Below are 57,671 nucleotides of genomic sequence, written 5' to 3'. Positions count from 1 at the left end.
GGTGGTGGCCGACCTCGATCTGGTCGAGGAGGAGGTGCCCGGTCGCCTGGGCCTGTGCCCCATCCTGATGCTGGTCCACCCGCACCGGGCCCGCCGACTGCGGGGGATGCTCAGCCCGTCCCGGACGGTCGGCATCCTGCGCAACGACGCCGCCCCCCAGCGGGTCGTCGACGGGATCCGCCGGCTCGCCCGCCGGGAGCCCGTCCTCGACGCGGACCTCGTCGTCGCGGCCCTGCACTCGGACGACCCGCTGACCGAGCGGGAGCGGGAGGTGTTGACGCTGACGGCGGCGGGGGCACCGGTCGCCGAGGTCGCGGCGTCGCTCGGGCTCAGCCGTGGGACCGTCCGCAACCACCTCGCTCGGATCGCCCGCAAGGTGGGTGCGCGCACCCGGGTCGAGGCGGTGCGGTTGGCGGGCGAGGCGGGCTGGATCTGACCGGCGGAGGTCAGGCCGGCCGGGTCGCCGGGGACGGCGTCACCGGCTCCTCCCAGCAGCCGACGAGCGCCCGGTAGGTGGCCGAGCGGGTCAGCAACTGCTCGTGCGTCCCCACGGTTGGCGCGTCGCCGTCGAGGACCAGCACCCGATCGGCGCGCAGGGCGGAGCTGATCCGGTGGGCGACCACGACGAGGCTGCCGGGCCGTCGAGCGAAGGCGGCCTCGACGGTCGCCTCCAGCGCCGGGTCGAGATGGCAGGTCGCCTCGTCCAGGACCGCCAGCGGGGCGGGCGCGAGCCAGGCCCGGACCGCCGCGACGAGCTGCCGCTCACCGGCGGAGAGCTGGGCCGGTACGACCGGCGCGTCCAGGCCACCCAGGCGGGTCGCCAGGGGGCGTGCGCCCAGCTCGTCGAGGGCGACCGCCAGGGTGTCGTCGTCGGCGTCGGGCCGGAGGTAGCGGAGGTTGTCGGCCAGCGTGCCGGTGAAGACGTACGCCTGCTGGGGCAGCAGCACCCGCATCCGGGCCAGGACGGCCGGCGCGGTGTCGGCGACCGGAGCACCGGCCAGGTGGACCGTGCCCTCCTGCGGTGGCACGAGCCCGGCCAGCAGAGCGGCCAGCGTGGACTTGCCCGCGCCGCTGGGTCCCACCACGGCAAGGTGATCGCCGTTGGCCAGCGTCAGCGAGAAGTTCCGCAGGATCGGCTCGGCGCTCGGGCCGTACCGGAAGGTCAGTCCCCGGACCTCGGCGGCCGGTGACCCCCCGACCGGCCTGGTCGACCGGCGCGGGCCGGGAGTCTCCCCCGTGGGCGCCGGCCGGTGGGGATAGACGCGCAGGATGTTCTCCAGAGTGACCGCGTAGCGCAGCCCGCCGCCGCCGAGGCCCTGCACGAGGGTGTGCACGGCGGGTTGCAGCCCGGTGGACACGTAGATCAGCGCCCCCAGCACCGCGCCCGCCGTCATTCCGCGCTCGACCAGCCACGGAGTGGCCACGAGCAGCACCACCAGCGGTGACCATCCGCCGATGCCGAGGCTGAGGCTACGGATCACCGCCATTCGGGCGAGGGTGCGCTCGGCGGCGGCCTGCGCCGACACGTGCTGCTCCACCTCGGACGCCACGCGCGCCTGGGCGCCACAGGCCAGCACGTCGCGGTGACCGGCCAGCGCCGTCGCGGCCGACTGGCCCAACCGCTCGCCCGCGCGGACGTACGCCCGCTGGTGCGCGACCATGGCCGGCAGAGCGGCGAGAAACACGGCCAGGCCGGCGACCAGCGGCGCGGCGGCCAGCGCCGCCGCCACCGGCGCGAGGGCGAGGAGGCCGAGCAGGGCAGCGCCAGCGGAGAAGAGGAAACCACGCGTGACCATCAGCAGGCCGGCGAAGGTGTCCCGGACGATCTCCATCTGGTGGGTCAGCCGGGTCATCGCCGCGCTGTCCGGGCGACCACCCGCGCGGGTGGCGTCCCGGAGCGCGCCCCGCACCACCTGGGCGGCCACCTCGTCGCGGAACGGCTCGACCACCGCGCCGAGGCTCCGGTACGTCCGGCCGGTCGCCGCCGCGCCGACCAGCACGGCCACGGCGAGGACCCCCAACCACGCCAGCCCGTCGACGAGACGCCCGGCCAGGAAGCCGTGGTCCACGGCACGGGCGACCAGCAGGCCGGCGAGCAGCGCCGGCAACGCCTCGACGAGCGACCACCCGCAGAGACGGGCGAGGTCAGCTCGGCGGGCCCGCAGCGCCCGCCAGGTCACCCGGCGCACGGTCAGCGGGGTCACGATCCACCGCCGGCCGGCTCGAACACGGCCCGGTAGTCCGGCTCGGCCCAGAGTCGCCGGTGCGGCGCCAGCGCGCGCAGCCGACCGCCGTCCAGCCAGGCGACCAGGTCGGCGCGGGCCGCCGCCGCCGCCCGGTGGGTGACCACCAGTCGGGTCCGCTCGCCGGGGCGCCCGACGATCGCTTCGGTGATCCGGTGTTCGGTCGCCGTGTCCAGGCTGGACGTCGCGTCGTCCAGGATGAGCAGCCGCTCGGCGGCGAACGCCCGGGCCAGGCCGAGGCGTTGGGTCTCACCACCGGAGAGCGGCGCGTCCACCAGCGGTGTGCGGTACCCCTCGGGCAGCCGGTCGATGACGTCGGCGACCGCCGCCAGACGGGCCGCCCGCAGAACCGCCGGCGTGGCGGGGCGCGCGTCGGCCGGTGGCACCGCGACGGCGCCCGGCAACGCCAGGCCGACCGCGTCGTGGACCGTCGCGCCGATCAGCACCGGCTGGTCGAAGGCGTAGCCGACGGCTCGGCGCAGCGCCGACGCGTCGAGGTCACGCAGCGGCACGCCGTCGAGGAGCGCCGTACCGTGATCCGGGTCGTGCAGCCGTCCCGCCACGGCCGCGAGGGTCGACTTGCCGGCACCGGACGCGCCGACGACGGCCACGGTCGCGCCGGCCGGCACGTCCAGGTCGATGCCGTCCAGGATGGGCCGGCCGTCATCGCCGTACACGCGCACGCCCCGCAGTCGCAGCGCGCCGCCGCCGGGCGGTAGGGGCCGGTCGCCGCTCGTCATGGCGGGCTGTCGCAGCGGTTCGGCGACCCGGTGCGCCCCGGCGCGGCTGCGCACCAGGTGGTTGAGCGTGGCGAGGACCGCACCGAGGCCGGCGCCCATGGCCGCGTACCGGACGGCGGCGACCAGTTCACCGGGCGTGAGCCAACCGGCCGTCAGGGCGTACCCGCCGACCGCGACGACGCTCAGGTGCAGCAGCGGCGCCACGGCGGCGGTACGCGCGCTCGCCCGCGCCAGCAGGTCCCAGGTACGTCGGCCGTGCCGGCCCAGCTCCGGCAGGGCCGCCAGCACGCGGGCCTCCTCGCGGTGGACCGTGGCGGCGGCGGCGATGGTCCGGGCGCCGGTCAGCGACTCCAGCAGTCGGCCGGCGATTTCGCCGAGCACCCGTTGGTAGCCGGCCGTCGCGGCGGAGGCGTCGGCCACGAAGGCGCGCATGAGGACGGCGAGCAGGCCGAGGCCGGCGAGCAGGGTGATCCCCAGGATCGGTTCCAGGAGGGCGAGCGCGACGACGCTGCCGAGGGGCGGCAGCACCGCCACGGCGGCCAGGACCACGGCGTTGCCGGCCTGCCCCGCGTCGGCGGACTGGCCGACCAGGCGACCGACGAGATCGCCCACCGGGTACCGGCGGGTGGCACGCACGTCCAGCGCGAACAGGTGGCGCAGCAGGTGGCGGCGCAGTCCGGCGGTGGCGCGGGCGGCGCCGAATCCGCTGGCCAGGTCGGTCAGGGCGTCGACGCAGACGAGGGCGACGACCAGGCCGCCGGCGGCCACCGCCCACCAGAGCGGGCCTCCGGTGAGGGCGGCGTCGACGGCGCGGCCCAGGGCCGCGGGAAGCAACAGTTCGGCGGCCGCGCCCAGGAGCGCGACCGCCGCGAGCCCGGCGGTCCAGCCGCCGCCAGCCAGGACCGTTCGCCGCAGCAACCGGTCCCCCGCGTCGAACGTCGACATCGCTCCTCCCGGTGCCACGCGGTCGCCCTGGGTGGGCACGTCTACCCACCCAGGGCGATCACGTTCGTGCGACGGATCAGTTGCAGGTCGTGACGGAGAGCGAGCTGTCGCCGCAGAGCAGCAGGCTCGCCCGGCTACCGCCACCCGTGCGGTCGGCCGGAGCCATCTCCAGGCCCTGGAGGTCCAGAAGCGCCATGTCGTTCACCTCCCTTCCATTCCTTCGTCGATCCGGTCGCCCCCGCTGTCGCGGGGGAGTCTCTGCGCGCCCGGCAGGGGCGCGAGGAAGGGCAGCACCGGCGGGTTGTCGTCCCGCGCGCAGGTCAGCGCGTACAGCACGCCGGCGGTGCCGGTGCCGAAGTCCATCGAGAGCCGGAGCAGCTGCTCACCGGGGAAGGCGGTCCCCTCCCGGTACGGCAGCGCGTGCCAGGCCAGCCGGTCCACCTGCGCGTCGAGCTCCCGGCGGTCGCCGTCGTGAACTGAGGCGGCGAGGTAGGTGATGATGCCGGCCCGGCCGGCGAAGAGCCCGGTCTGCGCGTAGAACGGTGACCGTGCCGCACGGCGGATCCCCGCGCTGGCCTGTGCGAACCCGTCGTCGTCGCGATGGCGCAGGTACTGATCGAGAACCAGTCCGATGCCGACGCTGCCGTGTGCCAGGTACGGCATGGTCCGCCAGCCCTCGTTGACCTCCAGGGCGCCGTCCGGGCGCAGCACGCACCGGCGCAGATCCTGGCGCAACGCCGTGGCGGCGTGCCCCAACAGGTCCTCGTCGCCGCTGAGCTCGTAGAGCCGCAGCAGCGTCAACGCCGGTCCGGTCCGGCCGCGCAGCAGCCCGGCGTACGGGTGGCGTCCGCCGCTGATGTCCGGGCCGGGATCGTCGGGCAGCTGCCCGATCAGCCGCTCGGCGGCCCGCCACGCGGCATCGCGCAACGACACCTCCCCGGTACGGGCGGCCAACTCGGCCAGGTTGAGCGCGATCCCGGACAGTCCGCTCGCCAGGCTGTGGTCGAGTCCGTCCAGCGGCTCGCGCAGGCAGATGTCGAGCACGTCCAGCGCGTCCTGCCGGCGGCCGAGGCTCTCGAGGGCGTGGGCGACACCGTGCAGGCCGTCGTAGAAGCCGCAGCGGGTGCCGGACGGGGGCGCGGTCGCCCGTCGTACCAGCCAGTCCTCGTGTTCGGGCCACCGTCCGACGCCGCTGGTGTGCAGCGCGTACAGCACTCCCGCCGCCCCGTGGGCGAGGTTGAGGCCGCCGCTGCGGAACTGCTCGATGTCGCCGGGGAAGAGCCGGTCGGCGCGTGTCGGGGTGGCGCTGGCCAGGATGGCGCTCGCCAGCCTGTCCCGGGTGACGGGTGCGTCGTGCGCGGCCGTCACCTGCGGGCCGCCGGTTATCTCCTCGACCGCCGGGTCGAGGAAGGACCTCGGCACTGGAAAGTTCGCGGCGATGACGTCGGCCAGGTGCGCCGCCTTCGCCGGGGCGAGCCGCACCAGCTGGGTCAGCGGCAGGAACAGCGCCAACCGCAGGCAGGCCAGGGCGTACCTGTCGACCGCCGGTCCGGTCCGGTCGCGGGGAGCCGCGAAGCCCTGGTTGCGCAGCCCCGGTCGGCGGTGCCCGTCGATCGGCGCGGCCACCTCGAAGTCGACGAGGGCGACCCGGTCGTCCGGACGGATCATGATGTTGAACAGGTGCAGGTCGCCGTAGACCAGGCCGCGTTCGTGGATCGCCGCGATGAGGGACTCGACCTGCTCGTGGACGTGCCGGGCCCAGCGGGCGTACGCCGCCCGGTCCTCGTCCGTCGCGTCCGCGTCGATCAGCGGATACCTGTCGACCAGCATCTTGTTCAACGGTCGACCCTCGATGAACTCCAGCGCGAGGAACCGGTGCTCGCCCAGCTCGAACTCGTCGTGCACCCGGGGCACCTGCGGCAGGTCGGCGAGTTGCCGCAGGGCGTCGGCCTCGCGGGCCAGCCGGGCGACGGCGTCGGCGCCGTCGGCGTCCAGGCCGGCGTGCGGCCGGGCCTCCTTCAGCACGACCTCGGTGTCGGTGCGCAGGTCGCGGCCCACGTACAGGCCACCGCCGTTGGAGAAGTGGATCACCCGTTCGATCCGGTACGGCACCTGGTCGGTGCTGGTGCCGCTGCGCGCCGCGAGGTGCGGGCCGAGGAAGTCGGGCAGGGTGACCCAGGACGGCACGTGGAAGACGGGATCGCGCCGGTCCGGCACCAGCGTGCCGGAGTCGTCCTCGATCGCCGGCACCACCTGACCGTCGGGCGAGTGGCAGTAGCGGGCGGCGAAGCCGCCGTAGCGCACGTGGATCGGGCCGGCGCCATAGCGCAGGTCGCTGAGGATGTACGGCCCGGACTCGCCGGTGAGCAGCTCGTCGAGCTCCTTGCAGACCAGCTCCAGCTCCGCCTCGTCGCGCGGGTAGACGGTGACGAACTTGCCGCTGGCGGCCCGGGAGGCGTACTTGGAGTTGCGCAGCAGCAGTGTGCGGGGCCCCCGGAGGAACTTGAAGGACAGGCCCCGGGGTACGCAGTAGTCCCAGACGGCGTCCAACACGCGCTCGGCGTTCGCCAGACCCGCCGACACGTGGATCTTCCAGCCCTGCTGCGGCAGCGAACCGCCGTCCGGGGCGTAGATCAGCCAGTCGTCGAGCGGCTCACGACGCCAGCCGGTCGGGATGTCCCGCTCGGCGGCCGGAAAGACCGGCTGCGCGACGGCGCTGCCGAGCGAGTCGTAGAACAGGCGATCCGCGGCGCAGTAGCTGTCGTAGCGTTCGTCCACTGTCCCGCCGCCTCTCGATTCCGGCCGGCTGCTGTCGTCCGGCGTTGCATCGAGTCTCATCGACGGGGCCCGGTGGGCTCCAGTGCGCTAAGTCACCGACCGTGATGCGAGGTGCACACGAACTCGTGACAATAGTCAGGCACTGCCGAGGTTTGAAAAGACGACAGGTGGGCACCGGGCCGTCGCCCGATCCCCACCTGCCGTCGCGCACGTCGTCAGCTCAGGTACTTCTCCCACGGGCCGGTGATCGCCAGGGTCAGGCCCGGGTCCTGCATGTTGACGAACAGCACCTTCCCGTCGGCGCTGAAGGTCGGGCCACAGAACTCCGAGTCGTTGAGCTGGTTGCGGGCGATCGCGTACGTCGGCCCGCCCGGGATGGTGCTGAGCACGTGCGAGGCGCCCTTGCCGTCCTCGGCGAGCACGAGGCTCCCCCACGGGGTGACCGTCACGTTGTCCGGGCCGTCGAAGGTGATGTCGGTGTACTTGACCGGCGTCCCCTCCTCGGCGGCGGCCTGGTGCGGGAAGTACGTCACGAGCTGGATGGTCTGGTCCTTGAAGCTGTAGAACCAGACCATGCCGTCGTGCGGCGCCGCGTCGGCCGGCAGGTCGCCCTCGTCCCAGGCGTAGGAGTTGACGACGTATACGCCCTCGTCGGTGCTCCAGACGCCCTCGAACTTGCGGCCACGGGTGACCTGACCGCCGGCGAACTGCTCGCGTACGGAGGTGTGCCGCGCGTCGCGGTCCGGCACCTCGATCCACCGGACCGGGAACGGGCGGCCGAGCTGGGCGGAGGTCAGGTAGGCGACGTCCGGCAGCACGGAACCGTCGTCCATGATGATCTGCATGGCGGCGAGGACACCGGCGTCCGGCGCGAGGCGGGTCAGCACACCCGGGCCCAGCTTCACGCCGCGCGGCGCGGACCAGCGGTAGAAGAGGCCGTTGGGCTCGTCGGCGTCCTCGGAGAGGTAGACGTGGGTGCGGTCCCGGTCGATCGCCAGCGCCTCGTGGGAGTAGCGACCCAGACACTTGATCGGCCGCGGGTCAGCGCTGCCGTCGGCCCAGACCTCGAAGACGTACCCGTGGTCCTTGGCGTAGACGCCGGAGCGGTCGCCCTCCTCCCACCTGTCGCCGGCGCGGTCCTCGGTCTCCTCGCAGGTCAGCCAGGTGCCCCACGGGGTCGGGCCGCCGGCGCAGTTGGAGATGGTGCCGGAGAGGGCGACGAACTCGCCCAGGTTGCGGCCCGCGAGATCGGTCGTGATCACCGTGCAGCCACCGGCGTCGACGGCGCCCGGGTCGTAGACGGTGCCCTTGACGTGCGGTACGCCGAACTCAGCGCCCGGGTCGATCTCGTGGTTCTGGATCAGGGTGTAGCGGCCGCGTCCGGCGTCGTAGACGGCCATGCCGTCGTGGTCCGCCGGGGTCACGCCCTGACCACGGTCGAGGCGGGTGACGCCGGTACGGGTGACGATCGTGTAGCGGAAGCCCTTGGGCAGGGCCAGGATCCCCTTGGGGTCGTCCACCAGCGGCGGGAAGGGAACGCGACCAGCCCCGCCCGGCGAGTGCGGTCGGGCGGGGCTGGCCTGCGCCAGGGACGGCAGGCCACCGGCGACGGCGAGGCCCACACCGGCGGCGGCGCCGCCGGCGAGGAAGGTACGACGGGAGGAAGGCACGGGGATCAGCTCCTGATCAAGACAGTGCGACGGCCGAAAGCCAACCCGCACCGACGAACACCGAAGCGTCAGCTGTGGGCTCCACCGGTGACATCGGGGTGAAGAAACGGCGTCACCGGGGTCGTCGCGGTGACGCCCAGCCCTGCTCGTGCAGCCGTTCGATGCCGTCCAGCAGCAGGTCGAGCGCGAACTCGAACTCGAACTGGTCATCGCAGCCCTGCCCCACGACCGACTCGTCGTCGTGGGACGCCGCGGTGGCGATCTCCGCCAGGTGTGGGAACCGGGCGGCGAACTCCGGCGGCATCGCCGCGGCGGGTTCGGGGCTGGCCGCTCCGGACCGACCGGCGCGGCGGGAGTCGTCGAACAGCTCCTGGCTGAAGCCCAGCACCCGGCTGCCCATCGTGTGCATGACGTGGTGTGCGAGGTTCGCGGAGAACCCACCGGCCCGGAGGGTGCCGACCACCGAGTCGAGGTAGGCCAGGACGGCCGGCGTCGCCATGGTCCGCGACTCGATGGCCAGCGGCGCCCAGGGGTGCCGGCGCAGCACCGCCCGCGCCGAGAGGATGCGCCGGCGGATGGCGTCCTTCCAGGTGGTGTCGCGCTCGGGTGGGTCGATCTGGCCGACGACCACGTCGATCATGCCGTCGAGCAGTTCGTCCTTGTTGGCCACGTGCTTGTAGAGAGCCATCGGCACGACGCCCAGGTCCTGGGCGAGGTTGCGCATGCTGAGTGATTCGATGCCGGTCTCGTCGGCGAGCGCGACGGCCGCCCGCAGGATGCGGTCCCTGCTCAACGGCGTACGGCGCAGCGTCTCAGCCTGCTCGACCATCTCGTCCTCGTCCTGTCCGGCGGTTGTTGAACGATAACCACCATTGACAGGTGTACGGCGTACACTTACCGTTGGTGTACACCGTACACCCCAGGGAGGGGCCATGAAGGCGATCGTGCAGGACCGGTACGGCGGCCCGGAAACACTCGTTCTCGGCGACGTCGACACGCCGACACCCGCCCCGAACGACGTGCTCGTGCGGGTGCGGGCCGCCTCGCTCAACGCGTACGACTGGCACGCCATGCGCGGCGATCCCCGGATGGCGCGGTTGGCGATGGGCCTGTCGCGGCCCCGCGCACGCATCCGCGGCCGGGACATCGCCGGCCGCGTCGAGGCCGTCGGGGCCGACGTACGCGACATCCGGGTGGGCGACGCGGTCTTCGGCGACCTCGGCGACGCCAACGGCGCGTTCGCCGAGTACGCGTGCGTGCCCCAGACGCAGGTCGCACAGCTGCCAACGAACCTGACCCCCCAGCAGGCGGCGGCCCTGCCACTGGCCGGCACCACGGCGCTCCTGGGACTCTGCGACGTCGGGCGGGTCGAGCCCGGTCAGCGCCTGCTCGTCAACGGCGCCTCGGGCGGCGTCGGCACCCTCGCGGTGCAACTGGGCAAGGCGCTCGGCGCGACCGTGACCGGGGTCTGCAGCACCCGCAACGTCGACCTGGTCCGCTCCCTCGGCGCCGACGACGTCGTCGACTACCGCCGGGACGACTTCGCCGACGGCTCACGCCGCCACGACGTCGTGCTCGACCTGGTCGGCAACCGCTCCCTCACCGACCTGCGGCGCGCGCTGACACCGACCGGGACGCTGGTGCTCTCCGGCGGCGGCGTGTACGGCGGCGGCAGCCTCGTCGGGCCGGTGTGGCTGATCGCGCGCGGACGACTACTCGCGCCGCTGGTCCGGCAGCGCATCGTCACGCTCACCACGACGCCGGGCCGGCAGCACCTCGACACGCTCCGCGCCCACGTCGAGGCCGGCCGCCTCACCCCGGTCGTCGACCGGACGTACCCGCTGCACGAGGTGCCCGACGCCATCCGGTACGTCGAGGGCGAACACGCGCGGGCCAAGGTCGTCATCACCATCTGACGTCCGCCGCGCGACCGCATCCGCCGGTACGGACGTCCACCAGCGTCGCGACGCCAGCGCGGCCAGACCCGCACCGGCGGCGTTGAGCAGCACGTCGTCCACCGAGGACACCCGGTCGAGCCGCAGGACGTACTGCGCGGCCTCCACCAGGACCGAGCAGCCCGCCCCGAGCAGCAGAACCCGGCGCACCGACGTCAACGCCGCGAACCGCAGCGGGGCGAAGAACCCCAGCGCCGCGAACACCAGCAGATTGCCGACGATCTGGCCCGTCGCCCTCGACGGGCCACCATCGACGACGATCGTGATCAGATCGCGTAGCGGCACGAGGTTCACCCGACCGGCGACGACGCCGGCCGCCGACCCCGGCAGGAGGATCATCCACACCCACGGCACCGTCCCGTAGACGATGCCGACCTCCGCCGCCGACTTGCGCCACGCGTGCGGGTCACCGGCGGCCCGCCGACGACGCGCCAGGGCCCACACCGCCAGCGCGGCCAGCGGCAGGACGACCACCGTGACGAGGGCGACGCCGGTGAAGGTGCCGAACCAGCCGTGCCAGCCCCGGAGCATGGCTATCCGACGCCCTTCCACTGCGTCGCCGGGGTGAGCGGCACGGGCACGGGTCGGCGCGGCGTCGTCGTCAGCTCGATCCGGCGGCCCTGCGCCGCCGACTCCAGCAGCGCGGTCATCGTCTCAAGGACGTGCAGGGCGACGTCGCCACCGGCGCGGGGCGCACGCTGGTCATCGGCCAGGACGAAGTCGAGCAGGCCGATCCCCCGGCCGCTCTCGGCGTACCCGGCGCGCGCCTGGAGGGCACGCCACTCGTCGCCGCCGAGCGCGAAGTGGCGGACCTCGCCGTCGAAGTAGTTCGGGTCCGGTACGGCGAGCGTGCCGGTCTCCCCGTGGACCTCGATGGGCGCGGCGGTCGTCGCGATGCCGTCGAAGCTCGTGGTGATGGTGGAGAGCGCGCCGTCGACATGCTCGAGGACGCCGGTGACGTGGGTGTCCACCCGCACCGGGATGTGTTCGCCAGCGCGTGGGCCCGAACCGATGACGCGCTCGGAGCGCAGGCGGCTGGCGGCCCCGACCACCGCGCGGACCGGCCCGAGCAGGTGCACGAGCGCCGAGATGTAGTACGGCCCCATGTCGAACAGGGGGCCACCGCCGGGGGTGTAGTAGAAGTCCGGGTGCGGGTGCCAGCGCTCGTGACCGGCCGTGACCATGACGGCCGTCGCGGACATCGGGCGGCCGATCAGGCCGTCGTCGATCGCGGCACGCGCCGTCTGCGTGCCCGTGCCCAGGACGGTGTCCGGCGCGCATCCGATGTGGACGCCCGCCGAGGCGGCGCGGTCGACGATCGAGCGGCCGTCCGGGAACGTCACGGCGAGCGGCTTCTCGACGTACACGTTCTTGCCGGCGTCGATCGCGGCGCGCGAGACGTCGGCGTGCGCCGCGGGGATCGTCAGGTTGAGCACCGTGTGCACGTCCGGGTGGGCGAGCAGGCGCTCGACGCTCATCGCCGCACTGCCGGGGACCGTGGCCGCCGCCGCGGCCGACCGGGACTCGTCGAGGTCGGCCAGCGCGGCGATCCGCACCGCGGGGTGGTGCGCGAGGGTGTCCAGGTACGCGCGGGAGATGACCCCGAGACCTACGATGCCGACGCCGTGCGGGTCGCCCACACCATCCCCCTCTCGATGACGGTACGTACCGACGGGTGCTCCAGCACGTCGAGGTTGTGGCCCGGAGTTGTCACGACGACGCGGCCCGCGCCCCAGCGGCGGGTCCAGATCGCCGGCGAGGTGACCGACCGGTGCCACGGATGCCACTCCCGCGTGGGGTGGGTGGTGACGGCCAGGACGTCGATCAGGTCGTCGTGCAGCACCCAGTACTGCTCGCTGACCAGGTCGAAGTCCTCGATGCCGGCGGTGATCGGGTGTTCCCGGCCGAGGTCGGTGACGCGCACGGTGTGCGGCAGGAAGTTGTCCTCCTCCCCACCGTGGCGCTCGCACGGCTCCTTGCCCGGGTGGGTGGCGAACTGGCCGCCCACCAGGTGCAGGTACTCCGCCGAGGCACGGAACGCGTCCACCATGCCGCCGTGCCAGCCGGTGAAGCCCGTGCCGGCGACGACCGCCGCGGCGAGTCCGGCCACCTGGGCCGAGGTGATCTCCGACATCGTCATGCACTGCACGATCAGGTCGGTGCCGGCCAACTCGTCGGCATCGGCGTAGATCTCCGTCGACTCCTCGACCCGTACCGCGTAGCCGTTGCGTTCGAGGAAGGGGATGAACAGCTCGGTCGCCTTGACCGGCTGGTGCCCTTCCCATCCGCCTCGGACCACAAGTGCTCTCAGCTGCGTCACCGTCGCTCCTTCCACCGTCCGTCGCCACCGGGCCGACCGCTGCCGCCCCGGCGTTTGTCGGGCATCGAAACCGTACCCGTGCGGCCGTGTCACGGCACGGCGCGGTGCGTGCCGGATCGTACGTCGGATGGCCGATTGTCCACGCTCAGCGCCGTCGATACGGTGATTCCGTGTTCGGGGAGGCCGTGCAGGAGCTTCGGCGCAGCAGCGCGTTGACCCAGGAGGATCTGGCCGCGAAGACCGGGCTGTCGGTCCGTCACCTGCGGGACCTGGAGGCCGGGCGGATCGCCCGACCGCGTCCCGCGACGATGCTGTTGCTCGCCGACGCCTTCGGTCTACAGGGGTCGAGACGGGACCGTTTCCTCGCCGGGGCCCCCACCCCGCCCCCGTCCAGTGGCGTTCCGGCGCAGTTGCCGGCGGACGGTTTCGGCTTCGTCGGCCGCGAGGGCGCGCTGGCCCGCCTCGACGAGATCCTGGCCCGGTCGGTGGATCAACCGACCGCGATGGGGCTCGCGATCGTCTCCGGCACCGCCGGGGTGGGCAAGACCGCGCTCGCGGCGCACTGGGCGCACCGCGTCGCCGCGCACTTCCCCGACGGCCAGCTCTACGTCAACCTGCGCGGCTTCGACCCGGGCGGCGTCCCGCTCAGTCCGAGCACGGCGCTCGCCGGGTTCGTCAACGCTCTCGCGGGACCGGCGGCCCGCCCGTCGACCGGGCTGGACGAGCAGGTCGCCCGGTACCGGAGCCTGCTGGCCGGCCGACGGGTGCTCGTCGTGCTGGACAATGCCGGCGACGCCGACCAGGTACGCCCGCTGCTGCCGGGAGCGCCGGGCTGCTTCGTCCTCGTCACCAGCCGCCACCAGTTCCTGGGCCTGGTCAGCGTGAACGGCGCCCATCCGGTCACCCTGGACGTCATGTCCGGGGCCGAGTCCCGCGCGCTGCTGACCCGACGCCTCGGCGCGGAACGCGTGGCCGCCGAGCCCGAGGCCGTCGACGCCATCGTCGGCGCTTCCGCCGGGCTGCCGCTGGCGCTGTCGGTCGTGGCCGCCCGCGCGGCGATCCACAGTGGGTTCCGGTTGATGGACCTGGCCGCGCACCTGCGCCCGGAGGCCGATCGCCTCGACGCCTTCGACGGCGGTGAACCCGTCACCGACCTGCGGCTGGTCATGTCCTGGTCGTACCGGACGCTCGACCCGGCCACCGCCGGGCTGTTCCGGCTGCTGAGCGTGCATCCGGGCCCGGACTTCGCCGTCGCGGCGGCGGCCAGCCTCGCCGGGATCACGCCCGCGCGGGCCCACCGCCACCTGACCGAGCTGACCCGGGCCCACCTGCTCAACGAGCACCGGCCCGGCCGGTTCACGTACCACGACCTGCTGCGCGCGTACGCCGCCGAGCTGACGGCGGTCGAGGACGGCGAGGCGGACCGTCACGCGGCCCGTACCCGCCTGCTCGACCACTACCTCGGCGTCGCGTACGCCGCCGACGAACTGCTCTATTCGCAGCGGGACCGACTGCCGATCGACCCGCCGGGGCCGGGGGTCGCGCCGGTGCCACTGGCCGACCGGGACGCGGCGCTGGCGTGGTTCACCGACGAGCACCCGGTGCTGCTCTCGGCGCTGCGGCTGGCCGCCGACCACGGTTTCGACCGTCACACGTGCCACCTGGCCTGGGCGATCACCACCTATCTCAACCAGCGCGGCTACTGGGAAGACTGGACCGGCAGCCTGCGGGCGGCGTTGTCGGCGGCCGTCCGGCTGGCCGACGACCGGACCGAGGCGTACGCCCACGGGGTGCTCGGCTTCGCCGGCATCGCGCTGCACCGGTACGCGGACGCGCAGCGCCACCTGGAGCTGGCGTACGACCGGTACCGGCGGCTGGACGACCTCGCCGGGCAGGCCCGCGCCGAACTGAACCTCGGCTGGATCCGCGACCAGACGGGCGAGCCCGAGTTGGCCCTCGGCCACGCCCGGGAGGCGCTGCGGCTGCACCGGCAGGCCGGCCACGTCACCGGCCAGGCCTTCGCGCTGAACGCGGTGGGCTGGTCCCAGGGCCAGCTCGGCGACCACCACGCCGCGATCGAGAGCTGCCAGCAGGCGCTGGCCCTGTTCACGTCGGCGGAGAACATGCTCGGGCAGGCGATCACCTGGGGCAGCCTCGGGCAGTCGCACCTTCAGCTCGACGCGTTCACCGACGCGGTCACCTGCTACGGGCACGCCGTCCGCCTGCGCCGCGAGATCGGTCACCGCCGGTTGGAGGCGGACGCGTTGGTGAGTCTCGGCGACGCTCACCTGGCCGCCGGCGACGCCCCGTCGGCCCGCCTGGCGTGGCAGCGGGCGCGGGACATCCTCTCCTCGCTCGGCGAGGCCGACACCGGGGCGCTCGACGCCAAACTCGCGCAGCCGCGCTGAGTGCCCCAGGTGCCCCGCGTACCGGTCAGAACGTGGCGATCGGGTTGACCGGGCTGCCGGACGTGCCGGCGAAGCGGACCGGTGCGACGGCGAGCTGGAAGTCCCACTGGCCGAGTTCGGCGGCGGTCGTCGCGCACGCCTCCAGGTCGCAGTTGTCGAGCAGCCAGAGACCCATCGCGACGAGACCGACGGCGTGCACGGGCATCAACACGTCGTCGTACCCCGAGGGCTGGACGTCCTGCGGGGAGTCGGCGGCGATCAGCGCGACGCCGCGCTCGTGGAGCCACGGCAGGCAGGACGCGTGCCAACCGGTCTGCGCGAAACCGGTGGCCGAGCGCCCCTCGCGCCGGAAGCGCCCGTGGCCGGTACGCAGGAGCACCGCGTCGCCGACACCCACCCGTACGCCCTGGCGGCGCTCGGCCTCTTCGAGGTCGTCGGGGAACACCCCCTGGCCCGGTTCCCACCAGGGGACGTCGCGGGCCCCGGCGACGTCCAGCAGGACACCGCGGGTGATGATGCCGTCCGCCGCCGCCGTGACGGCCGCCCACGCCGAGCCCGCCGCCTCGTCGACCAGCGAGTGGGACCGCCCGTTGTACATCGCGCCGTCCCAGAAGATGTGGCACGGCGAATCGAGGTGGGTGATGGTGTTGCCGTGGTACGTGATGCCGAGTCGCTCGTTCGAGAAGCCCCAGCGCCGGTCGGCGTGGAAGGCGGCCGGCATGTTCTCGGCGCCCGGCATCTCCACGGCGTACGGGCACGTCGTCGTCGACCGTTCCATCTCCCCCGGCACGGTGACCTCCCACGCGCAGGACACACTCCTGCCATGGCGCACGGCCCGCGCCGCCGCCAGTCGGACGTCGTCGGTGATGTGGTTCAGCGTGCCGCGCTCGTCGTCGTCGCCCCACCGGCCCCAGTTCGACAGCTTGTCGAAGTATCCGAGCACGTCCTCCTGCGTCGGCAACGCCCGCTCTGCCGTCATCGCGGCACCTCCTGTCCGGCCTTCCTGCACCGCAGGCAGGGTATCCCCCGGCGCGTCAGGTCTGGATGGTGAACGTGGCGACGACGCCGTTGTGGTCGGACGCGGTGCCGCCGACGATGTCGTATCCGGTCATCCACATGAGCTGGTACTCGGGCAGCCGCTTCCAGAAGTAGATGTAGTCGATGTGCCGGTTGCCGTGCGTACCGGTGCCCTTCTCGCCGTACAGGTTGTAGTTGGAGCGCAGGTTGGGCAGTTCGTTGGCCTCGAAGACCCGCCACGGGAACTTCGCGTACCCGAAGGCGCGGTCGGCGCTGAAGTCGACGTTGAGGTCACCGCTCACGATGACCTGGCCTCCGCCCTGCTTGTCGACCGCCAGGTCCTTGAGTCCCTGGAACTGCGCCTCGGCGCACCGGGTGCGCGGCAGGTCCTCCGGCCGGCCGGCGTCTTCGATGCCGGCCACCGCGTGGGCGTTGATGTGTGTCACGGTCCGACCGCTGGCCTTGTGGCGGTACGTGACCCAGTTGTTGTACCGCGCGGGCGGCACCTCGCCCGGGCCGTTGGTGTCACATACGAAGATCGAGCCCTTGTCCCGTACGTCGAACATGCTCCGGCGGGCGATCAGTGCCTCGCCGGCCTGGTTGGTGCCGCCCGGCGCGTACAACCACCATCCGTTGTCGGCGGCCCAGTTCTCCAGGAAGTCCTTGCGGTTGCCGACCTCGTTGAGACCGACGAGGTCCGCCCGGGACGCGATCAGGTTCAGGTCGTGCGCGAAGTCGGCCTGGCTCAACCCGTTGTAGATGTTCAGCGTCGCCGCCCGCAAGGCCGTGGTCGCGGCGGCCGCCGGTGTGGCCGGCAGCAGGGCCGCCACCAGCGCGATGGCGGCCGCGAGAGCACCAAGGGCGCGGGCTGGGCGGCGTGTTGTCGTCGGCATCGACTCCCCTTCGCACACGTGAGGACCGCCGTCGGTGGCGGTCGGCGCACTCTATCGATCTCAGTCGACCTGATGCCGAACGCGGAAGTACGCGGAGGCGACAGCTTGGGGTCGCGGGCCGGTGGGGGTCCAGCCCTGCGGGTCGGCCAGCACCACCGCCTGTGCGGCGATGACGCGTTCACCGTCAGAGGTGAGCACGGGAGCTCAGCTTTCTTGCGTGTCACGCATCTTTGCGTGGCACGCAAGAAGTGCTAGGGTGGTGGCATGACGGGGCTGCGGGAGCGCAAGAAGGCCGAGACGCGGGCGGCGCTCGGCTGGGCCGCGATCCACCTCACCGCCGAGCGCGGCTACGACAACGTCCGCGTCGAGGACATCGCCGAGGCGGCCGGCGTCTCCCCGCGTACCTTCAACAACTACTTCTCCAGCAAGGCCGAGGCCATCGCCTCCCGCCACCTCGACCGCAGCCTGCGCACCGCCGCCGCGCTGCGCGAACGCCCCGCCGACGAGCCGCTGTGGGCCGCGCTCACCCAGGCCGCGCTGGCGCAGTTCACGCGCGGCCCCGAGGTCGAGGCGATGCCCTCCCCCGCGCACGCCCAGTGGGTGGCCGGCGTCCGCACCATGCTCGCCGAGCCCGCCCTCCAGGGCGAGCGCCTGCGCGCCGTCGCAACCGCCGAGGCCGAGTTGGCCGACGCGGTCGCCGAACGCACCGGGACCGACCTCGCCACCGACATGTACCCGAGGCTCGTCGCGGCCGCCGCCAGCGCGGCCGTCGCCGTCGCCATGCAGCACTACCTCGACAGCGCCGACCCGCCCACTCCGATCGAACACCTCATCACCGACGCCTTCGCCCAGGTCGCCGCCGGCCTCCCCGCGCCGCCCCGCTGACGCGCCGGCCCGCACCCGGGCACCCCTCACCCACCATCCTCAGCCGCGTCACACCCCGCGGCGGGCCGGTCGTACGCCGCGCCCGCCGTGGCGACGACGCACGCCCCGAAGGGATCACGACCGTGATCGACGTCCTCATCGTCGGCGCCGGCCCGAACGGCCTGATGCTCGCCTGCGAACTGGCTCTCGCCGGTGTCCACCCCGTCGTCCTCGAACGCCACCCGACGCCCGGCGGCGAGCCCCGCGCCAACGGCCTCGTCGGCCAGGTCGTCCGCCTCCTCGACCGGCGCGGCCTGTACGCGCGCCTCAGCGGCGACAGCAACCCGCCGTCCCCGCAACCCGCCTTCACCTTCGGCGCGTTCCCGCTGGACCTCACGGTGCTCACGGACAACCCGCACTACGTGCTCGGCGTGCCGCAGGCCCAGCTCGAAGCCGCCCTCGCCGCCCGCGCCGCCGAACTCGGCGTCGACCTGCGCCGCGGCCACGAGGTCGTCGACCTGCGCCAACGGCCCGCCGCGGTCGAGGTCGACCTCGCCGACGGTACGCGGCTCACCGCCCGCTTCGTCGTCGGCGCGGACGGCGGCCGCAGCCGGGTACGCCGTACCGCCGGCATCGACTTCCCCGGCGTCACCAACGACCGGTCGGTCTCCCGTACCGCGACGGTGACCGTCCCCGCGTCGTTCCTCGACCCCGAGACCGGCGGCCTGCTCGCCCCCGGCTACGGGGTCGTGCCGCCGTTCCTGCACACCCGCACGCCGCGCGGCCTGATCGCCTGGGCCCCGTTCCCCGGCCGGCCGGCGCTGGTCAGCACCACGGAGTGGCCCGACGCGCCGACGAGCGACGAGACCCCGATGAGCCTGGCCGAGCTGCGCGCCAGCGTCACCCGGGTGCTCGGCGTCGACGTGCCTCTCGGTCCACCCGACGGCCCCGGCCTGCTCCGCCGGCTGACCGGTCGCAACACCCGGATCGCCGCCCGCTACCGCGCCGGTCGGGTGCTGCTGGTCGGCGACGCCGCGCACGTGCACCCCGCCATCGGTGGCCCCGGCCTCAACCTCGGCCTGCAGGACGCCGTGAACCTGGGGTGGAAGCTCGCCGCCACCGTGCGCGGCTGGGCGCCGGAGGGTCTGCTCGACACGTACGAGACCGAACGTCGTCCGGTCGCCGAGCGGGTCGTCATGTCCACCGAGGCACAGTCGGCGCTGATCGGTCCCGGCGAGGAGATCACCGGGCTGCGGGAACTCTTCGGCGAACTACTGCGGATACCGGAGGTGACCGGGCACATCGCGGCGCTGATGTCCGGCGCGGACATCCGCTACCCCGCCGATCCCGCCGACCCGATGGCCGGCCGGTCCGCCCCCGACGTGGTCGTGCACGGCGACCGGGGCGTCGTACGACTCGCCGAGCTGACCCGCGGCGCCCGGCCGCTGCTGCTGGACTCCACGGGCGCCTGGGCCGAGGTCGCCGCACCCTGGCGGGACCGGGTGGACGTGGTCACCGGCCACCTGGAGGGCACGACCGCAACCGGGCTGCTGGTCCGCCCCGACTGCTTCGTCGCCTGGTCGGCCGGGGACGCCGGCACGTTGCGCGCCGCGCTCACCCGCCACTTCGGCCGGCCGCTCTGACCATCGGTGGCCGGGAACGCCTCGCGCTCCCGGCCACCGGCTGTCCACAGCGCGGGATCAGTTGGTGATCACCGGCCAGGCGTAGGCGAGCAGCGCGCAGGCGGCGCCGAGCAGCGCGAACGAGATGCCCCGGGTGGGCAGGGGCAGGGCCGCGAGCACGATCAGGATGACGGCGATGATGTAGAGAAATGCCTGGGCGGACATGGAGGTCTCCTCAGTAAGGGGGGTAAGAAAAACGATCAGCCGTCCGGGGTGAACAGCCCCTGGATGCCGACGACAATCGCGATCAGGCCAAAGATCGCGAGCAACAGGCGGACTCCGGTCGCGCCGTCCGACTGCTCCACGCCCGACGCCGGACGACCGGTCAGACGGCCCCACAACAGGGCCAGGCCGACACCGATCCCGACCACCTCGAAGTGGAACACCCGGGGGCCGGACACCAGGTGGACGATCAGGTAGTAGCCGCCGGTCACCAGCGCCACGAGCCCGACCACCCACGCGATCGGCGCCACCCGACCGGCGAGGCGGCCCAGGTCGTCACCGACGCGCGGCAGCAACCGCAGCACGGCGATGGCGAGCAGGAAGCCGCCGACGATGTTGGCGAGGTCGAGCAGCAAAGCCATGATCACGAGGGTCTCCGTCGATCGGACGATCAGCCGGCGGGCAGATACCCATGGACCTGACCGGTTGAAACGACATTCGGCGATCGACCTTGAGCCGGAGCGCTCACTGTGGAGCGATGAGGGGGGCGTAGTCGGCACGGCCGAGCGGCTGTGCCGACAGCAACCCGTCGGCGCGCGGCACTCCCAGCGGCCGTTCGTCGCGCACGAACGTCACGGTGCTGACGTCGGGACGGCTGGTGAGCGTGCAGACGATCTGCCCGAAGGCGAGCACCTCGTCGCTGCGACCGGCGTCGTCACCAGGTTCGTCGACCATGACCCGGGCCTGGCTGGCGCTCAGCGTCACACCGGCCGCGTTGACCGCCCCCGGCAGGGCACTGGTGAGGTCGGTGTCGCGTTCGGCAGTGGTGGGGCCGGCGAACAGGTGCCGCAGGTGCTCCTCGATGGTGGGTGGACGGTCGACGCTCCGCAGCACCGGGACGATCCGGTTGTCGCGTACGAGGCAGAGGGTCTCGGTGGCCGGACCGGCCGGCGCGGTGTCGGCGGATGCGGTGTCGGCGGTGGTCGGGAACGGCCCGCGCGGCGGCGACACCGGGCGGGGCGCGTCGTCGGCGGGGATGCCGCAGCCGACCAGCAGCGCGACGAGACCCAGACCGAGCAGGCGCCGACGACTCATGCCAGGCTCTCCGGCAGGGTCACGCGGAACCGGGCGCCGCCGCCGGGATGGTCGGTGACGGTGACGGTCCCACCGTGCGCGCTCGCGTGCTGGGCGACCAGGGCGAGACCGAGCCCGGTGCCGTCGCCCGCGCCACGCGTGTGGGCGGCACGTCCACGCACGAAGCGGTCGAAGATGGCCTCCCGGTCCTCGACGGGTACGCCCGGGCCGTCGTCCTCGACCTCGATCACGGCGGCGCTGCCGTCGCGGTCGAGCAGGACGGACGTCGGACCGCCCCCGTAGGTCACGGCGTTGTCCAGCAGGTTCGCCAGGATCTGCGCGACGCGCCGACGCTCGACCCGCCACGTCGCGGGCGCCCCGGGCGCGAGCCGCACGATCGACACCGGCAGGTCCAGGGCTTCGCAGGCGGCGCGGGCCAGCGCCACCGGGTCCACCGGCGCGCGGTGCGCGGGCTGGTCGCTACGGGCCAGGTCGATCAGGTCGTTGACGAGCCGCTGAAAGCGGTCGATCTCGTCGGCGACCAACCCCGCCGCGATCGCCGTCCGCTCGTCCTGGTGTTCCCGGCGACGGGCCAGCACGCTCGCCGCGGCGGCGAGGGTCTGCAACGGCGACCGCAGTTCGTGGCTGACGTCGGCGGCGAAGCGGCGGTCGCGCTCGATGCGGTGGGCGAGCCGGTCGACCATCTGGTTGAACGAGGAGGACAACCGGGTCAGGTCGGGGTCGGTGGCCGGGTCCAGGCGGGCCGTGAAGTCACCGGCCGCGATCTTCTCCGCCGCGTCGGCGACCGCCGTCAACGGGCGCAGCCCGTGCCGGGTGGCGTGCCACCCCAGCGCGGCGCCGGACCCGGCGATCATGATGGCCACGGTGGTCAACGCGAGCGCCAGGACCTGAAACGTCTGCTCCAACTCGCGCAGGGAATTGACCTCGAAGTACGTCGCCGTCGCGGACAGGGGCACGCCGACCACGAGAACCGACTGACCGTCCACCCGTACCCGTTGCACCGCCGGCTGCCCGGACGCCACGACGCGGCGCAGGTCCTGGGGGATGGCGGTGGTGGGGCCGGGGTCGGCCGTGCGGGCGTACCACTCGCCGTTGAGGTGCAGCACCGGGCGACGTCCGCCGCCGGTGTCCAGCGACCGCAGCACCTCCACGACATTGGGGGTGTCGGTGTCGATCCCGGCGCGCACGACCGTCGCGTCGAAGTACGCGGCGCGCAGGGCGGTGCGTTCCCGCTCTCCGATCAGGGATCGGCGGGTCAGCTCGTAGGAGACCAGGGCCATCGAGGCGGCGAGCAGGAGCGCGCCGACGGCGAACGCGGCGGTGACCCGGGTACGCAGTCCGAGGCGTCTCATCGCTGCAACTTGTAACCCATACCCCGCAGGGTGACCAGGTGCCGAGGGGTCGCCGGGTCGGGCTCGATCTTCTGCCGCAACCGGCCGACGTGCACGTCGACCAGCCGCTCGTCGCCGATGTCGTAGCCCCAGACCCGTTGCAGCAACTGCTGACGTGACAGCACCCGGCCCGCGTGCTCGGCCAGCTCGCACAGCAACCGGAACTCGGTACGGGTCACCGCCACCGGCCGGCCGCCACGACGCACCTCGCCCGCGTCGGGACTGATCTCCAACTCGCCGAACGCCAGCACGGGCACCGGCTCCGCCGCCGGCCCCCCGACCACGGCGCGGGCACGGCGACGCAGCGCCCGCAGCCGCGCGGTCAGTTCCTTGATCGCGACCGGCTTGACCAGGTAGTCGTCCGCGCCGGCCTCCAGGGCGGCGACGATGTCATGGGTGTCGTCCCGGGCGCTGACCACCACGATCGGCACGTCGTCGTCGCGGCGGAGCTGCCGGATGCACTCGAAGCCGTCGAGGCCGGGAAGCATCAGGTCGACGAGCACGTAGTCCGCCGGATCACGGCGCTGCGCGCGCAGCCCCTCCTCGGCGGTGGCCGCGCCCACCGCGTCGTACCCCTCGTCCTGGAGGGCGAGCAGCAGCGCCAGTCGGATCCGGTCGTCGTCCTCGATCACCAGTACGGCCGTCATAACCGCATCATCCCCAGGCCACGACGACACGGCCAATCGCGTCCGCCGGCCTGCGGATTTGTCACCCAACTGTCATAGATCCGCGCGACGACCGCCACGCCGGACCGGCACGGTGGCAGGCGACCAGAGCCACGAGAAAGGGGTACGACAGTGACGGGACCACTCAAACCTCCGTCGTACGCGCTGCCGCTGGTGGAGGTCAGCATCACCCAACTGGACCTGAGCTGCCTGGCCGAGAGCGGCGCCGTGTTCGACCGGCTGCTGGCGCTGCGCCCCGGGCAGGTCGTCGTCGACCTGTCGGAGTGCCGTTACCTCGACGCCGCCGCCATCGGGCTGCTGCTGGACATCCACCGACGGCTGGCCCGCGCCGACGGGACCCTCGTCGTACGCAACCCCAACCGGCGTATCCAGCGCATCCTGCACCACGCCCGGCTGGACCAGGTCCTGCCGATCGTCACCGAACCGCCGTCGGCGTCGCCCGGCGATCCGGCGACGCGGGACGAGTCACGGCCGGTCGAGCCGGCGCTCGCCGCTCGCGGCGGACAGAAAGGATCAGCGGCATGACCGTCGTCCCGGACGACAACCTGATGACCCTCATCTGTGACATCTGCGGCGACAGTCTCACCGCCACCGCCTGCGTGCTGCCCGACGCCGAGGTCGTCTGGACGCTCGTGTCCGAGCACGGCTGGAGCGGCTCGCCGTTCGCCACCGGACCACACCGCTGCCCCCACTGCAGCCTGCTCCCGCCCGCGAACCCCCGGCAGGCCTCGATCGAGGGCCACGGTCCCGGCGGGATTCTCGGCATCGACCACCTCGACGACGCCACCATCGTCACCGCCAGCGGCGACATCGACGTCGCCACCGGGGACGCGCTGCGTGCCGCGCTGCGGCAGGCGGCCGAGGCGGGCGCACCCGTGCTGGTCGACCTGAGTCGTGTACACGCCATCGACTCCACCGGCCTCGGCCTGCTGGTCCGGGCCCACCTCGACGCCCGCGAGCGGGGCCTCACGCTCTGCCTCGCCGCGCCGTCGCGGTTCATCCGGACCGTCCTGCACACGATGCGCCTGGACGGCGTCTTCCCGATCTTCGACAGTCGCGAGGACGCCCTGGACCGGATGGCCCGGCCGGCGCTGTCCGTGGCCGCGCCCACGGCCGAGACGTAACGCCGACGGCCGTGGCAGCAGCTCAGACGCCCATCGTCACGAGATCCGCGGACGCCAGGTTCACGCCGATGACCAACGGTTTCGCAGGGTGGCCAGGCCGGCCGGGGTTATCTCACCGAGGACGCGGAGCCGGGCCATTCCACCGTCCGGGTACGCGTCGAGGCGTACCCAGGTCACCGCGTCCGCGTCGGTGACCAGGAATCGGTGCCGGGTGTCGGGTTGCAGGCGGGTCACCGGCAGCAGGTCGAACCAGCCGTCCGGGTCGTCCGGGTCGGTGGCGCACCCGCGGACCGCCGCCGCCCCGGGCGCGTTGCCCTTGAAGTGGCTGGTATCCAACTCGACGAGCCGGACGACGCCGGGTGCGGCGAGGCGCAGCAGGACCCAGTCGTTGCCGTCGTCGCGGCGGCGGGCCGTCTCCCAGCCCTCCCCCATCGTGCGGGCCCGGCCGGGGGCGATCAGGTTGTGGGGCGTGCCGTAGAACATGTCGCTGCATCCCACGACGAGACCCCCGTGTTCCAGGGCCGCCAGGTCGACCAGGCCACCGGCGAGGAACCGGGGGTCGGGGGTGGCCTCGCCGTGCACCCGCAACCGGGCGACACCGCCGTCCGGGAAGATCGACAGGCGTACGTGGGTGACCCGGTGTCCCGGTTCGACGGAGAAGACGTTGCGGGTGTCGCCGGCGAGCGCCACCCGGGGCACCAGGGGCGTCCAGGTCGCCTCGGCGAGGTCCTCGGGTGCCGGATGCCCGTCCAGGCGGCAGGCGTCGACCGCCGCGTACGGCGGGTAGTTGCCGGTGAAGTGGCTGGTGTCCACGACGACGGTGTGCACGATCCCGGGCACGCCGAGCCGCACGATGGCGTGATCGTGCCCGGGGGTACGCCGACGGCGGGTCTCCCACCCCTCGTACACCTGGCCCTTGGCCCCGAAGGTGGCTGGGGCGAACGTCGGCGGCTTCGGGTCGACGAGGTGGTCGGCGGGGGCGAAGAACTCGTCGTTGGCGTGGACGACGCCACCGGACAGCGCCCGGGAGGCGAGGTCGGGAAGTGTGCTCATCGGCTGCTCCCGGAGATGAGGCGTCCCCGTGGCGGTCCGTCCGGCGAGACCGGCTGGCCACGCAGCCACACGTCGCGTACGACGCCGTGCAGCGTCCGCCCGGCGTACGGGGTGACGGGATGGCGGTGCCGCAGCGTCGCCGGGTCGACCACGAACGGCTCGTCCGGTGCGAAGGCGACGAGGTCGGCGTCGGAACCGGGAGCGATGCGCCCCTTGGTGCCCAGTCCGGCGATCTCGGCGGGCCGCTGCGCCATCCACCGGACGACGTCGATCAGCCGGTACCCGCGCCGCCGGGCACTGCTCCAGATGGCCGGCAGGCCGATCTGCAACGACGAGATGCCTCCCCACGCGGCGGCGAAGTCACCGCTCGGCGGTCTCTTCAGAGCCGGTGTGCTGGGTGAGTGGTCGGAGACGACGCAGTCGATGACCCCGGCGACCAGACCCGCCCAGAGCCGGTCCTGGTTGGCGCGGTCCCGGATCGGCGGACAGCACTTGTACTCGGTGGCGCCGTCGGGCACCTCCTCGGCGCTCAGGCAGAGGTAGTGCGGGCAGGTCTCGACGGTGACGCTGACGCCCGCGTCCCGCGCGGCGGCGATCAGCGGCAGGGCGTCGGCCGACGACAGGTGCAGGATGTGGACGCGTGCGGCGGCGCGTCGGGCGGCGTCCAGCACCCGGGCGATGGCCGTTGTCTCGGCGTTCGGTGGCCGGGACGCCACGAAGTCGGCGTAGCGGCGCGACGGTGGTGCGGCGCTGATGTCGTCGGGGTTCTCGGCGTGCACGATGAACAGGGCGTCGACCGCGCGGAGCGCGGTGTCGAGCGCCGGTGGGTCCAGCGGCGGGAACTCCGGCACACCGGAGTCGACGAGGAAACACTTGAAGCCGAGGACACCGGCGCGGTGCAGCGCCGCGAGGTCTCCGGCGTTGCCGGGCACAGCTCCGCCCCAGAAACCGACGTCCGTGTGCACCGCGCCGTCGGCGGCGCGGCGCTTCACGTCGAGGGCCGGCACCGACACGGTCGGCGGGAGGGAGTTGAGCGGCATGTCGACGATCGTCGTCACGCCGCCGGCTATCGCGGCGCGGGTGGCCGAGGCGAAGCCCTCCCATTCGGTACGCCCGGGTTCGTTCACGTGCACATGGGTGTCGACGAGGCCGGGCAGCAGGGCCAGGTCGCCGAGGTCGGTGACCGGCCCGTCGGGCGTGGCGTCGTGGTCGGTCACCGCCATGATGCGTCCGTCGGTGACGCAGACCGTCGCCGGCCGTTCGCCCCGCGGGGTGACGACCCGCGTCGAGCGCAGGACGAGGTCGTAGCTCACAGCGCCTCCAGGGTGGCTCGGTCGACGCCGACCTCGTCCGGGTCGAGCGCGCCGCAGTCGAGGCCACGGCGCAGGAACCCGGCGAGCGCGTGTGCGGTCGCCGGTTCGTCCAGCACGCCCCCGGCGCGGCGGTCCAGGTACGCGGTGAGGCGTTCCACGGTGGCCGCACGGCTCTCGCGGAAGAAGGCGTAGGTGGCGGCGTACCGGGTGGGCAACTGCGCGGGATGCAGGTCCCAACCCTGGTAGAAGCCGCGCGCGAGGGACCGCCGGACCAGGCTCGTGTGCAGCCGCCAGGCCCGGTGTACGGCCGTCGCGTCGCCGACCGGGAGCACGTTCGACGAGCCGTCGCTGAGGCGTACGCCGGTGCCGGCCGCCGCCGCCTGCATGACGGCCTTGGCGTGGTCGGCGACGGGATGGTCGAGCGACTGGTGGGCGGCCGCGACGCCGCAGGCGGCGCTGTAGTCGTACGTGCCGTAGTGCAGCCCGACGCAGCGGCCCTGGGCGGCGGTGATCATGCGGGCGACGGTGGCGGTGCCGTCCGCGCCCAGCACCGCCTCCGGGGTCTCGATCTGCAGCTCGAAGCGCAGGCTCGCGGCCGGCAGCGCGTACGCGGCCTCCAACGCCGCGCACAGCAGGGACATCGCCGCGACCTGCTCGACGGCCCGGACCTTCGGCAGGGTGACGACGAAACCGGGTGGGGGTGGACCGAGCGCGTCGAGGAACACGTCGAGGGTACGGATCGCCCGGTCCCGGCTGTCGGCGTCGAGGCTCTTGCAGCGCAGCCCGACGAACGCGGGGCGCGGGCCGTTCCGCAGCGCCGTCGCGGCGACGCGGGCGCTCTCGTCCTCCTCGTCGTCGTCGCGTACGCCGTAGCCGTCCTCGAAGTCGAGACGGAGATCCTCGATGGGCTCGGTGGACAGCTTCGCCAGCACGCGGTCGCGCAGCTCCACCGGGAACGGCAGGGGTGGGCACCCGTTCAGCGTGTCGAGGGCCTGCTCGCCCCAGCGCCGGCACAGGTCCGGGGTGTACCGGTCCGCCGGGACGTACACGGTGTGCACCGGCTGCCGGCCGGGGGCCGCACCCGGGTAGCGCCGCCGCAGCGCCTCGTCGACCGGCGCGAGCCGGCGGTCCAGTTCGAGGCCGGTCCGCTCGTGCAGTCGGCGGCCCATCAGTCGACGACCTCGTACGCGGGCACCGTGAGGAAGTCGACGAACTCGTCGTCCAGCGCGCCCCGCTCGACGAGGGCTCGTGCGTCCGGCCACCGCCCGGCCGCGTAGGCGGTCTCCCCCACGGCGTGCCGAATCCCGGCCAGTTCCTCCCCCACGACGCGTCGGACGAGGTCCGCGGAGACCGTCTCGCCGGTGTCGGCCAGCCGGACAGCCTGGTGCGCCCACTGCCAGATCTGGGCGCGGGAGATCTCGGCGGTGGCCGCGTCCTCCATGAGGTTGTTGATGGCGACGGCCCCGACGCCCCGGAGCCAGGCCTCCAGGTAGCGCAGCGCGACCGAGACGTTGGTCCGCAACCCGGCCGAGGTGACCTCGCCGCCCGCGACCGTGAAGTCGAGCAGCCGGTCGGCGGGCACGCGCACGTCGTCGCGGATGCGGTCCAGTTGGTTGTCCCGCTGCCCGAGGACGCCGTCGAAGACCTCGCGGCAGACCGGCACCAGCGCCGGGTGGGCCACCCAGGAGCCGTCGAAGCCGTCGTTCGCCTCGCGCTCCTTGTCCGCGCGGACCTGCGCGAAGGCCGCCGCGTTCCGCTGCGCGTCACCGCCGGGCACGAAGGCCGACATGCCGCCGATGGCGACCGCGCCACGGCGGTGACAGGTCGCGACGAGCAGATCGGTGTACGCGCGCAGGAACGGCGCGGTCATCGTGATCGCGGCACGGTCGGGCAGCACGGTCCGCTCGCGGAAGTTCTTGATGATGGAGAACAGGTAGTCCCAGCGCCCCGCGTTGAGCCCGGCGGCGTGCGGCCCCAGCGCGTGCAGGATCTCGTCCATCTCGAACGCCGCCGTGATGGTCTCGATGAGCACGGTCGCGCGGATCGCGCCGCGTCCGATGCCGAGCGTGTCCTCGGCGTACGCGAACACGTCGTGCCAGAGCCGCGCCTCCCGGTGACTCTCCAGCTTCGGCAGGTAGTAGTACGGGCCGACGCCCCGCGCGATCGACTCCCGCGCGTTGTGGAAGGCGTGCAGGCCGAAGTCGACGAGCGCGCCGGCGGCCGGCACGCCGTCGACCAGCACGTGACGCTCGTCGAGATGCCAGCCCCGTGGTCGTACGACGATGGTGGCGAGCGGCCCGTCCGCGCGCAGGGCGTAGTGCCGCCCGTCCGGCGCGTCGTGGGTGATCGTGGCGCGTACGGCGTCGTACAGGTTGATCTGCCCGGCCATGACGTTCGCCCAGTGCGGCGTGTTGGCGTCCTCCAGGTCGGCGAGCCAGACCTGCGCGCCGGAGTTCAGCGCGTTGATGGCCATCTTGCGGTCGGTGGGTCCGGTGATCTCCACGCGCCGGTCGGCGAGACCGGGTGGTGGCGGGGGCACCCGCCACTCGGATTCGCGGATGTCCTTCGTCTCGGTCAGGAAGTCGAGTCGGCCGGTCCGGGCGATCTCCGCGCGTCGCCGAGCGCGACGGGCGAGCAGTTCCGCCCGGCGGGCGTCGAAGCGCCGGTGCAGCTCGCTGACGAACCCCAGCGCCTCGGGGCTGAGGATTTCCCGTTCGGTCATCGTCGGCACGTGCACTCCTGTCCTCGCTGTCGGGTGGGCCGTCACCGGGTCGCGTCGCGCAGCCGACCCGCTGCCCGTCGGGCCCGCAGGAGCAGGTCCCGTTCGTCGACGGTGCTCAGACGGCCGCCCTCGACGACCGGTCGACCGCCGACGAGCAGCAGCTCCACCGGCGCCGGCGCGCCGAAAACGAGGGCGGCGACCGGATCGGCGATGTCGGCGTGGCCGAGCCCGTCGAGACGCCAGAGCGCGACGTCGGCCAGCTTGCCCACCTCCAGTGAGCCGATCTCGTCGGAGCGGCCGAGGCAGCGGGCGCCGCCACGGGTGGCGAGGGTGAGCGCCTCGCGCGCGGTCAGGGCGGTCGGCCCACCCCGCAGACGGGCCACCAGCAGGGCCTGGCGTACCTCCGCGACCAGCTGTCCGGCCTCCTGGGAGGCGGCGCCGTCGACGCCGAGGCCGACGGACGCGCCGGCGTCGAGCAGGTCCCGCACGGGGGCGATACCCGCGCCGAGCCGGGCGTTCGAGCTGGGACAGTGCGCCAACGACGTGCCGGTCGCCGCGATCCGCCCGATGGCGTCGGCGTCCAGGTGCACGCCGTGCGCAAGCCAGACGTCGTCGCCGAGCCAGCCGAGCCGCTCGGCGTACTCGGCGGGCGCGCAGCCGTGCGTGGCCCGGCAGTAGTCCTCCTCGTCCACGGTCTCGGCCAGGTGGGTGTGCAGCCGGACGCCCCGGTCCCGCGCCAACGCGGCGGCGTCCCGCATCAACCGTTCACTCGCGGAGAACGGGGAGCAGGGACCCACCGCGACCCGGACCATCGCGTCCGGTGCGGGGTCGGAGAAGCGGTCGATCGCCTCGGCCGTCGCGGCCAGCGCGGCGTCGGTGTCCTCCACGAGGTGGTCCGGCGGCAGACCACCGGCGGACGCGCCGAGGTCCATGGAGCCGCGGACGGGGTGAAAGCGCAGCCCCACCCGGCCCGCCTCGGCCACCTCGGCGGCGAACAGGTCGCCGGCCCCCGCCGGGAACACGTAGTGGTGGTCGGTGGTCGTGGTGCAGCCGGACAGCGCGAGCCAGCCCAGCCCCGCGCCGACGGCCGCCGAGACGTCCTCCTCGCCGATGCGCGCCCACACCGGATACAGGTCGGTGAGCCAGCCGAACAGGTCGGCCTGCTGCGCGAGGCCCCGGGTGACCCACTGGTAGAGGTGGTGGTGGGTGTTGACCAGCCCCGGCGTGGCGAGGCAGCCGGTGCCGTCGACGCGCCGGACGGGCCCCGCCTGGTCCGTGGCGGCCGCCGGACCGGGCCCGACGGCGACGATCCGTCCACCCTCAACGACCAGGTGACCGCGCTCGTACTCGCGGCCCGTGCCGTCGACGGTCGCGACCGCGCAGCCCTCGATGACGATGCGCTCCGGCCGGGGCGGGGTCACACGTCCCACCACGACTCGACCCACCGTGGCGCGTCGTCGCGACGCACGGCGCCCTCGATCAGCCCGTACGGGCGGTCGGGGGCGTGGAAGACCTCGTTGGGGTTGTCGAGCCCGAAGGGTGCGAGGTCGACGAGGAAGTGGTGCTTGTTGGGCAGCGACATCCGCACCTCGGTGATCTCCGGCCGATTTTCGAGGACCCGCTGACCCATCGCGTGGAGGGTCTGTTGCAGGGAGAGGCTGTGCGTGTCGACGAACGCCTCGACGAGGTGCCGCCGTGCCTCGCCGAACGAGAGCGCCCAGTCGTCGCTCCCGCTCGTCGCGTGTCGCCAACGAGCGTCCACCGCCGTGGCCAGGATCCGGTCGTGCGCCTCGGGCAACGTCGTGTACGCGTCCCGCACGAAGCCGAAGAACTCCGAGTCGGTGGTGTTCAGCAGCACCATCCCGGTCAGCCCGGAGACGACGACGGCGTCCGACCCGTCGACGGTGACCGTCGCCGTCCGCGTCTCGGCCCCCGAGCGGGCGAACGAGTGCGGGCCCTGGCGTCCCCAGGCGTGCTCGTGGATGTCGACGGTCGCCCGGGTGACGGCGGGCTGCGACTCGACGAAGTGCCGGGCCAGGCGCAGCCCGAAGTCCTCGATCGCGCCGACGCCGTGTTGGCGGGCGAAGGCGTACACCGTGTTCTTCTGGCTGTCGGTCGGCAGGACCTTGCTGTTGTCGCCGGTCAGGTGGGTGTCGGCCAGGTCGCCGGCGAGCGCGACGCCGACGGTCAGGTCGGTCAGGTCGTGCCGTTCGCCGTGGCGGACGACGTGGACCAGCCGCACTTCGGCCTTGCCGTACTGGTGGGGGCCGAGAACAACGTCCAACGGGTCAACTCCCTCGATACGTCGAATAGCCGTACGGGCTCAGCAGCAGGGGCACGTGCACGTGCCGCCAGACATCCGTGACCACGAACACCACCGACACCTCCGGGAAGAACGCCCCGAGGCCGAGGTAGCCGGCGGTGTCGAAGCAGAGTCGGTACGTCCCCCGGGCCCAGCGCCGCTTGGGCACCCAGTCGCGCAGCCGCCCGTCGGGGTCCGTACGCCCCGTGGCGACGTCGATCCACCGGTCGCCGGCCCAGCGGTACAGGTGCACGGCCACTCCCTGGGCCGGTTCCCCGCGGGCGGTGTCGAGGACGTGCGTGGAGAGGCTCACTCGTCCATCAGCCTCGTCAGTCGCAGCGCCGTGATCCGGGTCAGCTCGGCCCGGACCACCTCCCGCTCCGCCGCCGCGCCGTTGGCGAGCCGGGCGGTGGCGGCGGCGACGATCTCCGCGGGCGACCGTCCGTTCGCGAAGATCAGGAAGAGGTGTCCGAAGCGGGCCTCGTAGGCGCGGTTGACCTCGCGCAGGGCGAGCCGGGTGCGCTCGTCGCTGTCGGCGACGCCGGCCTGCTCGCGGCGGGACCAGGTCGCGTCACGCCCGTCGCCGTCGGCCCGTTGCCCGATCCGGGGATGCGCCGCCAGCGCCTCGGCGATGTCGGGCCAGGGCAGGGCGGCGAGCGTCGCGGATCCCGTGGTGACGAGCGCCGCCGGGGTGGCGTAGGGACGGGCGGCGGCCATGGCCCGCGCCCACGACGGCGACGCGCAGCACGCCGACAGCTCCCGCTCGGCGTCGGCCGCCGGCAGCGCGTTGAACCACGTCAGACGCTCGTGCACCGGACCTCCCCTCCACTTCGCGGTGGCGGTAGTCAAACAGCGACATCGAGCCGGGTGCATTGGGCGAGCGAACCGAACTTGAAACATTGCCGCCCTACGGTCTCTGGAGCTTCCTCCAAGGCAAGGAGTTGTCGATGCGCCTCAACGACCTCCTGGGCCAGGCCGGCCTCAAACTGACGTTGCTCAGCGGCCACAGCCAGGGCGAGCGGGTGATCCAGCAGTTCTTCACCACCGACCTGCTCGACCCGAGCCGTTACCTGTCCGGCGGCGAGGTGGTGCTCACCGGTCTCATGTGGAGACGCGGTCCGACGGACTCCGAGGTGTTCGCGGCGGCCGTCGCGCGGGCGGGCGTCAGCGCGGTCGGGGCCGGCGCGGCGGCGTTCGGCACCGTCCCGGCCGATGTCGTCGAGGCGTGCGCACGTCACGACGTCCCCGTGTTCGAGGTACCCGTCGAGGTGTCCTTCACCGTCATCAGCGATGCCATCGGCACTGCCCTGCGGGTCGAGAGAGCCACCGGACTGGCCGCGACCGTGCACCGGCACCAGGGTCTGATCGCGGCGCTCACCGAGGACGCGCACCTCGCCGACCTGTTGCCGTCGGCCGCCGCCGAGACCCCCTGCTGGGTCCTGTCGCCCACCGGCCGGCTCGTCGCGGGCACCGCCCCGATCGACGGCGACCTGTGCGCCCGGCTGGCGCGTACGTTCCTGACCGCCCCTCGGCTGCCCCACGTCCTCGGCGTCGGCCGGGACCGGCGCGTCTCGCTCTTCGGCGCGAGCGCCCACCCGGGCCGGCGGGTCGGCACGTGGTTCCTGGCCTGCGCGGGCGACCTGACCACCTGGGAGCCCGAGCGCCGCCAGGCCGTCGAAGGGCTGGTCACCCTGCTCACCCTCGAACGCGCCCACCTCGACCGGCACCTGCACGTCGAGCGTCGCCTCGCCGCGCTCCTGCTGCGACCGCTGGTCGGCGGCGCCGCGCCCGCCGAGATCGCGGCGCGTCTCGAAGCGTGTCGCCTGGCCCCGGACGCCACCTTCCTCGCCCTCACCGCCGGCACCGCAACGGCGGCGCCCGACGACCTGCCGCTCAGCGTCGTCGAGGAGGTCGTGCGGCCGCTGGCGCCCACGTCGGCCATCGCGACCGTCGGCGACGAGGTCCATGCGCTCATCCCCGTCGACTCCCCCGGCGACGTCAGCCCGGCCGACCTCGTGCAGGGGATCCGCCAGGCGACGCGGGCACTGACACCGGCTCTGGGCGCAGCGCGGTTCGCCATCGGGATCAGCGCAGCGGCATCGGGGGCCGACGCGCTGGACACGGCGGTCGAGGAGGCCCGCCACGCCTACCGGTACGCCGTCACCGGGCAGGAGCGGGTGGCGGTGGTGTCCAGCGGAGACCTGTCCTCGCACGCGCTGCTGCTGGCCGGCGTCCCGACCGAGGCCCGGCGGGCGTTCCACCGCCGGCTGTTGCGCCCCCTCGCCGAGTACGACCGCGCGCACGACGCCCGCCTCGTGCACACCCTCGACATGTTCCTGCGCTGCGACGGCTCGTGGACCCGCACGGCGAAGGAGCTGCACGTCCACGTCAACACCCTGCGCTACCGCATCCAGCGCATCGAGCAGCTCACCGGCCGCAAGCTGCACCGCTTCGACGACCGCGTCGACCTGTACCTCGCGCTGCAACTGCAACGCCACTAGGCCGTGTGTCAAAGCCCCTGGCCGGCCTGCGGAGGCCGAGCGGACCGGCCGTTTCGGCCGCTGGTGAACCGCCGCTCGCGGGCCCGTGGTCCGACCGGATCGGAGCCACCCGCTCCATTGAGCGTGATGCCTGTGGGTCATCAAGATGACTCACCGGCATCACGCTCATTCTGGTGTCCGCCGTCCGCCCCTCGGCTCGACCGAGGACCTTGACACCCGGCCTGGACGAGTACGTGTCCAGGTGGCTGCCCGCTGTGCGAAAGCCCAACTCGCGGCGGCGAGCACCCGGCAGCCTTCGTGCCCTGAGCCAATGGGCTGCGACCCTCCGCACTGCTGAGATGGCTGTCAGGTGAGCCGACCGGGTTCGCGGGACGGGGTGTGCGGGGTGGATCTGAACTCGGTACGGACCGTGGTGCCCGCGGCGGCGGCCGGTCGCTGGCAGCCGGGCGACGCCTGGCTCGCCGGTGGCACATACCTGTTCTCCGAACCCCATCGGCACCTCCGCCGGCTCCGCGACCTGACCGGCGAGGACTGGCCGCCGGTGACCGACACACCGCGCGGCCTGGACATCGCCGCGACGTGCACGATCGCGGAGCTGGCCCGGTCCACGACGGTGCGGCCCACGGCACTGCGGGAGCTGGTCCGGCGCTGCTGCGAGGCGTTCCTCGCCTCGTTCAAGATCTGGAACACGGCGACCGTCGGCGGGAACCTGTGCACGGCGCTGCCGGCGGGCCCGATGATCTCGCTGGGCGCGGCCCTGGACGGCACCTGCCTGCTGCTGACCGCCGAGGGCGGCCGGCGTGAGCTGGCGGTCGCGGATTTCGTGACGGGCGAGGGCACGACCGCCCTCGTACCCGGGGAGTTTCTGCGGTCGATGACCCTGCCCGCCGCCTCCCTGCGCAGTCCGACCGCGTTGCGCCGGGGATCCCTGTTCGTCGGCGGCCGGTCCGCCGCGCTGCTGGTCGGCCGCACCGACCCGGACGGGTCGTTCGTGCTCACCGTGACCGCGTCCACGGTACGGCCGGTGCAGCTCCGGTTCGACACCCTGCCCACGGCCGGGACGCTGCGGCAGGCCGTCACCGACGGCATCCCCGCCGAGCGGTACGTCGACGACGTGCACGGTCTGCCGCGGTGGCGACGCCACCTCACCCTGCTGTTCGCCGAGCAGATCCGCGCCGAACTCGCCGGAAGGAGCCCGCGGTGACCGCCGGCGGAATCGTGGTTGACGGGACGGCGTGCAACCAGGCCCCCCGGCCCGGCCAGTGCCTGCGCACCTACCTGCGCGAACGCGGTCGCCTCGGGGTCAAGAAGGGCTGCGACACGGGCGACTGCGGCGCCTGCACGGTGCACGTCGACGGTCAACCCGTGCACAGCTGCGTCTACCCGGCGGTCCGGGCCCGGGGTCGTCAGGTCACCACCATCGGCGGCCTGGCCACGCCCGACGGCCTGCACCCCGTGCAGCAGCGCTTCCTGGACGCGCAGGGCTTCCAGTGCGGTTTCTGCACCGCCGGGTTCATCATGACGGCCGCCGCGCTCGACGAGCGCCAACTCGACGCGCTCCCGCAGGCGTTGAAGGGCAACCTGTGCCGCTGCACCGGCTACCGGGCGATCGAGGACGCCGTTCGCGGTGACCGCCACGTCCACGAGCCGGCCTCGGGCGCGGCGGTCGGGGCCAACGTGGCGGCGCCGGCCGGCCGGGAGGTGGTCACCGGCGCGGCCCGGTACACGTTCGACGTCGACGTGCCCGGTCTGCTGCACCTGAAGGTGCTGCGCTCGCCCCACCCGCACGCGCGGATCCTGGCCGTCGACACCACCGCGGCGCTCGCCCTACCGGGCGTCCACGCGGTGCTCACCCACGCGGACGCCCCCGACCGTCGCTACTCGACCGCGCAGCACGAGCACCCGAGCGACGACCCGGCCGACACCCGGCTCCTGGACGACGTGGTGCGCCACGTGGGCCAGCGGGTCGCCGCCGTCGTCGCGGACACCGAGGCCGCCGCCGAGGAGGGCTGCCGACGCGTCGTCGTGCGCTACGAGGTGCTACCGGCGGTCGTCGACCCGGAGGCGGCGATGGCACCCGGCGCGCCGGTCCTGCACGGCGACCGGGGCGCCGAGGCCGGCATCGCCCGACCGGCCGACAACGTGGTCGGCGAGATCCACGCCGAGGTCGGCGACGTGGACGCCGGGCTCGCGGCCGCCGACCTGGTCCATCGGCAGACGTTCCGCACCCAACGTGTGCAGCACGCCAGCCTGGAGACGCACGGGGCGCTGGCCTGGGTCGACGCCGACGGACGGGTGACCGTACGCTCCAGCACCCAGACGCCGTTCCTCACCCGCCGCGCGCTGTGCCGGCTGTTCGACCTGCCGCTGGACCGGGTGCGGGTGCTCACCGGCCGGGTCGGCGGCGGGTTCGGCGGCAAGCAGGAAATGCTCGTCGAGGACCTCGTCGTCCTCGCCGTGCTGAAGACCGGCCGCCCGGTGAAACTCGAACACACCCGCGCGGAGCAGTTCACCGCCACCACCACCCGGCACCCCTTCACCGTCGAGGTGACCGCCGGCGCCCGTCGGGACGGCACCCTGACCGGCATCCGCCTGCGGGTCGTCTCTAACACCGGGGCGTACGGCAACCACGGGCCCGGTGTGCTGTTCCACGGCTGCCACGAATCCCTGTCGGTGTACCGGTGCCCGAACAAGAGAGTCGACGGGTACGCGGTCTACACCAACACCGTCCCCGCCGGCGCGTTCCGCGGCTACGGCCTCGGGCAGGTCAGCTTCGCCGTCGAGTCGGTCCTCGACGAGCTGGCGCGACGCCTCGACCTCGACCCGGTCGACCTGCGCGCCCGCAACGTCGTACGCCCCGGTGAACGACTCGTCCCCCCGGCCGGCCACGACGACGACCTGACCGTCGGCAGCTACGGCCTCGACCAGTGTCTGGACGTCGTCGCCGCCGCCGCGCGGGACGCGGGACCGCCCGCACCGCCCGGCTGGCTCACCGGGCACGGCATGGCCCTGTCGATGATCGCCACCGCGCCACCCGGTGGGCACCACGCGGACGCCCGGGTGACGCTGCTGCCCGACGGGCGTTTCGAGGTCGCCGTCGGCACCGCCGAGTTCGGTAACGGCAGCACCACCGTGCACCAGCAGCTCGCCGCCGAGACGCTGGGCACGACGCCCGACCGGATCGCCATCCGCCAGTCCGACACGGACCTGGTCGGGCACGACACCGGGGCGTTCGGCAGCACCGGCACGATCGTCGCGGGCACCGCCGTCCTGCGCGCCTGTCGGGCGCTGCGTGACCGCCTGCTCGCGTTCGCGTCCGCGCACACCGGCGTACCGGTCGCGCACTGCCGACTCGACGCCGACGCCCTCGACTGCGCCGGCGACCGGCTGTCCCTGCCGGACCTGTGGGAACTCGCCCAGTCGGCCGGCGAGCAGACGGCCGCCGACGGGCACTGCGCGGGCACGCCACGGTCGGTGGCCTTCAACACGCAGTGGTTCCGGGTCGCGGTCGACCCGGACACGGGCGAGATCCGCATCCTGCGCAGCGTCCACGCCGCCGACGCCGGCACGGTCGTGAACCCTATGCAGTGCCGGGGCCAGGTCGAGGGCGGGGTCGCCCAGGCCATCGGGGCCGCCCTGTGCGAGGAGGTACGCGTCGACGCGGGCGGCACCGTCACCACGGCCGCGTTCCGCCAGTACCACCTGCCGACCCTCGCCGATATTCCGCGAACGGAGGTCCACTTCGCCCGGACGCGCGACGCCGTCGGCCCGCTGGGCGCGAAGTCGATGAGTGAGAGCCCGTTCAATCCGGTCGCGGCGGCGCTGGCGAACGCCCTACGCGACGCGACCGGCATCCGCTTCACCGATCTGCCACTCACCGCCGACCGGGTCTGGCTCGCTCTGCACGAGCAACGTTCAGCACCGACAATTACCTGATGGTCACGTGAACGGGTACGTTACTCGCCATTCACACGGATGACTGACCATGAGCGCGAAGATCAAGCAATCTCCTTCGAGGGCGCCCGAATGGCGCTTCCACCGATGGTCCGATGAGGAGTATCCCTTGCGTTCCCTTCCTATGCGCGCGGCTCTGGCCACGGCCGCGGCGACACTCGTCGTGCTGGGCACCGCGCCGGCCCCGGCGCAGGCCGCGCCGACCGAGGTGCAGATCCTCGGCTTCAACGACTTCCACGGCCGCCTGGAGGCGCCCACGGCGGGAGTCGGTGGCGCCGCGCAGATGGCCGGCATGATCGAGCAGTTGCGGGCGGCCAACAACAACACGCTGGTCCTGTCCGCCGGTGACAGCATCGGCGCGTCCCCGTTCATCTCGCTCGTGCAGAAGGACGAGCCGACGATCGACTTCCTCAAGATGATCGGCGTCGACGCGTCGAGCGTCGGCAACCACGAGCTCGACCGCGGGTTCGACGACCTCGACGACCGGGTAATCCCCCGCTCCGGCTTCCCGTACCTGGCCGCGAACGTGTACCGGGGCACCGAGGCCGCTCCCGGCCGCCTGGCGGAGTCCACCGTGCTGACGGTCGGCGGCGTCCGCATCGGCGTCGTCGGCGCGGTCACCCTGGAGACCCCGTCGCTGGTGTCACCGGCCGGCATCCCGGGCCTGACCTTCAAGGACCCGACCGCCGAGGCGAACCGCGTCGCGGCGAAGCTGAAGGCCGACGACGACGTGGACGCCGTCGTGCTCCTCGTGCACGAGGGCTCGGAGGCGAGCGGCACGGACGCCGCCGCCTGCGCCGCCGTGGCGGACCCGAGCACTCCCTTCGGCAAGATCGTGACCGGCGCCAGCGCCGACATCAACGTCATCATCTCGGGTCACACCCACGTCCCGTACAACTGCTCGTACGACGTGCCGAAGCTGGGACACAAGCGGCCGGTCCTGCAGACCGGCCGGTACGGGGACGCCCTGGACCAGGTCAAGCTCACCGTCGCCGACGGTAAGGTGACCGCCGCCGAAGGCGCCGTCCTCCCGATCAAGGGCTACCCGGCGGACCCGGCGGTCGCGCAGTTCGTCGCCGACACCAAGGCCGAGGCCGACGTGCAGGGCAAGGTGAAGATCGGCGAGATCACCGCCGACATCAAGCGCGCCGTCACCGCCGAGGGCGTCGAGGACCGTGGCAGCGAGTCGACCCTCGGCAACTTCATCGCCGACGTCCAGCTGGAGGGCACCCGCGCGGCCAACCGGGGCGGAGCGCAGATCGCCTTCATGAACCCGGGCGGCCTGCGCGCCGACTTCGTCAAGAGCCCCGACGGCACGGTCACCTTCGCCGACGCCGCCACCGTCCAGCCGTTCGCCAACGACGTGATCACCAAGACCTACACCGGTGCGGAGATCAAGGAGACGCTGGAGCAGCAGTGGCAACCGGCGGGCGCGTCGCGGCCCTTCCTGCACCTGGGCGTCTCCAAGGGCTTCAGCTACGTCTACGACCCGAACGGTCCGGCGGGCAACCGGGTCATCGCCGACCGCATCTTCCTCAACGGCACGGTCATCGACCCGAAGGGCACCTACCGGGTGACGGTCAACTCGTTCCTGGCCTCCGGCGGTGACAACTTCAAGGCGCTCGCCGGCGGCGTCGACCCGCTCGCGACCGGCGACAACGACCTCACCGTGCTCGTCGACTACCTCCGGGCGAAGTCCCCGGTCACCGCCGACACGGTGGAGCGCGCGTACACCGTGGACCAGCCGGGCGCCCCGGTCGGCGGCGGCCCCAGCGGTGAGCCCACCGGCAGCCCCACCGCCAGCCCCAGCGGCGGCACCGGCAACGGCGGCGGAGCCGGCGAACCCGGTCTGCCGATCACCGGCGTCAAGGCCCTCACGATCGCCGGCGCCGGCATCCTGCTGTTGCTGGCCGGCGCCGTCGCGCTCGTCGCGGCCCGGCGGCGGCGCATTCGCCTGACCGTCGAGTGACGCGAAGCTGAAACGAACTGTCGTCTCCGGAAGCCCGCGCGGCTTCCGGAGACGACCGTCGGCCTCTCAGACCGCCCGGGTCAATCGCAGCAACCGCCAGACGGTACGCAGTGACACGCTCGGATAGAAGCCGACGTACTCGGGCGTCACCCGCGGCTGCCACTTCTCCTTGAACTCGGCCTGGCTGCGGGCCGGGTAGATCCAGTCCCCGTGCTCGGCGATGAACCCGATCAGCCGGTCCGTGCCCCGATGGCTGCCACCGGCCGGCTGGTGCCGGGGCGACAGCTCCCGGAACGGCGTGAGGCCCAGGTGCAGCCACCGCGCGCCCTCGGCCTGGAAACGCTGCGACGCGACCACGAACGCCAGGTCGACCGCGCCGGGTGGCGCGTCGGGCTCACGGCGCGTGATGTCGTACAGCCAGCCGCCCTCGCGGCCGAACGCCGGGGAGTACGACACGTACGCCACCGGCGCACCGTCGGACAACGCGAGGAACAGCCGGCGTACGGGATCGTCCTGGCGGGCACGCTCACCGACCAGGAACTCGATCTGCTTGACGTGCCGGCCCTTGTCCGCGAGCCAACGGGCGTCCAGGGCGTCCAGGCGCGCGGCGAGCGGCGCGTCGTACGGCACGTCCCGGCCGGCCTCCACGACGGTGACCCCGGCCCGCCGGGAGCGCGCCAACTTGTTGCGCACCTTCTCGAACTTGCGGCCACGCAGGCTGAAGCTGTCCAGGTCGATCGAGTACGCCGCGCCGAGCTGACTGAGCTGGTAACCGAACTCGGCGTACAGGTCGAGGTCGTCCGGGGTGAGCTGGACCGCGCACAGCCGCCGGCCCTCCTGCTGCGCCCAGCCGTGGAACGCCCCGAGCAGCCGCTTGCGGTCCTCCGGGTCGGCGTAGACGCTGCCCAGTTGCACGGCGTGCCGCCGCCCGGCCGGCCGGTACGCGATGAACCCGTCGAGACCGGTCACCGTGAAGTGCCGCGTCTCCCTGTTCAGCGCCAGCGCGGCGCTGGAGTGCTGCGCGTGCCGGCGCAGGACGGCCAGGGCGGTCATCGGTTCCATGGCGGTGGCCTCCACCTGTCAGGGAGCGGACGGGTCGTGGCGGGTCGCCGCGCGCCGGCGTGCCCACGCGAGCTGGACAAGGTCCACGGCCTCACGCCCGACGGCCGAGGCGGGTTCGCCGCCGGTGACACGGTGGGCGACGGCACCCACCAGCCGGGGCAGGGTGAGCAGTCGGTCGGCGTCGAGCCGGTCACCCATCACGTCATCGAGCCGGCCCACGGCCCGGGAGTTGCGCTGGAGGCCGGCGAGGAACGCGTGCTCCATCGCGGTGACCGTGCCGCCCCGGCCGATGTCCTGGCCGTACCAGTAGTTCGGCAACTCAGCCCGGTCCCGGTCCCGGGCCCACCGGGCCAGCCCCGACGACAGCGCCGCCGGCTGTTCCCAGTGCGCGGTCAGCACCGCCGCGAGCGCGCGGGCGTTGCGCAGCGCGTCGTTGATCCCGTGTCCCAGGGTGGCGTCCTTGGCGTGCCCGGCGTCGCCCACCAGGGCCCAGCCCGGCCCGAACGGCTGCCGGAAGAAGGACGGGTACCGCACCACGCGGTGCAGGTCCCCCACCGGCTCGCCGGCGGCGGCGAGGTGGCCCACCTGCGGGCTGACCGACTCGACGTGCCGCAGGAACCCGGCCACCTTCTGACCGGCCAGCTCGCCCTGTAGGCGCTCCGGAGGTTGCGCGATGACCACGAAATCCTCGGGACCGGTGGGCAGGATCGAGACGATGTGCACCCCGATGCGGTGCCACAGCAGCGCCGGCGGGATCCGTGCGCCGGTGAAGTACCGCCAGAGCAGGGCCCGTTCGCTGCGCGCCGTCAGGTACTGGCGGGCACCCACCCACCGGGCCACCGACGAGTTACGGCCGTCCGCTCCCACCACCAGCCGCGCCGACACGTCCCGGACCGAACCGTCGGCACGCTGCACGGTCACGCCGCGCACCGCGCCGTCCGCGCCGTGCCGCAGACCGACGACGGCGGTGCCGGTGGAGGTCTTGGCGCCGGCGGCGACCGCCCGGTCCAGCAGAACCTGGTCGAGGACGTCCCGAGGTGGACACAGCCCCGGGTCGTCCGGGTGGCGGAAGTGCAGCTTCACGTCGTCCAGCCGGACCCACACGTCGTGCAGCGGCGGCACGCCCTGTGCGACGACGGTGTCGTACACGCCCTCGATCCGCAGGTCCTCGGTGCCGTGCAGGATGTGCGTGGACAGGGTCGGCGCGGGCAGGTCACCGCGGTCGAACACGGCCACCGACAGACCGGCCGCCGCGAGCCGGGCCGCCAGCGCCGAACCGGCCACCCGCGCCCCCACGATCACGACGTCGACCTGCTGCTCCATCGCCCGGTTGCCGGCCACGACCGCGCCGCCCGTCGCCGCCGCCGGCAATCCGGTGGCCGGGCCCGTTGGTTGCGCGGCCGCACCGACCGGCGGCACCGTCGCGGTGGCCGCTGGCTCTGGGGCCGCGGCGACCGGCAGGTCTGGCGTTGTGGCCGGCCCGGACGCCGCGGAGACTGGCAGCTCCGCCGCCACAGCGACCGGGGGCCGAGTTGGCTCGACGGCCGACGACGGGTCGGTCGGCGCGACAGGGGTCACGAGGGCGGGTGGGGTTGGCGAGCGGCGGGCAGGGGCGATCTTGTCGGCCGCGTCCAGCCCGCGCAGGTAGCCGGCCAGCAGCAGGTTGCCGATCCGGCCCGTCGGCATCAGGCCCGCGGTGCCGCGCAGCCAGGGCAGCTCCGGCAGCGGCGCGGTCGGGTCGGCCGCCGTCGGATCCGAGCGGTCGACCAGCCGGGGGGCGAGCACCTCGGCCGTCAGCGCCGAGAGGGCCAGGCCGTGCCCACACCACGCGCCCGCGAACCACACCCCCGGCCGGCCCGGAACCGGACCGACGATCGGCAGCCGGTCGAACGTGGACGCCGTGACGCCGGACCAGAAGTCGGTCACCGGCACGTCCGCCAGCGCCGGAAAGGTCGCGGCGAGTTCGCGGACCAGCCGGTCCCGAACGGCGGCGATACCGCGCTCGTCGACGCGCGGCTCCAGCAGGGCGGGACCACCGCCGAACAGCAGCCGGCCGCGGGCGGTCATCCGCAGGTAGTTGAAGAACGACCGGCTGTCGATGGCCGCGCCGCGCCCGTCCCAACCGGTCCGCGCCAGCAGGTCGGCGGGTACGGGGCCGGTGCGCAGGACATGGGTACGGATCACCGCGACGTTCCGGGTGAACAGTCCCAGCCGTGTGGTGAAGCCGTCCGTGGTCAGGGCCACCCGTCTGGCGCGTACCCGATGTCCCCCGGCCGTCACCGTGACCGGGTCGCCGCCGGTGATCGCGGTGACCGGCGTGTTCTCGGCGATGCGCACCCCGGCGGTGAGCAGCGCCGCCCGGAGTGCCTGGACCAGCAGCCACGGGTTGACCAGCGCCACGTCGGGGTAGCACAACGCGCCGTGGTAACGGGTGCTGCCCAGGCGCTCGGTGGCGCCGTCGCGGTCCAGGTAGGAGGCGTCGAAGCCGAGGTCGCGCAGGGTCTGCGCCTGACGTCGGAGCGATCCGGCGTGTGCGGGCGCCGACGCGGCCACGAGCTGGAAGCCGTCGGTCAGCTCGCAGCCGTCGGGCAGACCCCGGGCCAGCCGCCGCAGCGCGGCGATCCCGTCGAGCGTGGCGGCGAACATGGTCCGGGCCCGGTCCCGTCCGTACCGTCTGACCAGTGTCGTGATCGGGCCGCCGACCCCGGGGCCGACGATGCCGGTGCTGTGTCCGCTGGCGCCGGAGCCGACCTCGGTGGCCTCCAGGACCAGGATGTCGCGGGCGGGCAGGTGGTTCGTCAACTGGTACGCCAGCGCGAGCCCGGCCAGCCCTCCTCCGACGATGGCGACGGACGCCTCCTCGTCGCCGGCGAGGGCCGGCAGTCGCGCGGCCCGCGGGTCGTCGCGTTGCCAACCGCTCGCCGCGGAGACCGGCCGGCTCATCAGGCCACCGAGGTGGGTCTCGACGTGGCCGTCGGGACCGGTGAGTCGGCTCGCCCGGCAGGGGCCGGCGACGGACCGCCGGTCACCTCGCGCAGCAGCGCGTCGAAGGCGGGCAGACGCTTCGGCTCGAACGGCACGCCGAAGGGCTTGAGCTGGTTGCCGAAGAGCGAGCGGTCACCGAAGAGGTGGATCGGCACCGCCAGCAGCGCCCATTCCGGCCCGATCAGCCAGGCCCAGAGCGCCACCACCAGTCCGGCGCTGAGCAGGCTGTGCATGCTGTTGTAGAGGACGTAGTACGCCTTCGGGATCCGCCCGTCCGGGCTGCGATGGTAGGCGATCGCCCCGGGGATGTAGCCGATCAGGTCGATGTAGAGGAACAGCCCGATCGCCGGCAGCCACCGGATCTCGTCCCAGTGCGCGATGAACAGGCCACTCGCCAGCGCGAGCCCGGCGAACCACTCCGCGCGGTGCAGCCGGGCGGTGGTCGGCGTGTCGAACGTGTTCAGCTGGTCCATCGTCAGGCCTTCCCGCTGACGCCGACCGACGCGGTCGCCAGGACGCCGTCCGGGATGGTCACCGCCGGGAACAGTCCCCGGAGAACGTGGTGGATCGTCTCGGTGAGGACCCGCTCCGCGACCGGATCGATGATGCTGGCGAGACTGGGCACGCCGAAGTCGAAGCTCGCCACGAACGTCATCGCCACCCCGTCCGGGTCCTGGCGCAGCGTCCACGCGCCGGAGAACTCGTCGAAGTCACCGTCGATCTGGTCGAACTCGATGGTGAGACGATCGCGGTCCAGGTCGTCGGCCTCCGTCCAGGCCAGGATCCCGTTGCGGAACAGGACCTCCCACGAGCTGACGACCCGTCGCGCGTCGGCCGGCGACTGCACGGTCACCCTCTGGACCACGTCGACCAGGTGCGGGTAGCGCTCGAAGTCGACCAGCTGGTCGAACACCGCGCCGCCGTCCCCACCGGAAAGGAATGCCTGGATCTCGACCCGTCGCATGTCAGTGGACCCCCAGCCGGTCTGCTGTCGGATAGCGGTGGCCGAGCGTGCGCAGCGCGCCGTCGAACGCGTCGACCAGGAGGGCGACCTCGTCGCCGGAGAGCACCGCGGGTGGAGTGAGGCGCAGCACGGCGCTGGCGTTCAGCGAGTGGTTCACGATCACCCGGGCGTTGAGGAGTTCGAGGATGGCCTCGCCGGCCAGCCCCGGACCGGCGAACTCCACGCCGATCAGCAGCCCGACGCCGCGTACCTCACGAACCAGGTGCGGATACCCGGCCGCCGCCGCCCGCAGGCGGGCCAGCAACTCGTCACCGAGCGTCGCCGAGCGCTCGACCAACCGTTCCTCGGTGGCGACCGTGATCGCGGCACGGGTGGCGGCCATCGCGATCGGCGCGCCGGAGAACGTGGACGTGTGCAGGAACGGGTCCTTGTCGAAGGCCTGGAACGCCTCGGCGGTGGCGACCACGGCGGAGACCGGCACGATGCCGCCGGACAGGCTCTTGCCGGCCAGCAGCACGTCCGGTGTCACGCCCTCGCGAAGGGCGCCCCACCAGTGACCGAGGCGGCCGACGCCGGTGAGGATCTCGTCGAGCACCAGGAACGCGCCGTGCTCCCGGCACAGTCGGGACACCTCGCGCAGGTAGCCGGGCGGCGGGATGACCACCCCGCCCTCGCCCTGCACCGGTTCCATGATCACGCAGGCCGGCGGCCCGGCCGCCAGCACGGCGGCCAGCGCCTCGGCGTCTCCGTACGGAACGTGCGAGGCGTCCGGCAACAGCGGGCGGAACGGACGCTGGTAGAGGTCCTGCCCGGTGACGGAGAGCGCCCCCATGGTCTTGCCGTGGTATCCGTTGACGGTCGAGACGAGCCTGCGCCGGCCCTGGACACGGGCCATCTTGATGGCCGCCTCCACAGCCTCCGCGCCGGAGCCCGCGAAGTGCACCCGGGTCAGCCCGGGCGGCGCCACCGCGACGAGCGCTGCCGCGGCCTCGGCCACCGACGGCTCCAGCATCAGTCGGGTGGCTATCGGATGGCTCTGGATCTGCGCGATGACCGCGGCGACCACGGCCGGGTGCCGGGCGCCGTGCAGGAACACGCCGTAGCCGCCCACGTTGAGGAAACGGTTGCCGTCCGAGGTGTACACCCAGGCGCCCTCGGAACCGACCTCGACGTGCCCGCCGAACATGTCGCCGAGCTTGGCGCGGCCCCGGGACAGGAACCGACGGTAGTTGTTCCGGACCTGCTCCCGTACCTGCTGATCGGTCTCTACGCTGCTGGCTGTCACCACTCCTCCTAGCTCACCACGAGCGGCTGGCCGCCGAACCAGGCCGTCAGTTCCGCGGCGGTGCTCACCCGCGACGGTGGATGGAAGGCGACCGCGTGCGACGTGGCGGCGAGATAGGCCACCTCGGGCGAGGAGATGAACGCCATCCCACCGAGCAGATCCACCGACCCGCGCACCGCCGTGGCGATCGCGTTCGCGGCGGCGAAGCGCACCACGAGCGCCCGGCCGAGGGCGTCGTTGCCGCCGTCGCCGTCGTCGAGACTCCGTGCCGCGCCGTCCAACATGATCGCCGCGCCCTGCACGGCGGTCGCCACGTCCGCCCGCTCGGTGACCGGTCCCCGGCCGCTGGTGATCGCGCGCTCGACCAGCGCGGACGCCACCCCCAGGTAACACGCGGTCACCAGGAGCTGGAACCAGACGAACCCGATGGTCTGCAGGTCGTCGAGCTGGCCGTCGAGCGCGACCTCCGGGTAGACGAACAGGTCTGGATGCACCTCGACGTCGTTGAGCAGCACGGCGTCGGACTCGGCGCCGGTGAGCACCGGCGACGCCCAGAAGGGCTCGATCGTGATGCCCGGCGACTCCGCCGGGATGAGCGCCACACCCAGGCGGGTGCCGCCGTCGTCGGTGGGCACCGCCACGCTGGCGGTCAGCAGGTCCATCGAGGCGGAGAGGCTGCACGGGCGCTTCGCACCGGTGACCCGCCAGTTCTTGCCGTCCCGCCGGGCCGTCATGGTGGGCGTCAGGATGCCGCGACCGGCATGCCCCTCGGCGAAGCCGGAGGCCACCAGCCGGCGATCGGTGGCCACCGCCTCCAGCAGCATCCACTCGAACCCGACGTTCGCCCGGGCCAGGGCCACCAGGCCGGCGACCGAGAACTGGTGCATCGTGGTGGCGACCGCCAGCGACGGCGCCTGCGCGGCCAGGGCGCGGGTGACCCGCACGGCCTGGAGGGCGGACGCGCCGAGCCCCTGGTAGGTCTTGGGCACCACCAGACCCGCGCCCCCCGCCTCCCGGAAGAGGGCGACGCCCGGCCCACCCGGGCGCTCCAACTCCATCAGGGGAACCTCGCCGAGCCTCTTGAGCAGGCCGGGAAGCAGCATGTCGCAGGTGTCCCGCTCGGTGTCGAGAAAGCTCATGCCGCCAGACCCTCCCGCTCGGCACGCAGCGGGGAGGCAAGTGCCGCCCGCCGGGGCTGGACGTCGCGACCGATGCTGATGCCCTGCAGGTGCGACGTACGCAGCATTGGATAGTTGCTCTCGCCCCCCGGGCCGCCGGTCAGGCCGGCGCCACCGTGGGTGGACAGGTACGGGACGAACCCGATGTGCGAGTCGTTGATCTTGAGTAGGCCCCCGTTGTGCACCCGGGCCACGAACTGCTCGACCATGGACTCGTCACCGGTCCAGACCGAGTTGCGCAGGGCGTACTCGTTGGCGTTCAGGAAGTCGATGACGTCGTCGAGCAGGCCGTCGCCGTGGTCCGGGTCGGGCACCACCACCGGCAGCAGCGGGAAGAAGGTCTCCCGGGCCACCGCCCACACCGCCCGGGCGTCGGTCAGGCCGTTGACCCGCAGAACGGTCGGCTCGACGAACACCCCGGTGGACGAGATCGAGCCGTCCAACTCCATCCGGTTCCCACCGGCGAGCACCTCGGCGCCGCACTCCGTGGCCTGCTCGACGTACCGGGCGAACTGGTCGCTCTTGAGCACCGGCGACAGCAGCACGTCCGGATCCTCGGGATGACCGGGCCGGATCTTGCGGGCGTGGCTGATCAGGCGGGCCAGCAGACGGTCCGCGATCGCCGGGTGGGCCACCACGTAGTTGGGAACCATGCAGATCTGCCCGGACCCGAAGAAGCTCTCGGTGAGCGCCTCGGCGGCACGGTCGAGATCGGCGTCGTGCCACACCACGCAACCGTCGTTGCCGGCCAACTCCAGGATCGGCTTCTTGCCCCGGCGTACCGCCTCCACTCCGAGCGGGATGCCGAGTTCGCTGCTGCCGAAGTAGAAGATGTCGTCGACGAGCGGGCTGGCCAGGAACTGGTCGAGGATCCGCTTGGGCGGGCCGCAGACCACGTTCAGGGTGCCGGGTGGGGCACCGACCTCGTCGAGGATCGGCGCCACGATCTCGCGCAGCACGAACATCACGCCGTAGGGGCTCCCCCGCGGCGCCTTCACGACGAGCGCGTTGCCGGCGGCGAGCGCGGGAACGCCGAGCAGCGAGTTGACCGCCGCCGCGTTCTGCGGTGGGCTCAGCGCGACCACGCCGTCGGGCTTGCGTACCACCAGTAGACGCCGGTTCGCGTCGTCGTACTCCCGGTGCATCTGCTCCGCGCACAGCCCGATCGTCTCGGGGCTCGTCCCGTGCAGGCACCCGGCCAGCTCCCACTCGGCGAGCGCGCGGGGGTGCCCCTCCTGGACGAGGACCTCCACCACCTCGTCGTGCCGCCGGCGCAGCTCCTCGTGGAGTCGGTGCGCCACCTGGAGCCGTACCCGAAGAGGCATCGCGCCCCAGACGGGCGCCGCCGCCGCGGCGGCCTGGATGGCCTGCTCGACGACGGCGTCGTCGGCCACCGCGCAGCGGGCCAGGACGCTCGCGTGGTCGTCGCCGTCGTGGCGACGGCCGCGGTCCAGGTCACGCTTGAGGGAAAGCTGGGGCAGCATGTCGTTGAGCACCGCCGAGGCGCGCAGGCAATGTACCCACTTGTCCGCTGGAACGTCCTGACCTGCGATGTAGGACCCGTACGATCGCAACGTCGCAGCCCCCTCCCATAAGCGAGTCTGTGCTACTAATTCATTAGTCGAGGAACGGTCGAACCATAGATGCCCTCGTTGAAGGGTGTCAACGAACCTTTGAGCAGAGGCAAGATGCCGACACACGACGCGCAAGCGCCCAGGAAAAGCCCCATGCGGTGGATTCGGATCGGATCGGCATTACTGGCCGCGCAGATGCTCGCCCTCGGCGTGCCGGCGTCCGTCGCGCCGCGGTGGTTCTTCGACTGGTTCCCGTTCGGCGCGGGCTGGGTCGCCGCCGGTGGCCCGTACAACGAGCACCTGCTGTCCGACCTGGGCTACGCCTACCTGGCGTTGGCGGTCGTCCTCGGCTGGGCGGCCGCGCGGCCGGTGCGGGAGTTGTGTCTCGCCGCAGCGGCCGCGTCGGTCGTCGCGAACACGCCACACCTGCTGTTCCATCTGGCCCACGCGGGGGCGCTGCCAACCGCCGACAGCGTCGCGGAGAACGCCCTGCTGGCGCTCACCGTCGTGGTGGGACTGGCGGTCTTCTTCGCCGGCTACCGTCTCCCGGCCGGCAACGCCGCCGGGCAGCCAACCGCCGATCTCCCGCGCGAGCGGCCGTAGCCCGCACGCCGACCGCCCGAACGGGAGTCGTCCGACGGTCAGGAACGGCTGGTCGGCCAGATACGGCGGGCCGGGCGGCCGTCGGCCGCGGGAAGCGGACGCGTCGACTCCCACAACCGCCGCCACTCGGCGGCCTGCGGCCCGGTGGTGGACGCGACGGCGGCGGCCGGCGCGGTCCGCAGTGAGCGGTACCAGCCGACCTCCTCCTCCACCCACAACCGGCCGATCGCGGCGGACATCCGCTCGTGGAACGCCCGCGCCCCCTCGCCCTCGCGGGGCCACAGTGGCCGGCCGTAGCGCACCACGACCGTGCGCCGGCCGGGCACCGGCCAGTTCCGGCCGCGCGGCATGGCGCCGAACGTGCCCCGCAGCGCGACCGGCACCGCCGGAACGTTGTGCGTGCAGCACAGGTGCGCGGCGCCCAACCGCATGCCGCTCATCCAGCCGTCGGTGGACCTGCTGCTCTCCGGAAAGAGCAGCAGGCTCCAACCGTCGCCGAGCAGCTTGGTGGCGAGGCTGCGTAGCCGCCGGTCACCCTGCCGCTCGATCGGGAAGGCGTTGAACACCAGCGACGTCACGACGGCCCGCCAGCGCGCGTCGAAGAAGTAGTCGGCGGCGGCCCCGACGGCCAGCCGCCGCGCGAACCGACGGGGCACCGAGCCGAGAATCAACGGCGTGTCCAGGTGACTCGCGTGATTGGAGACGAAGACGGCGGGCCCCTGCAAGCCGTCGAGGTACTCCGTGCCGCGAACGACCGGATGGGTCTGGGTCCAGGCCACCGACTTGAGCACGCCCCGCTGCAGGCCGAAGCGGACCGCCCCCGCCGCCCGGGTGCGGGCCCAGGCGGTGGGGAACTCGGAGCGCTCGCGGCGGATCTCGTACGGCTCGGCGGAGCGAGGAGTCGTCGCCCGGCCACGCCAGTCGCGGCGGCCGCGCAGCAGCCTCACCTCGTCGATCAGGCGCACGTCGCCTCCCGGGTCATCGGACGTCCGCCAGGGTCACGGGCGGGGCGTGCAGGTAGGTGATGCTCGGGCTCGACCCGACCGTGTCACGCGCCATCTCCAGCGCGTCGGCGAGCGAAGAGGCCGCCCGGAAGCCCATCACCGCCGCCGTCTTCCGGTCGGCGCCGACGAAGATCACGTCGCCCAGGTGCTCCATCGCGTGCGCCCCCCAGTACCACATGTAGAACGGGTGCACGCCGTGGTACGCGTAGCTGGTCCGGTACAGGTGCCGGTACCAGGGGTCCTGCGCGTACTGCTGCTCGTACTTCGCCTCGATCGCCGCCGGGTCGGTGGTCTGCGGCAGGACCTCCTCGAAGAAGTCGATGTAGCTGGGGTGGTGCACCGGGTGGAACTCCTTGGGCATCGGGTGGTAGAAGATGCCGACCCCGCCGCGCCGCACGATGGGCTGGTTGCGGTAGAGGTTGAAGAAGTACCCCAGGCCCAGCGACATCACCAGGATCGGGTTCATGATCGAGTTGACGTTGTACGGGCAGATGAAGGGCAGGCCCCACACGCCGATGTCACTCTGACCCTGCACCTCGGTGAGCTGCTGACGGTGCACGTTGGCGAGCGTGAGCGGGTGGACCGAGTCGGGCCGGCCCGCGTTGACCCCGGTCACCCCGTACGGCGCGTCGTTGTTCTGCCAGACGCGTCGGCGCAGCTTGGGCGGCGTCAGGTCGTTGGCCCGCTTGGCGGCCAGGTAGGAGAGCTGGTCGCCGATCCCCCACTCCCATTCGCGCTTGTTGAGGAAGCCGACCTGGCTGGGGAACGAGTCGAGGTTGAGGGTGGTCTCGACCGTGAAGACCTTGACCGCCTCGCCCAGCACGTCGGCCATCCGGTCGTACGAGTGGTGCATGGCCGAGTTCGGCGGGTCGTTGAAGGAGCGCGAGTGGCGCAGCGTGTGGACGTTGTGGTGGTGGCGAAGACTCCGGTAGGAGCCGAGACCCACGGTCACCGACTTGCTGCCGCCGCTCATCGCGGTGAGGTTGATGTTGGCGTACACGATGAGATCGCTCTCGGCCGCCCGCCGGTTGATCTCCACGTCCTCGCCGTGCGGCGTGGTGCCGAGGTGGACCAGACCGTCCGGGTCCTCGGCGTCATGATTCTTCAGGTGCTTGGGGAAGAACGCCCGGAAGACCCGCTCGCCGACGATCCGCTTCAGCTCGGCCGGCGTCATCCGCCGGTGCAGCGAGTTCGCCGCGATCAGCTCGACGTCGTCCACACCCGCCTCGGCGGCGAGCTCCAGCACGTTCTCGATCACCCGCTGCCGGACGTCCGGTGGGCGCATCTGCGGCAACGGGAGGGACAGGTCGTCGAAGACGATCGTCAGTCGCATCCCGGGGCGGAGCAGGTCGGGCAGCGGCGGCGAGTCCACCGGGTGCAGCAGCGCGCGCTGGATGGCGGCGTCGACGTTGGCGATCGGCGGAAGCGAATCCGGCGGGTACACCACCCGTGTGCCGAGCGGGAACCGCTCGAGGAGGAAACCCTCCCCCTGGTGGACGAGCAGCGGCGGCGTACGCTCGTCGACCTCGAGCACGAAGCCAGGTCTGCTCATGAATTGTCCTTTCGTCGTTCCGGCTCGTGCGGGTGCGTCGGGCTGCTTGGTCAGTTGCGGCTGGGGTCGAAGGCGACCTTGACGGCGCCCAACTGCCCGGCCTTGGCGGCGTGGCCGAGCGCCTCGCGCCACCGCGACAGCGGGTAGATCGCGTCGACGTAACCGTCCAGGGGCGCTTCGGCGGCCAGCGCCATCGCCTCGGCGAACGTGCCCCCGACGGGCTCGTCGGCCTCCGGCGCGTCGGCCTCGGTCCCGGCGGTCGGGCTCGCCGCCGCGCTGCCGCTGGAGGCGTACGACCCGACGAGGTTCAGCTCCCGGAACCAGACGGGTGTCAGGTCCACCCCGCCGGAAGGCATCCCGGACAGCAGCACCGTGCCACCGGCCCGGACCAGCCGCAGCGCCATATCCAGGCCGGCCCCGGCACCGGTGCACTCGAAGGCCACGTCCGCCCCGCCGAGGAGGAAGTCGCCGCCGATCATGGGTTGCTCCAGCGTGCCGCCACAGGCCCGGCGTACCGCGCGAGCCGCACGGGACGGCTGGAAAACCTCGGTGGCCCCGAGCTCGCGGGCCCGGGCGTGCTGGTGCGCGTGCTTGGCCACCACGTAGATGGGGCCGGCCTTGGTCAGGGCACGCAGCGCCAGCAGGGTCAGCAGGCCGACCGTGCCGGCGCCGACGATCAACACGGCCGCCCCGGCCGGCACCTGCGCCCGATGGACCGAGTGCACCGCGCAGGCCAGCGGCTCGACGAGCACCGCCCGGCGGTCGTCCATCGTGTCGGGTACGGGATGCAGCTGGGCCGCGTGCGCGACCATCTGCCGACCCCAGCCGCCGCCGGTGTCGGTGCAGTAGCCGGTCTGCAGGCCGGCGGAGACACGACCGGCGGTGACCCGGTCGCACCGGCTGTGCTGCCCCGCGACACACCATCGGCAGGGCTCCCCGCCGCGTACGGCGCAGGACAGCACCGGGTCGACCACGACGCGGCTGCCCTTGGGCAGGTTGGGTAGGTCGTCCAGGGTCTCCGCGACCACCTCGTGCCCGGGCACGAAGGGCATCGACACGACCGCTCCGAAGTACGGCGACGAGCGACCCGTCAGCAGGCTGACGTCCGAGCCGCAGATGCCGGAGAGCAGCGGTCGCAGCCGGACCCAGTCGCCCGACGGCAGGCTGGGCTCGGCCCGGTGCACCAGGCGCAGGGGCGCCACGTTGCTGGCGAGCACGCCGGACATCCGGCCGCCGAGTTTGGTGGAGCTGGCGCCCCGGGCGGCGAGGAAGCGGGGAGTCGACTGGCGGTATTCCAGGGCCGGCATCATCGGGCCGCTCCCCGCGCGCCGGGGCCGGCGGCCGAGGTGGTCAGCTCGACCATGTTCTCGACCGCGCCGACCGTGTGCCCGCCCCACTCCTCGATGCGCCAGTTCTGGCGCTTCGCGTGGCGGTACAGCTTGGGATCGGGGTTGACGGCCACCGGGTTGCCCACCCCCTCGAGAAGTGATCGGTCGGAGAAGCTGTCGCCGTACGCGTACGAGCTGCGCAGGTCTGCGCCGATGTCGTCGGCGTGGTGGCGGAGCCAGGCCAGGCGGGCCTCGCCCACCAACGGCGGTGAGGCCAAAAAGCCGGTCAGGACGCCGTCGCGCACGTGCAACCGGCTCGCGACCACGTCGTCGAAGAGCGGGCGCAGCGATTCGATGAGGATGTCCGCGGTGCCGGTGATCAGGATGGTGCGGTGGCCGGCCGCACGGTGGGCGCGGATCTGCCGGATCGCCTCCGGCAGCGCCCGCCGCAGCAGCGCGTCACCCATCCGGTCACGGATCAGGTCGCGCAGCGCCTCCTCGGAGGCGCCGGCGTACCGCCGCATGAAGGTCCGGATGAACTCACCCCGGCTGCGCTGCTCGGCGCGCAGGTAGCGCGGCGCGGCTCCGGCGAGCGCGGCGAACTCCTTGGCCCAGCCGCCCTTCGGCCGGTCGGACAGGCGGGCCCACAGGAAGGTCTCGATGAGGTTGGACGCCACCACCGTGCCCTCCAGGTCGAAGACCGCCACCGTGTCGCGGCCCTCGGGCAGCGGCCCGCGCCCGCTGGAACGGGGACGCCGGGTCACCGACTGCCGCAGCAGCGCGGTGATGGCCGGGCAGTGCACCTCCTGGAGGTAGTGCGGCCAGTCCACCTCGGCGACGTCGAAGCTGCCCCGGCTGACCATCTCCTCGGGCACCTGGCGGTGCAGCGCCAGCACGTTGCCGTCGGTGTAGATGGCCTCGACCTCGGTGTAGACGCCGTACAGGTCGGACAGTCGACGCAGCGACTCGATCCGCTTGGTCTCCTTGTGCACCTTCGTCATCCAGTCGCGGGTGCGCGGCGAGGCCGGCAGCCGCAGCAGCGCCCGTTCGGCGAGCGACACGGCGCGCTCACCGGTGCGCAGCTTGCGCTCGATCTGGCTCGCGCCCGGAAAGCGCCAGGTCGGCACCGCGATGTGACCGCGACCGGCCTCGGGCAGCGGGTGACGGCGGAAGTAGTTGCGGATGTTCTCGTCGAGCTGGCGTTGGGTCAGCGGGTTCCGCGCGCCGGTGCCGACGTGGTAGTAGACCGGCGCGGCGGGCTCCGGCTCGACGGCCGCGACCGCCAGCAGGGCGTTGGTGACCAGGTCGATGGGGACGATGTCCACCACCGCGTCGGGCAGGCCGGGAAAGTCCGGAAGCGTGCCGCGCCCGTACGACAGGATGATCGGGTCCACCATCTTGAAGGAGTCGAACCACCCGGGGAACGGATGACGCAGCGCGCTCTGCACGATCGCCGGGCGCACCACGGAGAGGCGCAGCCCCTCGTCGCGGGCGTACTGCTCGGCGACCCGCTCCCCCAGCGCCTTGGTGAACGTGTAGACGTCCGGCCAGCCGACGCTGTGCGCGCGCAGCCGGCCGTAGTCGATGAGTCGCTCGGTCACCTTGCGACGCCGCGCCTCCTCGGCGGCCCGCGCCGTCGCCTGCGGGCCGGCCTTGCCGTGCTCGGCGCGGGCCTCGGCCAACAGCGCGCGCAGCGCCTCGGGGCGGCGGGAAGCGCGCTCCACCTCGGCGCGGGCGGCCCGCGCGGCGGTCAGCTCGGCCTGCCAGTCGACGTCGTGGTCCAGCGGGGCCTCGGGCACCACGCCCTTGCGGGCGCCGGCCACGTACGCCGTCGAGACGTGGACCACGTGCGGACGTCGCGGCAGCGCGACGACCGCATCGTAGAGGTTGACCAGACCGCCGACGTTGACCTCGAACGCCTCGTCGATCGGCGGGTCGAAGGACACGGTGGACGCGCAGTGCAGGACGGCGGTCAGGTCGTCCGGAAGCGCCGGGACCGAGCCGGTGAGGTCGCCCTCGAGGACGCTGACCCGCTCGGCCAGCAACTGCGTGAGGGCCGGCCCGCCGATCCTGCGGCGCAGCGTGCGGAACACCGGCTTGCGCCCCAGTCCGGCGACGCGGTCGGCGCCCGACGTCGCGCCGCGCCCGCGCACCAGCACCGTCACCCGGGTGTTGGGGTAGTCGGCGAGCAGCCGCTCCAGCGCTGCCTGCCCGAGGAACCCGGTCACCCCGGTGAGCAGGACGTGGGCACCATCGAGAGACCAGTTCGGCGTGGCGGGTCGGTCACCCGGGTTGTAATTCACCAGATGAGGATAGCGTCAAACGGGCCGCGCGTCAGCCACCGATTCGCGGAAAAAACGACGCCGACGGTCAGCGCCAGCGGTCCGGATCGTCGAGCAGTTCGTTCATCGATCCGGACCGGAACGCCTCCACGGTGAGCGGCAGGTCGGGGAATCCGGCCGCGCGGATGGCCGCGGCGACCCGCTGGTCGGCACGGGCCCGCTCCACGATGGGCGCGTCGACCTCGAGGCGGACGCCGTCGCCCAGGTCACGGACCCGCAGGTCGACCACCCCGTGCGGGGCCAGCAGGCGGCGGGCGGCCAGCTCGGCCAGCTCCACCCGGGCCAGCCGGGCCGGCGAGATGGGCACCCCGAACGCGATCCGGCTGGCCAGACAGGCGGCGGCCGGTTTGGCGGCCGTGTCGAGGCCCCAGAGCTCCGCTATCGCGCGTACCGCCGGCTTGTCGAGCCCGAGGTCCGCGAGCGGCGTGCGGGCCGCGCGCTCGGCCGCGGCGGCGATCCCCGGTCGGAAGCCGGCGGCCAGGTCCGAGGCGTTGGTGCCCGTCACCACTGTCGTGAAGCCGAGCCGGTCGGCCAGCTCACGCACGGTGTCGATGAGCGTGCTCTTGCAGAAGTAGCACCGGCGCGGGCCGTTCTCGCGGTAGCCCTCGACCTCCAGCTCGCGGGTGCCGAGCACGTGGTGCGCCACGCCGAGCCGGGCGCAGAAGTCGCGGGCGGCGGCGACCTCGGCGGCGGGGACAGCGGCCGAAACCGCCGTCACCGCGGCGACATCGGCCGGATCCAGAGCCCGCACCGCCGCCGCTACGGCGACGCTGGAGTCCACGCCACCGGAGAATGCGACGAGCGTTTTGCCGTATCGTGTGAATTCCGCGACGAGCTGATCCGCGGCCCCCCAGGCCCATCCATCAGGTCTCACAGCTCGACAGTACTGGAAGGAGCGTGAGGTGTCCGCACCGGAATTCATCGACCTAGGATTCGCACGGATGGACGTGGACCGTCTGTCGCGCACCGGCGACCCCGAAGTGGTGTACGGCGCGGGCAAAACTCCTGAACAGGTGACGGGAGCGATGCACGCGCTACGCGTCGCCCATCCGGACACTCCGATCCTCGCCACCCGGCTCACCGACGCCGCCATGGCCCGGTGCGCCGACGAGTTCGGCGCCGACGTGGTGGATCCGGTGTCCCGGACCGCGGTGGTGGGCCCCGAGCGCACGCCGGTGGGCACGGTCGCCATCGCCTGCGGCGGCACGAGCGACCTGCCGGTCGCCCGTGAGTGCGCGGCCACCGTGGCCGTCTTCGGGTCCCGGGCGGATCTCGTGGTGGACGTCGGGGTGGCCGGCCTGCACCGGTTGCTGGCCGAGCGGGACCGGATCGCCCGCGCCGACGTGGTGGTGGCCATCGCCGGGATGGAGGCCGCGCTGCCGTCGGTCCTCGGTGGACTGGTCGGCAGCCCGCTGATCGCGGTGCCCACCAGCGTCGGGTACGGCTGGCACCTGGACGGCCTGACGGCCTGGCTCGGCATGCTCAACTCGTGCGCCCCGGGCGTGCTCACCGTCAACGTGGACAACGGCTTCGGCGCGGGCGTCGCCGCCGCCAGGATCGCCCGCCGCACGCCGAGCTGCGCAGACGCGAATGGCTGAGCCGCGGACGATGACCGAGGACAGCGCGGCGGTCCCGTCGAGCACCGCCCTGTGGGTCGACCCCAGCAACGGCGCGGCCGGCGACATGCTGCTGGCGGCGTTGCTCGACGCGGGCGCGAGCCTGTCCGCCGTCGAGCAGGGCGTGGCGCGACTCGCGGTGGAGCCGGTGACGCTGAAGCTGGAGAGCGTACGCCGACACGGCCTGCGCGCCGCCCATCTCGTCGTCACGGCACCCGACAGCGGCACCCACCGCGACCTGGCCGCGGTGACCGCGATCATCGCGCGGGCGGCGCTCCCGTCGGCGGTGCACGACTTCGCGGTCGCCGCCTTCACCACCCTCGCGCGGGCCGAGGCGCGGGTGCACGGCGTACCCCTGGCGGACATCCACTTCCACGAGGTCGGCGCCCTC

The 57,671-nt window shown here is 73.1% G+C and carries 50 protein-coding genes and 1 pseudogene (2 of these 51 only partly in view); 14 read left to right on the top strand and 37 right to left on the bottom strand.

The features are described 5' to 3' along the window. A protein-coding gene (locus AB0I89_RS14015) for a response regulator transcription factor (protein WP_357125408.1) crosses the window boundary here: on the top strand, positions 1-436 show its 3' portion. Its footprint begins 149 nt before the window's first position; the window shows 436 of its 585 coding nt (coding positions 150-585); the start codon falls outside the window, past its left edge; the stop codon is at positions 434-436. Between the two features lie 10 nt (positions 437-446). On the opposite strand, the gene AB0I89_RS14010 is transcribed toward AB0I89_RS14015, so the two are convergent. The 6 genes from AB0I89_RS14010 to AB0I89_RS13985 all read right to left on the bottom strand — a co-directional run bounded on the left by AB0I89_RS14010 (position 447) and on the right by AB0I89_RS13985 (position 9,205). Then, entirely contained in the window at positions 447-2,204 is a 1,758-nt protein-coding gene (locus tag AB0I89_RS14010) for an ABC transporter ATP-binding protein (protein ID WP_357125404.1), read from the bottom strand. Next, complete coding sequence (locus AB0I89_RS14005) at positions 2,201-3,928, bottom strand: ABC transporter ATP-binding protein (RefSeq protein ID WP_357125401.1); 1,728 nt, start codon at positions 3,926-3,928, stop codon at positions 2,201-2,203. The genes AB0I89_RS14010 and AB0I89_RS14005 overlap by 4 nt, the downstream gene beginning before the upstream one ends. A gap of 76 nt (positions 3,929-4,004) precedes the next feature. Next, positions 4,005-4,124, bottom strand: coding sequence for a SapB/AmfS family lanthipeptide (locus AB0I89_RS14000; RefSeq protein WP_013734295.1), 120 nt, complete (start codon positions 4,122-4,124; stop codon positions 4,005-4,007). A 5-nt stretch (positions 4,125-4,129) separates the two neighbouring features. Then, entirely contained in the window at positions 4,130-6,706 is a 2,577-nt protein-coding gene (gene lanKC / locus AB0I89_RS13995) for a class III lanthionine synthetase LanKC (RefSeq protein WP_357125398.1), read from the bottom strand. Between the two features lie 215 nt (positions 6,707-6,921). Next, positions 6,922-8,376: an alkaline phosphatase PhoX gene (locus tag AB0I89_RS13990; RefSeq protein ID WP_357125395.1), complete on the bottom strand. Its 1,455-nt coding sequence runs from the start codon at positions 8,374-8,376 to the stop codon at positions 6,922-6,924. A gap of 112 nt (positions 8,377-8,488) precedes the next feature. Next, positions 8,489-9,205 (bottom strand): TetR/AcrR family transcriptional regulator C-terminal domain-containing protein, encoded by a 717-nt coding sequence (locus AB0I89_RS13985; protein ID WP_357125392.1) that lies wholly within the window; start codon positions 9,203-9,205, stop codon positions 8,489-8,491. A 103-nt stretch (positions 9,206-9,308) separates the two neighbouring features. Between AB0I89_RS13985 and AB0I89_RS13980 the strand changes: the two genes are divergently transcribed. Beyond that, entirely contained in the window at positions 9,309-10,292 is a 984-nt protein-coding gene (locus AB0I89_RS13980; protein ID WP_357125389.1) for an NAD(P)-dependent alcohol dehydrogenase, read from the top strand. Positions 10,293-10,355: 63 nt separating this feature from the next. On the opposite strand, the pseudogene AB0I89_RS13975 reads toward AB0I89_RS13980, so the two are convergent. The 3 genes and pseudogenes from AB0I89_RS13975 to AB0I89_RS13965 all read right to left on the bottom strand — a co-directional run. Further along, positions 10,356-10,670 (bottom strand): annotated as a pseudogene (locus AB0I89_RS13975) (VanZ family protein); the annotation flags it as partial. A gap of 194 nt (positions 10,671-10,864) precedes the next feature. Continuing rightward, complete coding sequence (locus AB0I89_RS13970; protein WP_357125386.1) at positions 10,865-11,971, bottom strand: Gfo/Idh/MocA family oxidoreductase; 1,107 nt, start codon at positions 11,969-11,971, stop codon at positions 10,865-10,867. Next, on the bottom strand, positions 11,941-12,651 hold the full coding sequence (locus tag AB0I89_RS13965; protein WP_357125382.1) for a ThuA domain-containing protein: 711 nt from the start codon (positions 12,649-12,651) through the stop codon (positions 11,941-11,943). The genes AB0I89_RS13970 and AB0I89_RS13965 overlap by 31 nt, the downstream gene beginning before the upstream one ends. A gap of 170 nt (positions 12,652-12,821) precedes the next feature. Between AB0I89_RS13965 and AB0I89_RS13960 the strand changes: the two genes are divergently transcribed. Continuing rightward, positions 12,822-15,059, top strand: coding sequence for a tetratricopeptide repeat protein (locus AB0I89_RS13960; RefSeq protein WP_357125379.1), 2,238 nt, complete (start codon positions 12,822-12,824; stop codon positions 15,057-15,059). A 25-nt stretch (positions 15,060-15,084) separates the two neighbouring features. Here the strand turns inward: AB0I89_RS13960 and AB0I89_RS13955 are convergent, their stop codons facing one another. From AB0I89_RS13955 to AB0I89_RS13945, 3 genes are read right to left on the bottom strand one after another with little or no spacing between them, the layout of a single operon-like run. Further along, positions 15,085-16,038 (bottom strand): cyclase family protein, encoded by a 954-nt coding sequence (locus AB0I89_RS13955; protein ID WP_357125376.1) that lies wholly within the window; start codon positions 16,036-16,038, stop codon positions 15,085-15,087. A 55-nt stretch (positions 16,039-16,093) separates the two neighbouring features. After that, complete coding sequence (locus AB0I89_RS13950; protein ID WP_357125373.1) at positions 16,094-16,969, bottom strand: endonuclease/exonuclease/phosphatase family protein; 876 nt, start codon at positions 16,967-16,969, stop codon at positions 16,094-16,096. A gap of 60 nt (positions 16,970-17,029) precedes the next feature. Next, positions 17,030-17,167: a hypothetical protein gene (locus AB0I89_RS13945; protein WP_357125370.1), complete on the bottom strand. Its 138-nt coding sequence runs from the start codon at positions 17,165-17,167 to the stop codon at positions 17,030-17,032. A gap of 66 nt (positions 17,168-17,233) precedes the next feature. Here AB0I89_RS13945 and AB0I89_RS13940 point away from each other — a divergent pair, with 66 nt between their 5' ends. Together AB0I89_RS13940 and AB0I89_RS13935 are read left to right on the top strand one after the other, a co-directional pair. Beyond that, entirely contained in the window at positions 17,234-17,854 is a 621-nt protein-coding gene (locus tag AB0I89_RS13940; RefSeq protein ID WP_357125367.1) for a TetR family transcriptional regulator, read from the top strand. Between the two features lie 122 nt (positions 17,855-17,976). After that, positions 17,977-19,476, top strand: coding sequence for an FAD-dependent monooxygenase (locus AB0I89_RS13935; protein WP_357125364.1), 1,500 nt, complete (start codon positions 17,977-17,979; stop codon positions 19,474-19,476). 57 nt (positions 19,477-19,533) lie between these two features. Here the strand turns inward: AB0I89_RS13935 and AB0I89_RS13930 are convergent, their stop codons facing one another. The 5 genes from AB0I89_RS13930 to AB0I89_RS13910 all read right to left on the bottom strand — a co-directional run bounded on the left by AB0I89_RS13930 (position 19,534) and on the right by AB0I89_RS13910 (position 22,810). Next, a complete protein-coding gene (locus AB0I89_RS13930) occupies positions 19,534-19,680 on the bottom strand; it encodes a hypothetical protein (RefSeq protein ID WP_355048005.1) in 147 nt (48 codons plus the stop codon). Between the two features lie 35 nt (positions 19,681-19,715). Continuing rightward, positions 19,716-20,099, bottom strand: coding sequence for a hypothetical protein (locus AB0I89_RS13925; protein WP_355048247.1), 384 nt, complete (start codon positions 20,097-20,099; stop codon positions 19,716-19,718). A gap of 103 nt (positions 20,100-20,202) precedes the next feature. After that, positions 20,203-20,772, bottom strand: a complete 570-nt coding sequence (locus tag AB0I89_RS13920; protein WP_357125359.1) for a GerMN domain-containing protein — start codon at positions 20,770-20,772, stop codon at positions 20,203-20,205. Next, positions 20,769-22,124 carry a HAMP domain-containing sensor histidine kinase gene (locus tag AB0I89_RS13915; protein ID WP_357125356.1) on the bottom strand — a complete coding sequence of 452 codons (1,356 nt, stop codon included), beginning with the start codon at positions 22,122-22,124 and terminating at the stop codon, positions 20,769-20,771. The genes AB0I89_RS13920 and AB0I89_RS13915 overlap by 4 nt, the downstream gene beginning before the upstream one ends. Then, a complete protein-coding gene (locus AB0I89_RS13910; RefSeq protein WP_355048002.1) occupies positions 22,121-22,810 on the bottom strand; it encodes a response regulator transcription factor in 690 nt (229 codons plus the stop codon). The genes AB0I89_RS13915 and AB0I89_RS13910 overlap by 4 nt, the downstream gene beginning before the upstream one ends. Positions 22,811-22,960: 150 nt before the next feature. Here AB0I89_RS13910 and AB0I89_RS13905 point away from each other — a divergent pair, with 150 nt between their 5' ends. Beyond that, positions 22,961-23,374: an STAS domain-containing protein gene (locus tag AB0I89_RS13905; RefSeq protein WP_357125352.1), complete on the top strand. Its 414-nt coding sequence runs from the start codon at positions 22,961-22,963 to the stop codon at positions 23,372-23,374. After that, complete coding sequence (locus tag AB0I89_RS13900; RefSeq protein WP_357125349.1) at positions 23,371-23,973, top strand: STAS domain-containing protein; 603 nt, start codon at positions 23,371-23,373, stop codon at positions 23,971-23,973. Before AB0I89_RS13905 ends, AB0I89_RS13900 begins: the two co-directional genes overlap by 4 nt. 60 nt (positions 23,974-24,033) lie before the next feature. Here the strand turns inward: AB0I89_RS13900 and alc are convergent, their stop codons facing one another. Genes alc through uraD form a run of 8 tightly spaced genes read right to left on the bottom strand, consistent with a single transcriptional unit; the run spans position 24,034 to position 32,176 of the window. Continuing rightward, the gene (gene alc / locus AB0I89_RS13895; RefSeq protein WP_357125346.1) at positions 24,034-25,026 is read right to left on the bottom strand and encodes an allantoicase; all 993 of its coding nucleotides are present in this window, start codon (positions 25,024-25,026) and stop codon (positions 24,034-24,036) included. Further along, on the bottom strand, positions 25,023-26,339 hold the full coding sequence (allB, locus tag AB0I89_RS13890; protein WP_357125343.1) for an allantoinase AllB: 1,317 nt from the start codon (positions 26,337-26,339) through the stop codon (positions 25,023-25,025). The genes alc and allB overlap by 4 nt, the downstream gene beginning before the upstream one ends. Beyond that, complete coding sequence (locus AB0I89_RS13885; RefSeq protein WP_357125340.1) at positions 26,336-27,508, bottom strand: hypothetical protein; 1,173 nt, start codon at positions 27,506-27,508, stop codon at positions 26,336-26,338. The genes allB and AB0I89_RS13885 overlap by 4 nt, the downstream gene beginning before the upstream one ends. Then, positions 27,508-29,061: a malate synthase A gene (aceB, locus tag AB0I89_RS13880; RefSeq protein ID WP_357125711.1), complete on the bottom strand. Its 1,554-nt coding sequence runs from the start codon at positions 29,059-29,061 to the stop codon at positions 27,508-27,510. Before aceB ends, AB0I89_RS13885 begins: the two co-directional genes overlap by 1 nt. A gap of 41 nt (positions 29,062-29,102) precedes the next feature. Then, positions 29,103-30,482: an 8-oxoguanine deaminase gene (locus AB0I89_RS13875; RefSeq protein ID WP_357125337.1), complete on the bottom strand. Its 1,380-nt coding sequence runs from the start codon at positions 30,480-30,482 to the stop codon at positions 29,103-29,105. Next, positions 30,479-31,345: a factor-independent urate hydroxylase gene (gene pucL / locus AB0I89_RS13870; RefSeq protein WP_357125334.1), complete on the bottom strand. Its 867-nt coding sequence runs from the start codon at positions 31,343-31,345 to the stop codon at positions 30,479-30,481. The genes AB0I89_RS13875 and pucL overlap by 4 nt, the downstream gene beginning before the upstream one ends. 4 nt (positions 31,346-31,349) lie before the next feature. Then, complete coding sequence (uraH, locus tag AB0I89_RS13865) at positions 31,350-31,676, bottom strand: hydroxyisourate hydrolase (RefSeq protein ID WP_355047963.1); 327 nt, start codon at positions 31,674-31,676, stop codon at positions 31,350-31,352. Continuing rightward, positions 31,673-32,176: a 2-oxo-4-hydroxy-4-carboxy-5-ureidoimidazoline decarboxylase gene (gene uraD / locus AB0I89_RS13860; RefSeq protein ID WP_357125330.1), complete on the bottom strand. Its 504-nt coding sequence runs from the start codon at positions 32,174-32,176 to the stop codon at positions 31,673-31,675. Before uraD ends, uraH begins: the two co-directional genes overlap by 4 nt. Before the next feature lie 134 nt (positions 32,177-32,310). Between uraD and AB0I89_RS13855 the strand changes: the two genes are divergently transcribed. From AB0I89_RS13855 to AB0I89_RS13840, 4 genes are all read left to right on the top strand, one after another. Continuing rightward, entirely contained in the window at positions 32,311-33,864 is a 1,554-nt protein-coding gene (locus AB0I89_RS13855; protein WP_357125327.1) for a helix-turn-helix domain-containing protein, read from the top strand. Positions 33,865-34,249: 385 nt separating this feature from the next. Next, the gene (locus tag AB0I89_RS13850; RefSeq protein ID WP_357125324.1) at positions 34,250-35,068 is read left to right on the top strand and encodes an FAD binding domain-containing protein; all 819 of its coding nucleotides are present in this window, start codon (positions 34,250-34,252) and stop codon (positions 35,066-35,068) included. Next, on the top strand, positions 35,065-37,800 hold the full coding sequence (locus tag AB0I89_RS13845) for a molybdopterin cofactor-binding domain-containing protein (protein ID WP_357125321.1): 2,736 nt from the start codon (positions 35,065-35,067) through the stop codon (positions 37,798-37,800). Before AB0I89_RS13850 ends, AB0I89_RS13845 begins: the two co-directional genes overlap by 4 nt. A 127-nt stretch (positions 37,801-37,927) precedes the next feature. Next, the gene (locus tag AB0I89_RS13840; protein ID WP_357125318.1) at positions 37,928-39,787 is read left to right on the top strand and encodes a 5'-nucleotidase C-terminal domain-containing protein; all 1,860 of its coding nucleotides are present in this window, start codon (positions 37,928-37,930) and stop codon (positions 39,785-39,787) included. Positions 39,788-39,853: 66 nt separating this feature from the next. Here the strand turns inward: AB0I89_RS13840 and AB0I89_RS13835 are convergent, their stop codons facing one another. Genes AB0I89_RS13835 through AB0I89_RS13805 form a run of 7 tightly spaced genes read right to left on the bottom strand, consistent with a single transcriptional unit; the run spans position 39,854 to position 48,835 of the window. Further along, positions 39,854-40,849: a DUF2156 domain-containing protein gene (locus AB0I89_RS13835; protein ID WP_357125315.1), complete on the bottom strand. Its 996-nt coding sequence runs from the start codon at positions 40,847-40,849 to the stop codon at positions 39,854-39,856. Positions 40,850-40,867: 18 nt separating this feature from the next. Continuing rightward, entirely contained in the window at positions 40,868-43,792 is a 2,925-nt protein-coding gene (locus tag AB0I89_RS13830) for an FAD-dependent oxidoreductase (RefSeq protein ID WP_357125312.1), read from the bottom strand. Then, positions 43,792-44,307: a hypothetical protein gene (locus AB0I89_RS13825; protein ID WP_357125308.1), complete on the bottom strand. Its 516-nt coding sequence runs from the start codon at positions 44,305-44,307 to the stop codon at positions 43,792-43,794. Before AB0I89_RS13825 ends, AB0I89_RS13830 begins: the two co-directional genes overlap by 1 nt. 2 nt (positions 44,308-44,309) lie before the next feature. Continuing rightward, positions 44,310-44,798 (bottom strand): SRPBCC family protein, encoded by a 489-nt coding sequence (locus tag AB0I89_RS13820; RefSeq protein WP_357125305.1) that lies wholly within the window; start codon positions 44,796-44,798, stop codon positions 44,310-44,312. Position 44,799: 1 nt separating this feature from the next. Next, positions 44,800-46,083, bottom strand: a complete 1,284-nt coding sequence (locus AB0I89_RS13815; RefSeq protein WP_357125302.1) for an aminotransferase class III-fold pyridoxal phosphate-dependent enzyme — start codon at positions 46,081-46,083, stop codon at positions 44,800-44,802. 8 nt (positions 46,084-46,091) lie between these two features. Continuing rightward, positions 46,092-47,222 (bottom strand): acyl-CoA dehydrogenase family protein, encoded by a 1,131-nt coding sequence (locus tag AB0I89_RS13810; RefSeq protein WP_357125299.1) that lies wholly within the window; start codon positions 47,220-47,222, stop codon positions 46,092-46,094. Then, positions 47,219-48,835 (bottom strand): aldehyde dehydrogenase family protein, encoded by a 1,617-nt coding sequence (locus AB0I89_RS13805; protein ID WP_357125296.1) that lies wholly within the window; start codon positions 48,833-48,835, stop codon positions 47,219-47,221. Before AB0I89_RS13805 ends, AB0I89_RS13810 begins: the two co-directional genes overlap by 4 nt. Before the next feature lie 153 nt (positions 48,836-48,988). On the opposite strand from AB0I89_RS13805, the gene AB0I89_RS13800 reads away from it, so the two are divergent. Continuing rightward, positions 48,989-49,438 carry a hypothetical protein gene (locus AB0I89_RS13800; protein WP_357125293.1) on the top strand — a complete coding sequence of 150 codons (450 nt, stop codon included), beginning with the start codon at positions 48,989-48,991 and terminating at the stop codon, positions 49,436-49,438. 38 nt (positions 49,439-49,476) lie between these two features. Here AB0I89_RS13800 and AB0I89_RS13795 read toward each other — a convergent pair whose 3' ends face one another. The 5 genes from AB0I89_RS13795 to larE form a co-directional block, all read right to left on the bottom strand. Beyond that, positions 49,477-50,403, bottom strand: coding sequence for a lysophospholipid acyltransferase family protein (locus AB0I89_RS13795; RefSeq protein WP_357125290.1), 927 nt, complete (start codon positions 50,401-50,403; stop codon positions 49,477-49,479). Positions 50,404-50,416: 13 nt separating this feature from the next. Continuing rightward, on the bottom strand, positions 50,417-51,994 hold the full coding sequence (locus AB0I89_RS13790; protein WP_357125287.1) for a lactate racemase domain-containing protein: 1,578 nt from the start codon (positions 51,992-51,994) through the stop codon (positions 50,417-50,419). Positions 51,995-52,044: 50 nt separating this feature from the next. Next, the gene (locus AB0I89_RS13785; protein ID WP_357125284.1) at positions 52,045-53,304 is read right to left on the bottom strand and encodes a zinc-binding dehydrogenase; all 1,260 of its coding nucleotides are present in this window, start codon (positions 53,302-53,304) and stop codon (positions 52,045-52,047) included. Next, the gene (locus AB0I89_RS13780) at positions 53,301-55,625 is read right to left on the bottom strand and encodes an HAD-IB family hydrolase (protein WP_357125281.1); all 2,325 of its coding nucleotides are present in this window, start codon (positions 55,623-55,625) and stop codon (positions 53,301-53,303) included. The genes AB0I89_RS13785 and AB0I89_RS13780 overlap by 4 nt, the downstream gene beginning before the upstream one ends. Before the next feature lie 67 nt (positions 55,626-55,692). Continuing rightward, positions 55,693-56,586 carry an ATP-dependent sacrificial sulfur transferase LarE gene (larE, locus tag AB0I89_RS13775; RefSeq protein WP_357125278.1) on the bottom strand — a complete coding sequence of 298 codons (894 nt, stop codon included), beginning with the start codon at positions 56,584-56,586 and terminating at the stop codon, positions 55,693-55,695. Between the two features lie 19 nt (positions 56,587-56,605). On the opposite strand from larE, the gene larB reads away from it, so the two are divergent. Next, positions 56,606-57,262, top strand: a complete 657-nt coding sequence (gene larB / locus AB0I89_RS13770; RefSeq protein ID WP_357125274.1) for a nickel pincer cofactor biosynthesis protein LarB — start codon at positions 56,606-56,608, stop codon at positions 57,260-57,262. Next, positions 57,255-57,671 carry the start of a nickel pincer cofactor biosynthesis protein LarC gene (gene larC, locus AB0I89_RS13765; RefSeq protein WP_357125271.1) on the top strand. 930 nt of this gene lie beyond the right edge of the window, so only the first 417 of its 1,347 coding nucleotides appear in the window; it begins with the start codon at positions 57,255-57,257; the stop codon falls past the right edge of the window. The genes larB and larC overlap by 8 nt, the downstream gene beginning before the upstream one ends.

It is taken from the genome of Micromonospora sp. NPDC049801 (genome assembly GCF_040656575.1).
Taxonomy (GTDB): domain Bacteria; phylum Actinomycetota; class Actinomycetes; order Mycobacteriales; family Micromonosporaceae; genus Micromonospora.
The sequence above is the reverse complement of the archived record's forward strand: the minus strand, read 5'-3'. Positions and strand labels throughout refer to the sequence as shown.

Bases quoted from the DNA above. Each gene is read 5' to 3' on its own strand.
- AB0I89_RS13825 (WP_357125308.1), bottom strand. From the start codon at position 44,307: ATGGACCAGCTGAACACGTTCGACACGCCGACCACCGCCCGGCTGCAC.
- AB0I89_RS13810 (WP_357125299.1), bottom strand. From the start codon at position 47,222: ATGAGCTTTCTCGACACCGAGCGGGACACCTGCGACATGCTGCTTCCC.
- AB0I89_RS13920 (WP_357125359.1), bottom strand. From the start codon at position 20,772: ATGAGTCGTCGGCGCCTGCTCGGTCTGGGTCTCGTCGCGCTGCTGGTC.
- aceB (WP_357125711.1), bottom strand. From the start codon at position 29,061: ATGACCGAACGGGAAATCCTCAGCCCCGAGGCGCTGGGGTTCGTCAGC.
- larB (WP_357125274.1), top strand. From the start codon at position 56,606: ATGGACGTGGACCGTCTGTCGCGCACCGGCGACCCCGAAGTGGTGTAC.
- AB0I89_RS13985 (WP_357125392.1), bottom strand. From the start codon at position 9,205: ATGGTCGAGCAGGCTGAGACGCTGCGCCGTACGCCGTTGAGCAGGGAC.
- AB0I89_RS13930 (WP_355048005.1), bottom strand. From the start codon at position 19,680: ATGTCCGCCCAGGCATTTCTCTACATCATCGCCGTCATCCTGATCGTG.
- AB0I89_RS13790 (WP_357125287.1), bottom strand. From the start codon at position 51,994: ATGAGCAGACCTGGCTTCGTGCTCGAGGTCGACGAGCGTACGCCGCCG.
- AB0I89_RS13955 (WP_357125376.1), bottom strand. From the start codon at position 16,038: ATGACGGCAGAGCGGGCGTTGCCGACGCAGGAGGACGTGCTCGGATAC.
- larE (WP_357125278.1), bottom strand. From the start codon at position 56,586: ATGAATTCCGGTGCGGACACCTCACGCTCCTTCCAGTACTGTCGAGCT.
- AB0I89_RS14000 (WP_013734295.1), bottom strand. From the start codon at position 4,124: ATGGCGCTTCTGGACCTCCAGGGCCTGGAGATGGCTCCGGCCGACCGC.
- AB0I89_RS13980 (WP_357125389.1), top strand. From the start codon at position 9,309: ATGAAGGCGATCGTGCAGGACCGGTACGGCGGCCCGGAAACACTCGTT.
- AB0I89_RS13820 (WP_357125305.1), bottom strand. From the start codon at position 44,798: ATGCGACGGGTCGAGATCCAGGCATTCCTTTCCGGTGGGGACGGCGGC.
- AB0I89_RS13900 (WP_357125349.1), top strand. From the start codon at position 23,371: ATGACCGTCGTCCCGGACGACAACCTGATGACCCTCATCTGTGACATC.
- AB0I89_RS13940 (WP_357125367.1), top strand. From the start codon at position 17,234: ATGACGGGGCTGCGGGAGCGCAAGAAGGCCGAGACGCGGGCGGCGCTC.
- AB0I89_RS13925 (WP_355048247.1), bottom strand. From the start codon at position 20,099: ATGGCTTTGCTGCTCGACCTCGCCAACATCGTCGGCGGCTTCCTGCTC.
- AB0I89_RS13835 (WP_357125315.1), bottom strand. From the start codon at position 40,849: ATGGAACCGATGACCGCCCTGGCCGTCCTGCGCCGGCACGCGCAGCAC.
- alc (WP_357125346.1), bottom strand. From the start codon at position 25,026: ATGAGCACACTTCCCGACCTCGCCTCCCGGGCGCTGTCCGGTGGCGTC.
- AB0I89_RS13950 (WP_357125373.1), bottom strand. From the start codon at position 16,969: ATGCCGACGACAACACGCCGCCCAGCCCGCGCCCTTGGTGCTCTCGCG.
- AB0I89_RS13855 (WP_357125327.1), top strand. From the start codon at position 32,311: ATGCGCCTCAACGACCTCCTGGGCCAGGCCGGCCTCAAACTGACGTTG.
- AB0I89_RS13885 (WP_357125340.1), bottom strand. From the start codon at position 27,508: ATGGGCCGCCGACTGCACGAGCGGACCGGCCTCGAACTGGACCGCCGG.
- AB0I89_RS13830 (WP_357125312.1), bottom strand. From the start codon at position 43,792: ATGAGCCGGCCGGTCTCCGCGGCGAGCGGTTGGCAACGCGACGACCCG.
- AB0I89_RS13785 (WP_357125284.1), bottom strand. From the start codon at position 53,304: ATGATGCCGGCCCTGGAATACCGCCAGTCGACTCCCCGCTTCCTCGCC.
- AB0I89_RS14005 (WP_357125401.1), bottom strand. From the start codon at position 3,928: ATGTCGACGTTCGACGCGGGGGACCGGTTGCTGCGGCGAACGGTCCTG.
- AB0I89_RS13800 (WP_357125293.1), top strand. From the start codon at position 48,989: ATGCGGTGGATTCGGATCGGATCGGCATTACTGGCCGCGCAGATGCTC.
- AB0I89_RS13915 (WP_357125356.1), bottom strand. From the start codon at position 22,124: ATGAGACGCCTCGGACTGCGTACCCGGGTCACCGCCGCGTTCGCCGTC.
- AB0I89_RS13910 (WP_355048002.1), bottom strand. From the start codon at position 22,810: ATGACGGCCGTACTGGTGATCGAGGACGACGACCGGATCCGACTGGCG.